Source organism: Arthrobacter sp. P1_B3, from assembly GCF_056406615.1.
The window spans coordinates 1-56,705 of the sequence record NZ_JBFTZV010000014.1 but is presented as its reverse complement, the minus strand read 5'-3'; the positions used below and the strand labels follow the sequence as shown (position 1 = coordinate 56,705).

Genomic DNA, 56,705 nt, shown 5'->3' with positions numbered 1-56,705 from the left:
GGTGTTCGAGGACGGCACCCGCGACTCGTACGGGATGCCCGCCATGCGCATCCACTACCGCCTCACCGGGCGGGACCATGAGGTACTGGACCGCGCCAAGCAGGAAATTGTCCGCCTGGGCAAGGCTGTAGGCGAACCACTCGACGAGCGTCCGTTCGCCATGCCGCCCGGCGCATCGCTTCACTACCAGGGCACGACCAGGATGGGTGCAAGGGACGACGGCGAGAGCGTGTGTTCGCCCGACAGCCAGGTGTGGCAGGTCCCCGGCCTCTTCGTGGCTGGCAACGGCGTCATTCCCACCGCAACGGCATGCAATCCCACGCTGACGGCCGTCGCCCTCGCCGTGCGCGGGGCCCGGAAACTCACAGAAGAACTCAACAGCTCTTTACTTATGTCTGAATCAGACAATAGACTGACTAAATAATGAATAAGTGGCGCGATGCCGCTGCTATTTCGTTCAATCACAGGCAAGGCATGCCGCAGACAAGGAGGTCTCGATGATCGCCGACCGCATAATCGAGCAGGGAACACTGATCACCCAGGACGGCCGTACCGCCGTCGAAGTCCGCATCCCCTGGTACCGGGCCCTGCCGGGTTCCTGCATCGCTGGAGCTGCATTGACAGTGGACGGCGTCAGCGCCCCCGAGGGCTCACTGCGCTGGACCATGAACAACCGCACTTTCAGCTTCGAGGAACTCGTGGACGAGACCGGCGAATGGTGGTTCCCGCTGGACTCGGCAGTCCTTTCGGGCGACCTTCCCGTCCCGGACAGCCGGACCGAGCACGAGGTCAGGGTGGACCTGAAGCTCTACATCCCCTACATCATCACCGACCACGGCGTGCTGCACATCGAAGAGCACGACACCAAGACCATGAAGGTGGCACAGCGATGACCAGCCTCGGCACGCCGATCCAGGGCGTCACCCTTTACAGCTTCACCCGGGCCTTCCACGCCCGGCAGTACGACCTCGATGGCCTCATCCGCAAAGTGGCGGCCGAAGGCTTCGGCCCAGGGCTCGAAGTCATCGGATTCTCCAGCCTGCGCGGCTTCCCGGACCGGATCGATGACAACTTCGTTGGCCAGTTCCGTGATCTTGTGGCCGAGGTTGACCTGGTCCCCACCTCCCTTGCAGTCAACGTTGATACCGGTATCCGCCGCGACCGGCTGATGAATCATGACGAGCTTGTCGAATACATGCGCAAGCAGATCGAAGTAGCCGCCAGGCTCGGCTTCCCGATCGCCCGGGTGCAGATCTCGCTGACTCCGGACGCCATGGAAAGCCTGCTGCCCGTGGCCGAGAAGTACGGCGTCACCCTGGCCCTCGAAGTCCACGCGGACCAGCACGGCGCCCACGAACGTGTCCTGGCCCTTCGCGACCGCTACGAGAAGCTCAATTCCCCCTTGCTCGGCTTCACCGCGGACTGGGGTGCCACCGTTACCGGCTTTGCGCCCTCCCTGCTGGAGGCCTACCGCCGCCGTGGTGCTTCGGAGGAACTTCTCGGACAGGTGGTTGACCTGTGGAATGGTTTCCACGTCGACGGACCGCCAAACACGCAAAAGGTTCACGGCGAACGCTTCGGTGCCTTCATCGGCCTGGCGGCCCGGAACGGCCGGCCTGATCTTGGCATTGACTTCGCCATCAACGGAACAGGGCTTTTCGGTCCTGCACCGCTGGACACCTGGCTGGAGATCATGCCTTGGGTCCGCCACGTGCACGGCAAGTTCTTCGGCATCGACGAGACCGGCGAAGAGCCCTCGGTGCCGGTCCGGAGCCTTGTCCGGCAACTGGTTGAGAACGGCTACTCCGGCGCAATCTCCAGCGAATACGAAGGCTGGCACTGGAACAACTGGCAGGACCCGTTCGACATCATCCGCGGCGAGCAGGCCGTCCAGCGCTCAGCGGCCGCCAACGCCGGTTCGGCCATGATCACCGACGCTTCAGAAGCCCGCCGCATCCTCAATAGCCATCTCGCCCAGCCCGTCCACGGCTGACAACGAAGGAACCAGAAATTATGTCAGAAGGCATCGCAGGCTCGGGTATCGAGCTTGGAATTACCCTCTATTCGCTCACCTCCGAGTTCGCCGCCGGGCTCTACACCCCTGAGACGCTGATCAAAGCTGTTGCAGATGAAGGCCTCGGCCCGGGGGTTGAGTTCAACATCGCCCAGATGCTGCGCACCTACCCGGACGTCGACGACGACTTCGTCCGCCTGTGGCGCGACAGCATGGACCGCTACGGCCTGACCCCCAGCGCAGTGGGCACCAACCTGGACATGGGCCGCCGCAAGGACCGGGACATGACACCCGATGAGGAGTACGACTTCTTCGCCGCGCAGCTGCACACGGCTAACAAGCTTGGTTTCCACCGCGTGGTGATCCGCTCCGCGGGCAAGGAATTGCTCCGCCGGCTGCTTCCCCTGGCCGAGAAGTACGACCAGAAGCTCGGCTACGAAATTCACGCACCGCAGGGCCCGAACGATCCCAAGATCCTGCAGATCCGCGAGATGTACGAGGAACTGGGAAGCGACCGGCTCGGTTTCACCGCAGACTTCAGCTCGACGATGCACAGCCTATCCCCGACCCTCTTCCGCACGTTGACGCAAATGGGGCTGCCCGAGGAGCACTTCGCTGTCATGCAGGAGATCTGGCGCAAACCGTCGCCCATGCATGAGCGCAACCAGGAGTTCGAGGACTACCTCAGTGCCAACAACTTTGATCCTGCCCGCCTGGGCCCGTTCACCCGGCTGGCATTCAACATGCATGGACTGGTTCCGCCGGAGGAGTGGCTGGATATCATGCCGCAGATCTTCCATGTCCACGCAAAGTTCTACGACATCGACGAACACGGCAATGAACCCGCGATGGACATTCCCCGCATTGTGCGCCAGTTCGTCAAGGGCGGCTACCAGGGCTACCTGTCCAGCGAGTGGGAGGGCCACGCGTTCGCCGACCTGGGCGAATCCGATCCGATCGACCTCGTCAAGAAGCAGCACACGCTGATGCGGCATGCCATCGAAGAGGCCGTTGATCCAAATGCACCCGACTCCCACGCGACCCTGGTCGAGACTGTTAAGTAAGGAAAGTCATGGCAACTCACAATTCCCTGTTCCAGGATACCGACGTCCGCAGGCACCCCGAGGGGATTGCCGTGTCGGTGCAGCTGCCCTGGTACCGCAGCCTCTGGCTGTCCGCCGTTGACGACGTCGTTGCAACCGTCAACGGTGTGGAGATTCCCAAAGAGTCCCTCCGCTTCGAACTGCAGGAAAAGTCCTACTCCATAGCTGAACTCCCGGAGCAATGGGAAACCCTGTGGTTCGTCGCAGACAAGCCCGACGTGGTCATCCCCCTGGACCGCGTCCCCGACGCCGGCGAGGAGATCGACGTCGAGGTCATCCTCACCCTGCGCCTGCTCTATATGCAGATCGCGCCCTTGCGCTACGTGGGCAACCGTGTCGCGGTTGAACGGAAAGTGGTGCTCGCATGAAAGCCTTGCGCGTAGCCATGATCGGTTATGGCTTCATGGGTGCTGCCCACTCCCAGGGCTGGCGGACGGCGCCGCGGGTATTCGACCTGCCTGCCGAGCCGGAAATGGCGGTTGTTGTCGGCCGCAACGCTGAAGCGGTCGCTGCCGCTGCCAGCAAATGGGGCTGGGCTGAGTCAGCAACAGACTGGCGGGACGTGATCGCCCGGGACGATATCGACGTCGTCGATATCGTCACCCCCGGCGACTCCCACGCCGAAATCGCGATCGCCGCGCTGGAAGCCGGGAAGCACGTTTTGTGCGAAAAACCACTCGCCAACACCGTGGCGGAAGCCGAAGCGATGGCCGAAGCTGCCGAACGGGCGGCTGCCCGGGGCATCCAGGCAATGGTCGGTTTCACCTACCGCCGCGTTCCGGCCGTCACCTTCCTCCGCAACCTCATCGCCGAAGGCGCCGTCGGCACGATCAACCAGGTGCGTGCCTCCTACCGGCAGGACTGGCTGGTGGACCCGGAGATGCCGCTGGCGTGGCGCCTGCAGAAGGAACACGCCGGCTCGGGGGCTCTGGGGGATATCGGTGCCCACGCCATCGACCTGGCCCAGTTCGTCACCGGCTTGAACCTGGAGAAGGTGTCCGGCGTTATCGACACCATCGTGAAGGAACGGCCTCTTTTGAAGGGTTCCACTTCAGGCTCCGGGCTCTCCGGCGCTGCCAGTGTCGGCTCCGGCCAGGTGACGGTGGACGATATCGCCATCTTCACGGGCCGCTTCGAATCCGGCGCGCTGGCGTCGTTCGAGGCCACCCGGTTTGCCACCGGCCGGAAGAACGCGCTGCAGATTGAGGTTTCCGGGGACAAGGGCGCCCTGGCCTTCGACCTGGAGGACCTCAACAGCGTCCAGTTCTACGACCGTACGGCACCTGCGGACCGCCAGGGCTTCCGGAAAGTCCTGGTCACGGAAGCGGAGCATCCCTACGTTTCGGCGTGGTGGCCGGCAGGCCACATGCTCGGCTACGAGCACGGGTTCTCCCACCAGGTCAAGGACCTCGTGGAGGGCATCGTGGGCGGCACCGTCCCGCATCCGTCGTTCGCTGACGGGCTGAGGGTGCAGCGGGTGCTCGACGCTGTCGAGCGCAGTTCCGAAAATGATTCCGCCTGGACACGCGTCGCTGCCGGCGTTCCCGTGCCGGCCAGTTGAGGAGGGGAAGTACGTGGCACGACCAATTACCTTGTTCACCGGTCAGTGGGCCGACCTGCCGTTCGAGGAGGTGGCCCGGTTCGCCGGCGAGTGGGGCTACGACGGGCTGGAGATCGCCTGCTGGGGTGACCACCTGGACCCCTGGCGCTGGGACGACGACGCCTATGTGCAGGGCAAGCTGGACATTCTTGAACGCCACGGCCTCAAAGTGTGGACCATCTCCAACCACCTCAAGGGCCAGGCCGTCTGTGACGACCCGATCGACGAACGGCACCGCGGCATCCTGCCGGACGTCGTATGGGGCGACGGCGATCCTGAAGGGGTCCGCCGTCGCGCCGCCGAGGAACTGAAGAACACTGCACGGCTCGCCGCAAAGCTGGGCGTGAAAACGGTGACCGGCTTTACGGGATCGTCCATCTGGAAGTACGTGGCGATGTTCCCTCCCGCCTCCGAAAAGATGGTCGACGCCGGCTACCAGGATTTTGCCGACCGGTGGAACCCCATCCTCGATGTCTTTGACGAGGTGGGCGTCCGGTTCGCCCATGAGGTGCATCCATCAGAGATCGCTTACGACTACTGGACAACGCAGCGCGCCCTCGAGGCGATCGGGCACCGCGAGGCCTTTGGCCTGAACTGGGACCCGAGCCACATGGTGTGGCAGGACGTCGACCCTGTGGGGTTCCTGTGGGACTTCAAGGACCKGATCTACCATGTGCACTGCAAGGACACGAAGAAGCGCCTGTCCAACGGGCGCAACGGCCGGCTGTCCTCCCATTTGCCCTGGGCTGATCCGCGCCGCGGCTGGGACTTCATCTCCACCGGCCACGGCGACGTGCCGTGGGAGGATGCGTTCCGGATGCTGAACGCCATCGACTACCGCGGGCCGCTGTCCGTGGAGTGGGAGGACGCCGGAATGGACCGGTTGGATGGCGCCCCCGAGGCGCTGGCTTTCGTGCGCCGGCTCTCCGGCTATGAACCCTCGGCAGCGGCTTTCGACGCCGCTTTCAGTACGAAGTAATTCGCATACAAGTGAGGCCGGCCCCGCGGGGCCGGCCTTTCCTGTGCCATGAGCTTCTTGTATCCGGTCAGAGGGCAGCCCGGGCCGCTGGTGCCGGCTCCACGAATGCTGGCTCCGCGAGGGCTGCCCCCGCCAGGGCCAGGTGACTCCGCGTCATCTCCGTTGGGTCGTCCTGCAGCCATTCGTGGCCGCCCCACTCGCTGGTCAGCGTGCCCGTGAAGCCGGTCCCGCCCAGCAGGCTGCCGAGGTCACGCAGCGGCTGTGTGACCCGCCCGCCGTCGTCGTCCAGGTCCCAGAATTTCAGGTGGAAGGCACCCACCAGGGGGAGGATGCCCTGCAGGTCGGTGGCGTCGCTGCGGCCGAAGCGGATGAGCAGGTTCATAAAGAGGGTGTGGATGCGCGGCGGAACCTGCCCTGCGCGGAGCAGGGCGGTGACGGCATCGAGGGTGGCGGGATCGCGCCAGTCATTCTCCAGGCGCGCCAGAAGGTCGGAAGGAACGCCGCCCTGCCGCAGCTCATCAAGGTAGGTGACGGGAAGGGCCGGCATGAGCATGCTGATGTCAACGAGTACCCGCACGTGGTCATCTGCCAGCCCGGCTATCGCATCCAGGGCTGGTGCCACCGAAGGGTTGTTCGGAGTCTGCTGCCCTTGGACTTCTTCGTACAGCACCAGATCGAGTTCATGCAGCAGCGGCTGCAGCAGCGTGAGCAGTTCCGTGCCCGCCTGTCCGATCGGTAATCGGATCCCGCGGGCGCCCACCCGGCGGGCGGCGCTGAGTTGGGGGACCAGGAAGTCCAGACGCTCCTGCAGCGAGCGGCGGTCGGTTGGGGACGTGAAGTCGTCGAGGCTGGCGCCAACGATGCTGACGCGTCCCCCTCTTGCCGCCAGCGAATCCCGCAGTTCGTCTACCTCGGCGTCCTGCGGAGCGGGGAAGGACCGCCACAGCAGCCCAGGTTCGAGTTCTATTGTCTTCGTCACGGAATCCGCGATGCCAATCACAACGTCCGCGGCTGTCCGCCGGGCTGCCGTGATCTCCGGAGTCCAGTTGAACGAGCTGGCGCAGAGGGTCCAGTTGTCAGGAAGTGCGGGGGCCATGTGATGCCTTCCCAATTACGCTTGTTAATGACAAACTTATGTCACTTTTAGGATAAAGGATGGAAGCCATGTTGCAAACCGCTTTGCGCGAAGATGCGCTGACGGCCACGCCGGAAGGCTTTGAACTCCGGCTCGGCCTGTCATGGATCCGCTCAATGCCCCTTTCCAGCGTGGCTGAGCTCGCAGTTGAGGTCGACGGCATCCCGGTGGCACCAGGGGATTTGGCGGTGGTGCTGGGGGCCCGGCGCGTGCGTGCGGACGCATTGCAGGCGGAGTCCGGGTGGTGGTTCGTGCAGGACAGGCTGGTCTTGGCCGGCCGGCGCAAGCTTTCCCGCGGGGTGCACGCCATCGCCGTCGACTTCCAGCTGCTGGTGCCCTACCTTCAGACGCATCCCGGTTCGCCGCTGGTCCTGCCGTTCCATCTGGAGGCCCGGCTGGAGCTTGACCGGGCACCGGTGCCCAGCGTCTCCCGCGACGTGGCCTGAGCGGCTATGCCCAGGCCGCGCAGTGGACCCTAGGCGGGAACAGCGGCCCGTTCCGGTGAGGGCCTGCCGTCAGCAAACCAGCGCGGGAAGGTGACATCGAACAGCTGCTCGCGCGCCAGCTCAGCTCCTCCGCGCAGGGGCTCGCGCTCATCGTTGACGGACAAGGTGATGGTGAGGTCGCGGGTGGCGAGCGGCAGGGACAGTTCGTAGACCCGCTGGCGCACTTCGGCCAAGAATACTTCGCCGGCCGATCCCATGGCCCCGCCGATGACGATGATTCCGGGGTTGAACATGTTCACTAGGGCTGCAATGGTCTCACCCGCTACCCGGGCCGACTTTTGAATCAGTGTGATGGCCAGCGGGTCCCCGGCCTGGGCCGCGAGGGTGATCTCCTCGAGGGTCGGTGTCCCCTTTTTTACCAGCGGAGCCAGGGAGCTCTGGGTGCCTTCCGTGACAGCCTGTTCCGCGTCCCTGACCAGGGCCCAACCGCTGGCCACCGCTTCGAGACAGCCGATCTTGCCGCAGCGGCATTGGGCATGGGAGTCGGAAACCCGGACATGGCCGATGTCGCCGGCCGCGCCGTTGGCACCGCGGTGGATCCTGCCCTGGGACAGCAGCCCGGCACCGATGCCCGAACCGATCTTGCAATAGATGAGGTTCGCAAGGGATTCGCGACGCCGGGCGCGCTCACCAAGGGCAAGCAGGTTGACGTCGTTATCCACCCACACCGGTGCGTTAAAGCGGTCCTCGAAGGGTGTGCGGACATCGAATCCATTCCACCCGGGCATGATCGGAGGTGCCACCGGTTGTCCCGTGGCGAAGTCAACCGGGCCGGGGAGGCCCACCACGACACCCCAGACGGGCACTTCGTGATCCTTTTTCAGCACGTCGTCAACGAGGGCCATCACTGCGTCAATGGTCTTCTCGGGGCCCTGGGCGATATCCCAGGTGCGGTGCGTGTGTTCCAGGATGTCGCCGTCAAGGGCAGTGACGCCAACCCTTATATGAGCGGCTCCGAGGGCACATATGACGATCCGTCCCTGCTCCGCGCGGAAGCGAAGGGTCCGGGGCGCGCGGCCACCGGAGGAGGCGCCGAATTCTCCATCCCCGAGAAAGCCGATCTCAATGGCCTGGTCCACACGCTGGCTGACAACGCCCCTGCCCAGCCCAGTGACCTTGCCGATTTCAGGGCGCGTTGTGGCCTCGCCCGTTCGCACCAGGTTGACGATCCTCAGCAGGCTCGTCACTTCATCCGTTTGTGCTCCAAAGCGGAGTGTGGACTCTGTTGTCATGATCACAATTCTCACACATAGGAGGGGACTAAGGTGGGGTTGAACGCGACTATAGCCGGATATTTCCGTACTTATGAATAATAAGGACAAAAGAGGGGGAGGCGACGATGCCTTGGAATATAGGAGTTCTTGGAGCCGGGCCGGGCGTCGCGGCCCTGCATCTGCCGGTGCTGGGGCGGCTGGCGGAGCTGTTCAAGGTGGTGCACATTGCCGATGCGGGAAGCGGGCGCGCCCAGGGCCTGGCCGAAAGGCTTGATGCCCGGTGGTCGGTGGGGGAGGCAGACCTGCTTGCGGACCCGGCTGTCCAGGTGGTGGCCATCTGCAGCCCGCCCGCTGAACACGCCCGCCAAATCCTGGCGGCTGTAGCCGCGGGGAAGCCAGCCATCTTTTGCGAGAAGCCGTTGGCCACCAGTACGGAGGAGGCCGATGAAGTCATCTCTGCCTGCCGGGTCGCAGGAACGGTTCTTCTGGTGGGGACGAACCACCTGTTTGACGCCGCGTGGGGGCGGACGAAGCATCATCTCGTGGCCCTCGGGGGCCGGGTGCAGGCGGTCTCCGTGACGCTGGCACTCCCACCGAATGAGAGGTACCACCGGCTGGTCGCCGAGGGTGGTCCTTTACAGGCCGCCCGGCGGGGACGCCTGGACCTCGGCAGTCCTGCAGTTGCGGCCGGAGTCCTGCGGCAGTTGCTGACGGGTCTTGCGATCCATGATCTTCCGGCCGTGAGGGACATCGCGCCAGGCGTCGATGAGGTTGTCTACGCGCGGGTCGCTCCGCCGATCGGCTACCTTGTGGGGTACCGGGCCGGCGGAGTCATGGTCCAGTTGGCGCTTGCCATGCTTCCGGAGGGGCCGGACGCCCTCTGGAGGATGGGTATCGCCACCTCCCACGACCGCATCGAGGTGAATTTCCCGCCCGCCTTTGTCCATGCCGGAAGCGCGGCCGCCCGGGTGCGGAGCGCGGACGGGCAGTGGACGGAGTACCGGCGGGATCCGGAAGACGGGTATGTGGCCGAGTGGCGCCTGCTTGCGTCATTCCTTGAAGGCGGGGCCCCTGTGGAGTACGACGAACTGCTGGCTGACTCGCACTTTGCAATCGACCTGGCCGAGGCTGCCGCAGCGAAAGTTCTTGAAGGGGTGTCGCAATGAGTTCAGCAGATCTTGGGCGCGGCATCTTCACGGCGTTACCCTCCTATGTCGCCGCCGTCGCCGAGCTTTCCGTCAGCGCTGCGCTCACCGATGACATCAGTGGGGCGGTGGCTGTGGTGCCTGGATCCGGCGATTGGTGGCAGGGCATGCTGGCCGCCCGGGCCGGGGGAGCGGCAGCAGTGGTGATTGCGGACCCTGCTGTGCTCCCGTAGGAGGCGCTTGAATCACGCCCCTGGCCAGCTGACATCCCGGTCATCGTTGAGCGTCCCCGGCTGCGCCCGGATGTGGTTGCCGATGCCCTCCGGGCAAGACGAGGCAGCCCGGCCCGGATCGTCACCGTCGAGTGTGCCGCCCCCACGGCAGGCTTTGAAGCGGTAATCCGCGACGGCTTGGGCTGGGCGCGGTCCCTGGTCCGGGGCCCGTTGACACTCCAGGTGTGCAGTGCCACGGCGCAAGCCAGGATTGCTCTGCTGGATTCAGGGGGATCCGCGGGCGGGGCAATACCGGTCACCCTTGGGGTGGCGGCCGCAGCGGGCCTTCACGCCGACGGCCTGCTCCAGGTGCTGGCCCTCGGCGAGGTGCGAACTGAAGTCACCGTGGACCGGCAGGCCGGGCTGACGCGGCTGGAGACGTCCACCGAGGACGGGACACTGAGGGCTCCGGAGCGCTATGAATCATCAGCCCGTCTGGCGCTGCGCCGGGCCATCGAGGCGCAGTCTTCGGGTCAGCCCGGAACGGAACTGGATGAGCTGCTCGAGGACATGTCCCTCACGCGCGCAGTGCTTGCTACATAAAGGGACGCCCGCCACCGGCGTCTAATTCACGCATTCTTTTGTTGCTTTCCAACTAAAGTCGGGTAACATGAGTAACGGCGCCGGGGTTCCTTCCGAACCCGTTCTCCGTCGTGATGGTGCGCCGGAGGCACAATACGTCGCGTCGACGGCCCGATCGTTCGGGTAGATCACTATGCCACTTTCACCTTTGAGACTCCGTCTCCTTGTTATCTCCTTGCTCACGGTTTCCTTCCTCGGGGCCCTGGACCACACCGTGGTGTCGACATCCCTGGCCACGGTTGCGGGTGAGCTGGGCGCGCTGAAGCTCATGAGCTGGGTTGTTGTGGGATACACCCTCGCGAGCACAGTGCTGCTGCCGGTGCTCGGCAAACTAGGTGATGTCCTGGGAGCCCGCCGGATCTTCCTCGGTTCGCTGGTGATGTTCCTGGCGGCCTCCCTGGCCTGCGGCTTCTCGCAGGACATGGCATGGCTTATCGCCGCACGCGTCCTGCAGGGGATGAGCTCCGCGGGCCTGCAGCTGATGTCGCAGACCATCATCGCCAGGGTCACCTCGCAGCGGGAACGTCCGCGCTACATGGCCATCATTGGCGCAGCTTTCCCCATCGCGGTCCTGGTTGGCCCCGTTCTCGGCGGCGCCATCACCGATTACTGGGGCTGGCAGTGGGTCTTCTGGATCAACATCCCGGTGGGCGCTGCAGCCCTGGCCCTTGCCCTGGTTGCCGTTCCCCATCTGGAGCCTGGCCCCATGCCCCGCCACTTCGATGTTGCCGGGGCGGCTGTATTTACCGCTGCACTGGTGGCCCTTGTCCTCGCCGCCACCTGGGCCGCAGAACGCAGCGCGGGCCCCGCCACCGCTGCCGCGCTCGCGGTCAGCATGCTGGGCTTTGTTGCCTTCTACTTTGTTGAGCGCCGGGCACCCGAACCCATCGTCCCCCTGCATTTCTTCGCCAACCGGACCATCGCTGCAGGCACCGCACTCTCGGCGATTATCGGCGTGGGCCTCTTCTCCATCACCGCCTATTTGCCCACGTACGTCCAAATGGCGTACCAGACCACCGCCACCGTGTCCGGGCTCGTGCCGATCGCAACCGTGTTCGGCATGCTGACCAGCAACCTGCTGACCGGATGGCTGGCCAGCAGGACGGGGCGGTACCGGATCTTCCCCATCCTGGGAACATCGTTGGGGGCCGCCGGACTATTTGTGATGGCGGTGCTGCCCGCCGGGCTTCCGCTGTGGGTTCCCATGATCGTTATGGCCGTTGTTGGGATGGGCACCGGCGCGTTCATGAGCCTGATCGTCACTGTGGTCCAGGGAGCTGCTCCGGCCAGCCAGACCGGCACCATCACCGCGACGATCAACCTGGTGCGGCAGGTGGGATCAACAGTGGCGACGGCGATTATCGGCGGGGTGATCGGCTTCGGCGTGGCGGCCCTTTTGCCGGCGGGCCTGGACGCTTCCACCCTGACCCCGCAACTGGTCCAAGGGGCCCCGCCGGCAGTCCAGGCCAGCGTGGCTCAGATCTACGGCTCAGTCTTCACACCCATCTTTATTGCCTTGGCGGCCACGTACGCCGTGGGCATTGTCGCGGCGGTCCTGCTCCCGCATGGGCGCCTCTCCGACGAAACCGTTCCCGCCCCCCAAACAACTTCCGAATCCCTTTCGGCCTGATTTCAAAGGAGACATCATGTCCAACCCAACCATCGCCATCGTCGGCAGCGGGCCCATCGGCTCCACCTATGCGCGGGTGCTCCTCGAGCAGGTCCCGAACGCGCGGGTGGTGATGTTCGAAGCCGGACCGCAGGTGACGGAGGTTCCCGGCGAAAGCGTCCGCAACATTGCCGACCCTGGCGAAAAGGCCCGTGCGCGCGAAATGTCGCAGGGGCCGCAGGCCGGCGCCTACCGTGAGTCGCTCGGCATCCCGGCAGCCACAGTCACCGAGGGAATGTTCACCGCCCGCCAGGGCACCCACCTTCTCGACTTCGGCGGCACGGGCTCCGCCCACGCCTCGAGTTTTCCCGCGGCGGCTGCGGCCACCAACGTCGGCGGCCAGGGTGCGCACTGGACCTGCGCCACGCCGTCGCCCGCCTTCAGTGAAAAAATCCCCTTCATAGCGGACGACGAATGGGACGGGCTGATTGAGGACGCGAAGCAGCTGCTGCACGTCCACAGCGCAGCGTTTGCCGACTCCGCCGTTGGTGAGGCCATTCGGACCCTCCTCGATGAAGAATTCGGCGCGGAGCTGCCGGATGGGTACGGCGTGGGCACCCTTCCGGTTGCCGGGGACCCGCAAGCGGACGGCACCGTGCGCTGGGCGGGGGCCGACGTCGTCCTCGGCCCGCTGATCGACAAGGACAGCCCGCTCTCGAAGCAGTTCGAACTCCGTGATCTCACCCTGGTCCGCCGGGTGGAACTGGACGGACAGCGGGTCACCGGGGTCACAGTCCAGGACCTGCGCACGGGGGATACGTCATTTATGGCAGCTGACATCGTGGTGGTGGCCGCCGATGCCTTCCGCTCCCCGCAGCTCCTCTGGGCATCCGGTGTGCGGCCGCAGGCCCTTGGCCACTACCTGACCGAGCATCCCGTGGTCATCTCCACGGTGGCGCTGGACGTCGAAAGGATGGGGCGGTACGCCACCGAAGAGGACCTTCAGGCCGAGCTGGCCCGGCGCGCACTGAACCCGGCAGACCCCGTCGCTGCGGTCAACCGCATCCCGTTCTCAGAGCCGGAACACCCTTTCTCCGTCCAGGTGATGTACACCGAGACCACGCCGTTCCCGATGGAGCCGGGAACCCCGTACTCCGAGAACCGCTGGGGCTACGTCAACATGGGCTACGGCATGCGCAAGCACCCGCGCTACGAGGATGCCGTCACGTTCGACGACAATGAGCCGGACTACCGGGGATTCCCCAACATGACCATCGAGTACGCGCTCACAGAACGGGAAGACGCGGAAATCGCCGAGGCAACCGAGCGGCTGCGGCGTGCCGGCAAGGCCCTTGGCGCCTTCGTTGCCGAGCCCCGGCTCATGCCGAACGGCTCGAGCCTGCACTACCAGGGCACCATGCGCATGGGTGAAACCGACGACGGCGCCTCTGTGGCGGATCCGTGGTCGCGCGTGTGGGGCTACAACAACCTGGTGGTGGGCGGAAATGCGCTCATTCCGACGGCAACGGCCATGAATCCCACGCTGATGAGCGTGGCCATCGCCGTTCGCGGCGCCCGGAAGGTTGCCGAGGAGCTTAGTTCGCAGATTGCCTAGGTCAGCTGCTCGTTGGGCTCAGACGCCCGCCGGCTGTGGCTGGGCTGACGTTGAGGCACGGATAACCTGTGGGTATGAAGAACCTGGACCTCAACCTGCTGCCCCAGCTGCAGGTCCTGTTGGAACTGCGGAACATCTCCCGGGCAGCCGAGAGGCTCCAGCTCAGCCASCCGGCCACCAGCGCCGCAATGGCCAGGCTCCGGCGCCATTTCGACGACGAACTCCTGGTGCGGAACGGCCGCACCTATGACCTCACGCCCTTCGCACAGTCCCTGGTCCCGCTGGTTGATGAAGCAATGCTTCACATCCAGCGGGCCACGCGCGTGCGGTCCGGCTTCGACGCCGGCACGAGCGAGCGGGAGTTCATTATCGCCGCCTCGGACTACGCGGCGGCCCTGATCGTGGGGCCGCTGCGGGGGATCCTGCGCGAGGAGGCCCCCGGAGTGTCGGTGGATTTCGTTCCCACAGCCAAGTCCGGGATCCAGGGCCAGATGGCTGACTACTCAAAAATCGACCTGCTCGTCGGGCCCACGGGGTACCAGATGCAGGGAGCCAGCAAGCAGCTGTTCCGGGACAGCTTTGTTGCTGTGGCTGACACCGGAAATCCCCTGCTCCAGCAGCCCCGGCTCACTGTGGAGGACCTGGCCACTGTTCCCCACGCCGTCGGCTATTTCGGTGAGGGAATCAGCACCCCGGCGGACAAGCTGTTCGAATCGCGAGGTATTCAGCGCCGAGTGGCGGCTGTGGTGGCCGGGTTCCTGTCTCTGCCACTCCTGGTGGAAGGGACAGACCTCGTGGCGCTCGTCCCCGGGATGCTGGCAGCACGGGCCCAACGCGGCGCGGATATTGTTGTGCTGGGGTTCTCCGAAGGCGCTGAAGCGTCCCTCGTGGAAGCGATGTACTGGCACCCGTCCCAGGCGGAGGACCCTGCCAGCGTCTGGCTGCGTTCCGTGGTCCAGCGGGCCTGTTCGCGGCTGCACGAACTTTTCCCCATCACCGCCCACCCGGTAACTATCCACGCGGCAGATACCACCTAGAGCTAAAGCGCCGTTCCCCATCCGGACCATCCCTGCGAGAGTCGAAGAAACGCACTTTCGAAAGGAATCCCCATGCCTGTCTCCAGCCAGCGCCTGGCCGGCAAGACCGCCGTCATCACCGGAACGGCCAGCGGCCAGGGCAGGGCGGCGGCGCTCGCCTTCGCCGAGGCGGGCGCCGTGGTGGTGGGCTGTGACATGGACGACGACGGCGCCGCGGCCACCGTCCGCCAGGTCACCGCAGCCGGGGGCCGGATGAGCAGCAGCCGGGTTGACCTCACGGACGAGGCCGCTGTGGCGGCATGGGCGAAGGACGTAGCCGCAAACCACGGCCAGGTCCACATCCTGTATGCCAACGCGGCGGTCACCCGCTTCGCCCCGGTGGAGCAGCTCACGTTTGCCGACTGGAAGTGGAATGTCGAACACGAGATGGATGTGGTGTTCCTGCCGGTCAAATACTTCTGGCCACAACTGATCCGGGTGCAGAACGCCGCCATCGTGCTGGTGGGATCCACGGCAGGAGTTACCGGTTCAATGACTAACGGCCGGCTGGCCCACACCGCCACGAAAGGGGCCGTGGTGGCCATGACCAGGCAGCTCGCGGCCGAAGGGGCTCCGTATGGACTGCGCGTCAATACTGTCAGCCCCGGAATGATCCGCACCGCAGCCACCGAGGGCAACCTCCTGGCCGCCGACCACCCCATGCGGTCCATCGCCGGCAGCATCCCGTTGGGCCGGATCGGCACGCCGGAAGAAGTGGCCAAATGCGCGCTGTTCCTAGCCTCCGACGAAGCGTCCTACGTGACGGGCGCCAACCTGATGGTCGACGGCGGCTGGTCGGCCGTGCTGCCGGGCTAGTTGAAATCGTGCACCGCGTCAGCGCATGGCGTCGGAGACAGACTTTGCTCCGCCGTGGCCTGACTGGCCGCCGTCCACCGGTATCTCGGCACCGGTCACGAAGGACGAGAGCGGGCTGAGGAGGAACAGCACGACGCCGGCCACTTCCTCCACGCTTCCAGTGCGCCCCAGCGGAGTCTCTGCCAGGGTGGCCTGCCTGAATTCCGGCTTAGCGCTCGCCGTCATGGGCGTTTCGATGAAGCCCGGATGGACAGTGTTAATGCGGATCCCCCGCGGGCCGAGTTCCATGGCGGCCACCTGCGAGAGTCCCCGCAACGCCCACTTGCTGGCGGTGTAGGCCACCGGATAGTGCGCGGTCAGGCCTGCGACGGAACCGACATTGACGATGGATGCGGCACTGCCCATCAGCGGTGCGAGCGCCTGGATCCCCAGCAGGCTTCCGGCGACATTGACTTCATAGACGCGCTGCAGGTCAGCCACCGAGGCATCCAGCAACCGGCTCCGCTGGGTGATGCCTGCATTGTTGACCAGCCCGTCCACCTGCCACCCATGGGACTCGATCCAGGAAGCGAGTTCGGACCAGCCGGAGGCATCGCTGACGTCCAGCTGCCGGTACACCAGCGCACCGGCCGAAGACGATGACACGGCCAGCTCGGCTGGCATGGTCAGCGCGAGGTCTGTGGCGATGACACGGGCCCCGGCCTCCACCAGCATGCGCGCCTCGGCAGCGCCCTGGCCCTGGCCCGCGCCGGTGACCACCACAGTCCGGCCATCGAGCTGAAGGGAGACCACCCTACGTCCCGGAAGGAACCGTAAAGGCCACCCGGTTGCGCGGACGCTGCCGGGCACGCACGCGGGTCGCGGAGTTACGGCGTTCACCAACCGTGTTCACGATAGTCCCGATGCCTTCCACCGTCATGCGGACCACGTCTCCCGTCTTCAGCGGCGGGGGAGTCTTCGCGCCGTTCCGTCCCCAGAGCTCCGCGAGGCAGCCGCTGCCGCAGGTGCCGGAGCCCAGCACGTCGCCGGGCCGCACCACGGAGTCCTGCGAGGCGTAGGCGACGAGCTCGGCGAACGGCCAGCCCATGTTGGACAGCAGGTCCTGCCCGATGGCTTCCCCGTTGACTTCCACGGCCATGGAGATCGGCAGGAACCCTTCGGCGTCGTGCAGGTCCTCGAACTCATCCGCGGTGACAATCCAGGGTCCCAGCGTGTTGGCGAAGTCCTTGCCCTTGCACGGCCCCAGGCTGACTTTCATCTCCCGGCGCTGCAAGTCCCGCGCCGACCAGTCGTTGAGCACCGTGTAGCCCAAAATGTGCCTGTGCGCCTCAGCTGCGGTCAGGTTCCGGCCGTCGCTTCCGGGGACGCGTCCGACGACGGCGGCGACTTCAGTTTCAAAGTCCAGGTCCTCGCAGCCTGCCGGAATACCAATCACCTCGCCGGTACCGGTCACCGTATGCGGGTTGGTGAAGTAAAAGGTGGGCGCCTCGTACCATTCGGGCACCACGCCGGCCACGCCATCGATGCTCTTCCGCACGCCTTCGACGTGTTCCTCGAACGCGACAAAGTCCCGGATGGTGGTTGGCGCCAGTGGGGCGAGCAGCTGCACGGCGGCCAGCGGAACGGCCGGGCCAGAACCGATGGTCCGGCGGGCAACATCCAGCGTTTCTTCGAGCCCGGCGTCCAAGAGCATCTGGACCGTCTGGCCTGCGGGGAGGGCGTAGCAGTTACCGCTGTCAACGAAGCCGGACTGCGTCCGGCCGTCGTGGTTCCAGCGTGCGATCTTGGCCATGAAATTCTTCCTTAGGCTGTGCGGCGGTCGGCGAGGACTGAAGCGGGCGTAATGCCCAGGGCAGCCGCGTTGCCGGCCAGCACCCTGGCCTCGTCCTCGGCGGAAAGCTGTGACTCGATTACCTCGGCCGCGGGGCGGTCGGAGCCCATGTCGAACGGGTAGTCCGAGCCGAGCAGCACCTGCCCCGGGCCAGCGGCGGCCACGAGCGCCCGCAGTTCAGCCGGGTTGTGGACCAGCGAATCGAAGTACAGCTTCTTCAGATACGACGACGGCGGCTGGGCGCAGCCGTGTGCCTCCGGCCGGACGCGCCAGGCATGGTCGGAGCGGCCAAGGCTGGTGGGCAGGTAGCCGCCGCCGTGGGCGGCGAGGACTTTCAGGTCGGGGTGACGGTCCAGGATCCCGCTGAAGATCAGGTGGGAGAGAGCCACCGCGTTTTCCGCGGGCTGGGAGACGGTGTTGGCGAGGTAGAAGCGGTCCAGCCGCTCGTCCAGCGAGCAGCCGAACGGGTGCAGGAAGACCAGGGCACCCAGCTCCTCGGCCCGGCGCCAGAACGGTTCCAGCCTGGCGTCGGAAAGCTCAACGGTGCTGCGCTCCGGGTCTGCGGGGGTGGCGGCGAACGAGCCGATTTCCACGCCTAACAACCCGCACTCCAGGACGGCGTGTTCCAGGGCTTCCACCATCAGGGCGGGGTGCTGCAGCGGGACCAGGCCCAGGCCGTTGAGCCGTTCCGGGGCGCGGTCCACGAACTCCCGCACCGCCTGGTTGGCGGCCTTGGCAACCTGCAGGGCCAGCTCTTCCGCGGCGAAATAGTAGTAGTGTGACGGCGACGGCGAGACCAGCTGCACGTCCACACCTTGGGCGTCCATGTCCGCAAGACGGCGGTCCAGGTCCGTCAGCTGCGGCCAGCGCTCCTTGATCATCTTTCCCGAAGCGGCCATCGACTCTGGTCCGTTGCGCCGGACTTCCAGGGTCTGTTGAGCGCCGAAGCCCTCGGGATCAGCTTCGGCCACCAATTGCTGCAGGGCCGGAAGCAGGATGTGGGCGTGGACGTCCACGGTGGGTTTTTCAGCGGGGCCGGTGCTCATGCGGGCTCCCTAACCAAGCTGGAGACTGAATGCATGAGGCCCGGGACGTTGGCGTCCCGGACGCCGTCGAGCATCCACTGGCCCAGCTGGACGGAGGCGTCCACCACTGCTTTTGCCCGGTCCAGGCGGCGGTCGGTGAACTCTTTCCAGAGTGTCTCGGTAATGTCGTGGGCGCCGATCAGGAGATCGGCCAGCACGGCTGCGTCTTCCATTGCCATGGCAGCACCTTGCGCAATGGTTGGCGGGCAGCTGTGGGCGGCGTCGCCGATGATGACGGTGCGGCCGCGGTTCCACGGCCCGTCCACCAGGTGGGTCGTGAACCAGGTGTAGTTGATGCGGGCGCTCTGGTCCAGGTTGGCGCGGATCTCGTTCCATGGGCCGCCGTAGGCGGCGGCGAGTTCGGCCATAATGCGGGGGCCGTCCTCGTGCTTGCGCTCCTGCGCTCTTTCCACGAGGTAGGCATAGATGGTGTCGGGGCCGGTGGGGCAGTAGCCGGCAATAAAGCAAGGCCCGCCGTACGTCAGGTCGGTGCGGACCACGTCCTGCGGCCGTTCCACGAACGCGCGCCAGATGCCCATGCCCGTGGACCGGGGTTCACTATCGATGCCGATGGCCTTGCGGACAGCTGAGTGCAGGCCGTCGGCGCCGATCAGGAGGTCGTAGCGGGCGGTGCCGCCGTCGGCGGTGCTCACGGTGACGGAACCGCCGTCGTCCGTTATTTCGGTGACCGTCTTGCCGTAGCTGATCCGTGCGCCTGCCTGCTCGGCACGCTCGCGGAGGATGGCGGTGAGGTCGGGGCGGTACATGCCCAGGGTGGCCGGGAGGTCATCGCCGCCGGTCCGCATGTCATCCAACACGGCGATGACGGTGCCGGCGGGGTCCGGGGCGCGCAGGCCGAGGGTGCTGAACGCATAGCCCTTCGCCTCGATTTGCTCCCAGACGCCAAGCTGGCGGAGGACCCGTAGGGCGTTCCCCTGCAATGTGATTCCAGAGCCAAGGGTTTGCGGGGCATCGGCCTTCTCGAGGATTTCAACCTGGATTCCGGCGTCGGCCAGCAGGATGGCGGCGGTCAGTCCCGCGGCTCCCGCCCCGACGATTCCGACGTTCTGTACTGCTGCCATCGCTGACTCCTTTGTATTGACGGCGTAACTGATGATGGTTGTGGTGCTGTGGTACTGAAAGCTACCGGACGGTGATTACCGGAGGGCGATCGGGTTGACGGGCGATCCGACGGCGCCGGTAATGGGCAGGGGCGCCGCGGTGAGCAGGAAGTCGTACCTGCCGTCTGCCGCGCAAGCCTCCGCGAGGCCGTCCGGGTCCCACATTTCGCCCAGGAACAGCCCGAGGTTGGGGATGGCGATCTGGTGGAGGGGCTGGAAGGCGCCTTCGAACTCGTTTGGCCGGACCTCGAAACCCCAGGTGTCCGTGGCGATCCCCGCGATTTCACTGCGGTGAAGCCATGGTGCGGTGCTGAAGGACAGCCCCGGGGCTGAGCCGCCGGCGTAGTCGCCCCAGCCGTCGCGGCGGACCCGGGTGTACTGGCCGGTGCGGATCACCACGATGTCGCCCCGGCCCACCGTCGAGCTGGGCCCCTGCAGGTCGATGGTCCGCTGGAGGTGTTCGGGGGTGATGGCGAAACCGTCCGGCAGCTCGCCGTCGTTCCTTCCCAGTTCGGGTCCGAGCGCGCGGCCGACGTCCAGCAGGACGCCGCGGGTGACGATCTTGGCCGCAGCGGTTTCGATGCCGGTCACCAGATCACCTTCAGAGGTGACCACGTCCCCTGCCGCCCGGCCGTTCCAGGCCTTGCCCTGGTCGAAGATGTGGCCGAGGCCGTCCCACTGGGTGGAGCACTGCAGCGGCATGGCAATGACGTCGTCCGCACCGCCGAAGCCGTGCGGGAAGCCCTGGTTGCCCCGTTCTGCGTCCACGCCGGTGTCGGTCATGGTGTGGACAGGGTTGGTGCGGCGCCGCCAGCCCTTCTGCGGTCCGTTGGTATCGAACGGCTGGGACAGCGAGAAGGCCTCGCCCGTCTTCACAAGGGCTGCTGCTTCGATGCGCTTGGCCGCATCGATGAAGTTCAAGGTTCCCAGAACGTCATCGTCACCCCAACGGCCCCAGTTGTTGTGGGCCTCGGCCATAGCGCGGATGCTGCCGAGCGGATCGTCACGCCGGATGACCGGGGAATCGGTGGCTGATTCCCCGGTGCCGGTGGTGATTGGTGCTGTGTCCTGGCTGGTCACTGCTGGCTGCCTTCAGTTACAACTTCGTCCTTGCAGTGGATGAGCTGGGTGCCCAGGCCCGTAATAGTGCCCTCCATGACGTCGCCGTCCTGGAGCAGCCGTCCCCAGTGCTGTCCGTTGCCGGCGGGGCTTCCGGTGAGCACCAGGTCTCCCGGGCGCAGCGGCATGATCTGGGAGGCCTCGCTGATCAGCTTGGCGACACCGAAAATCATGTCCTGCGTGGACTCGTCCTGCATTGCCTTGCCGTTGAGCTTCAGCGTGACCTGGACGTCCTGCGGGTCGCCGAAGAACTTGGCGGGTACCAGCAGCGGTCCGGTGGGCAGGAAGCCGGGGGCGTTCTTGGCGCGGTACCAGTCCGAGCCGATCGCCGGCATGTCCTTGCGGAACACGTACTCACGGGTTGTGATGTCGTTGACCATGGTGTAGCCGAAGACGTAGTCCAGGGCTTCCTCGGGGGTGACCCGGAACGCCGTCCTGCCGATCACAGCCGCCAGTTCCAGCTCCCAATCATGGGACTTGGAGTAGGCAGGCAGGGTGAGGTCGTCCGTTGCTGAGGCGATCGCCGTCGGGAGCCCGATGAAGAAGTACGGCGTGCCCTGGCCTGCGCGCTTGTCCATCATCGCGGCGGTCCGGTCCCGGACTTCGTCCTCGTCCTGGCCGGGTTCGCGGTGGGCTGCAGCGAGGTCGATGACGTGCTTGCGGTAGTTGGCGCCGGTCTGAAGGACCTGGACAGGCTCTACCGGGGCGAGGACCTCGATGTCGGCCATCGCCAGGCCGGTGTCCTCGCCGGCCGATGCGGCGATGGCGTCCAGCTGGCTCTCGGTGGTGTCCCAGTGCTCGATCAGGGCGTTGATCTCCCCATCCAGCGGCAGGACGCGGTCGCCGACCAGCAGGCCCGTGCGGGCCTTGCTGTCACCGATCTCCTGGAACCGGATGAGTGCATATTGTGTTTCGGCCATGGTGTCCTAGCCCCGTCCCTGCTTGGCGTAGGGGTTCAGGAGGGCTTCCTTCATTTCGGGGGAGGCGCCTTCTTCGGTGGCGGTAAAGCCTTCCGCGGGAGGGAAGGATTCGGTCATGGAGTGCGGCATGGCGCCGTTCTTGTAGAAGTTGTTGGAGCCTTCGGAGGGCTTCCAGGTGTTGGCTTCCCAGTCCGGGACATAGTTGCGGTATCCGCCGGAGTTGAGCTCGACGCGCAGGCCTGACGGGTCGCGGAAGTAGAGGAAGTTTTGCTCGCCCACGCCGTGGATGGAGGGGCCGTATTCCATCGGAGTGCCGTTTTCCATCATGACGTCCGCGGTGCGGAGCAGATCCTCGGTGGCGTCCACCCAGAAGGCGATGTGGTTGACGCGTCCCGCGCGGCTGGAGGTGTCCAGGACCACGCCCAGGTCGTGGGACTTTTCGTTGGTGGTCAGCACGGAGAAGACGGTGATAGGGGCTTCGTCCAAGTCCACGAATGCCATGACCCGGAATCCCAACGCTTCGTTGTACCACTTGGCGAAACCTCGGACATCGGAGGAGGCCACGGTGACGTGGTCCAGGAAGCGGGGCGCTGCGGCGTGGCTGCTGCGGCGCTCCGGCCGGTCCGGGTAGGTGGATTCAAAACCGGGCTCAGCCACGAACTTCTCAACGTCGAAGAAGAGGCGCACGGGGTGGCCATAGGGGCCGGTGAATTCGTAGGCCTTGCCGAATCCGTGGCCGCCGGCGGTCCAGCTGCCCTGGACACCGGTTGCTTCGACGCGCTGGGCTGCGGCTTCCAGGGCGGCCTGGGAGTTGGCGCGCCAGGCCATCCGGCCCAGGGAAGCTTCCGGACCTTCGGTGAGGACCAGGCTGTAGCGGTAGTAGTCACCCCAGCAGCGCAGGTAGACGTTGCCGTCCACCCGGTCGATGATGCGCATGCCGAACTTTTCCTCGTAGAACCGTGCCGAGGCTTCGACGTCGGGGGTGGTGATCTCGAGGTGGGCAAGATGGGAGAGGGGAGTTTCCACGTTGAATTCCTTCTAAGTACTGATTGCCTTGAGTGGGGTCGCTGCAGGTCTAGTAACCAGACTGAGGCAAAAGAGGTATTCGGTGAAGAGGCGTTTCCTGATGCCACCTATTTGTATGGCAGATACCTGGCCTGAGTGGTCGATCCGCGCGCAATGCCGTACCCGCTGCTCCGGCTTCTGAACCAGTGTCGGGTTCCTAGCCCGCCGCGGGCGCGGTGCGGGTGGTTGTGCCGGGGCCCGCGGGCGCCGGGAGGGTGCCGGCGTTTCTGCCAACTCGTGAGTAGATTCCTCCGGCCACCTGGAAGCCCAAGCCCCCTTGTCGGTTCGATGTTCGGGTAAAGGGTACATTCTGAAGACATGACAGAGATCCGCTGGCTGGAAGCGTTCGTTGCCGTGGCCGAAGAACTGCACTTCGGCCGTGCTGCGCAGCGCCTGCACACTTCACAGTCCCCACTGAGCCAGACGATCCGGAAGCTTGAGGCGGATCTGGGGAAGCGGCTCTTTGAGCGCAACACGCGAAGCGTGGCCCTCACGCCGGCGGGGTATGCCCTCCTGCCGCGCGCGTACCGTGTGCTTCGCGAGATGCGGCTGGCCCGCGAGGCGGCCCAGGCGGAGATTGAGGGCGTCCGGGGCAACATCAGGATCGGATTCTCCGGAGCTGTGAACCACCTGACCCTCCCACCGCTCACGCGCGCTGTGCGCCGGCGTTACCCGGACATCAAAATGGACCTCACCAGCGGTGTGCGCACGGCTGACGGATTGGCCAGCGTCGCGAAGGGCACGCTGGACTTGGCCTTCGTGGGCCGTCCCGAAACCCCGGTCCCCTCGGTGATGACGCGCTTGGTCGCAAGCGAGGAAGTCGGTGCGGTACTGCCGCTGGATCATCCGCTGGCACAGGAAAAATCCATACCGTTGCAGGCTCTGGCGGCTGATGACTTCATCTCGCCGCCACTGGACGGCTCGTCCTCCATGACCGAAGTGATGCTCGCATCCTGCATGGCAGCCGGTTTCCGCCCTCACATTGTCCAGGAGTTATCGGACCCCTACATGGTGCTGACCTTCGTGGCCGCCGGTGTGGGAGTCACCCTCATGAGCAGCGGGATAGCCGGGATCATACCCTCCGGCGCAACGTACGTGGCCCTGGACCACCCGCAGCACTTCATGAATCACGCCATCGCGTGGTCCGAGGAAAATGACTCCGCCGTGCTGGCGGCTGTGCTCGCCGTCGTCGAAGAGATCTTTCCTGAGATCCCCTACTGACCCCACCTCATCAAGTCGAATTGCAACATAGTGATAGATCATTTTAGTCGTGGACTAACTAAGTGATCGCAGCCACACTGGATGGAGAAGCCGCATAGCGCGGCACACCGTTTTCGCAGCGGGCCTATACCAAGAGCCCCGGGGACGGTCCCGTTACCTGAAGGGAACACCATGTCAGTGTCGACATTGGCGCCAGCACGCCCCAAGAACAATGCGAAGATCGCAGCGGTTTCGGGGTTCGTGGGCAGCGCCCTTGAGTACTACGACTTCTTTATCTTCGGCTCGGCGGCCGCCCTGATTTTCGGCAAACTGTTCTTCGCCCCTGGCCCTTCCGCGATGCTGCTGTCCTTCGCAACCGTCGGCGTTGCTTACGTCGCCCGTCCGCTGGGGGCAGTGATCTGCGGACACCTCGGCGACAAATTCGGCCGCAAGAAGGTCCTGCTGCTCACCCTGCTGCTGATGGGCGCATCAACATTCCTCATCGGCTGCCTGCCCACGTACAACGACATTGGAATGGCAGCGCCGGTCCTCATCGTGGCTCTCCGGCTTCTGCAGGGCCTCTCCGCCGGCGGCGAATCGCCGGGGTCAAGCTCCCTGACGCTCGAGCACGCACCTGACAAGAAGCGAGCCTTCTACACCAGCTGGACGATGAGCGGCATCATGTTCGGCATCGTGCTCTCCACGCTAGTGTTCATTCCCGTGGCATCCATGCCCGAGGAACAGCTGCTTGCCTGGGGCTGGCGCATCCCGTTCCTCGCCAGCGCCGTAGTGACCGTCATCGCCTTTGTGCTTCGGCGCCTCCTGGAAGAGCCCCCGGTATTCGCGGAAGTCAAAGCGCACGACGACGTGGTCAAGGTTCCACTCGTCACCCTGTTCCGGCACCACTGGGCCACCGTTCTCCGTGTCACCGCCATGTCGCTGTTTACCATCATCAACACCATCATCAACGTCTTTGCGTTGTCCTACGCCACGTCCGTCGTCGGCGTTGAAAAGGGCCTGATGCTGACAGTCATCGCAGTCGCCAACCTCGCCGCCGTCGCCATGGGCCCATTGGCCGGCATCCTCTCGGACCGGATCGGCCGCAAACCCGTCTTCGTCACCGGTCTGGTGCTGCAGATGGCGATGATCTTCGTGTTCTTCTCGGCCCTGTCGGCGGCGAATGTTCCTCTGATCTTTGTCACCGGCATCCTCCTGATCGGTTTCGCCTACACCGCCACAAACTCCATCTACCCCGCGTACTTCCCGGAGCAGTTCCCAGTCAAGGTCCGCTACTCCGGTATGGCCATCAGCCTCATGTTCGGACTCCTCCTGGCAGGATTCGCGCCGGTCATTTCCGAGCTGCTGATCGGTGGCAACAAAGCCAACTGGGTTCCTGTCGCAACGTTCGCCGCCGTGGCCTGCGCCATCTCCGCCATCGCAGCGCTGCTGGCACCCGAGACGTTCAAGACTCCGACGGCCCTGCTCGGACTGAAGAAATCCGACCCGAGGCTCTACACAGCGTCGTCCGTCACCCCGGAGCCGGCAACGCGGCAGTCCCGTGCGGCCGACGACGCTTCCGGCGCGGTTGCCGATACGGCACGGGCATGAGCCAGCAGACCCTGGCGGGCACCTGGGCCGTCCGGCCGCGGGAAGCCGATATGTGCCATCGGTTCGTGGTGGGCTTGCTCGGCTCCGGTATCGGCGGATCGCTCACCCCGGGCCTCCACGAGGCCGAAGCCGACAGGCTGGGCCTTGCCTACACCTACCGCGTCATCGATCTGGACTCCATCGGACACCCTGCAGAACGGTCCGCGGCCCTGGTGCGGCATGCAGCTGATCTCGGATTCGACGGACTGAACGTCACCCACCCGAGCAAGCAACTCGTGCAGGACGGCCTGGATGAGCTTTCGCCCGATGCCCGGATTCTGGGTGCCGTCAACACCATCACCTTTCACGACGGCAAGGCCGTGGGCCACAACACGGACCACACCGGATTCATCGGCGGCCTCCGGGCCGGCCTCCCGTCGGCCGTGACCGACTCGGTGGTGCAGCTCGGAGCGGGAGGAGCCGGCGCGGCAGTGGCCTTCGGGCTCCTCAGCGCCGGAACCCGGCGCCTGGTCATCGCCGACATCGAACCTGCCCGGGCCGAGGCCCTCGCCGCCCGGCTTGCCCCGCACTTTCCGAAAAGCCACCTGTCAGTGACCCGGACGGATGCTGTCGCCGGAAGCATCCGGGAGGCAGATGGGCTTGTGAACTCAACACCCATCGGCATGACGGGCCACCCCGGTGTGCCCGTGGATCCCGAGCTGATCCACTCCGGGCTTTGGGTAGCGGACGTGATCTACCGGCCGCTCGAAACCGAACTGATCAAGGCAGCGCGGGGCAAGGGCTGCGCCGTACTCGACGGCGGACGCATGGTCGTGGGTCAGGCCGCCGCCGCCTTCGAGCTCTTCACCGGCATCAGCGCCGACGCCGACAGCATGCTGGCCACGTTTCGACAGGCGGTCAGCTAGCCATGGATCCTCAAACACCCAGCACTATCGCCGAGTCCCGTTGCCTCGTGGTCGGGGCGGCCAGCGGCATCGGGCGGGCGACGGCGGCACGCCTTAGGGCGTCCGGCGCCACGGTGGTCGGAGCGGACCTGCCCTCGGCCGCGTGGCCCGATGAACCAGGCACCTCAGCACTCGCCATGGACGTCACCGACCCGGCATCCGTTGTTGCGGCCGTCTCGGCGGCGGCCTTGGAGATGGGAGGGCTCCACGCGGTCGTGAACTGCGCGGGCATCCTGGGGCCCGTGGCCCCGGCAGCCGCCACATCGGTCGAAGACTTCGAACGCATCATGAAGATCAACCTGACAGGGGCATTCATTCTCTCGCAGGCCGTCCTGCCGCGAATGGCTGAGGCAGGCTATGGGCGGCTGCTCCATATCTCCTCGACGGCGGGCAAGGAAGGCGTGGTCAATATGCCCGCCTATTCTGCCAGCAAGGCCGGGATTCTAGGCCTGGTCAAGTCACTCGCCAAGGAGTTCGCGCTTTCCGGCGTCACCGTCAATGCCCTCGCCCCGGGCAATGTAGTGACCCCGCTTTTCGCGGAAGTGCCGGCGGAACAGCAGGCGGCCCAGGCCGCCAAAATCCCCATGGGCAGGTTCGGGACCCCCGCCGAAGCGGCCTCCCTCATCGAATTCATCGTTTCGCCGGCGGCCTCCTACACCACCGGCTCCGTTTTCGATCTGTCCGGCGGCCGGGCCACGTACTAGCCCGGCCCCAGCCTCCTGCCGGACCGCACCACATTTTCCTACCAGCACCAGAAAGATGGCACCTGTTGATGATCACCCCATCACCTGTCACCGCCCGCCCCCTTCGCATCGGAATTGCAGGGTGCGGGGCGATCTCCCGCAACCATCTGGAGGCGTTCCGTGCCCTTGACGACGTGGCCATCGTGGGTGTCTGCGACATCGACCTCCAGCGCGCCCAAGACACCGCCGAAGCATGGGGGATCCCTGCAGCGGTCAACACAGTCGAGGAACTCTTGGGCCTGGACCTGGACATCGTCTCGGTCTGCACCCCACACCCCACCCACCAGGATGTGGTGCTGCAGGCCGCTGCGGCAGGAGTCCACGTGCTCTGTGAAAAGCCCATCGCCACTGACTTGGCGTCCGCAGAACGCATGGTGAAGGCCTGCGACGATGCCGGTGTGAAGCTGGGTGTGCTCTTCCAGCGCCGGTTCTGGCCGGCAGCCCAGCGCATCCGCGCAGCGATCGACGACGGCACACTCGGCCGGCCCATCATGGGCCAATGCTCGGTGATGCTTCACCGCGATCCGGAGTACTATTCCCGCGACGCTTGGCGCGGGACGTGGGCCAACGACGGCGGCGGGGTGCTGATGACCCAGGCCATCCACTACATCGACCTGCTGCAGTGGTTTATGGGAGACGTGGCCGAGGTCTACGGCAAAATCAACACCTACTTCCACGGCGAACACATCGAAGTGGAAGACTCAGCGACCGCCGTCATCACCTTCACTTCCGGCGCCATGGCCACGCTCGAAGCGTCGACGGCGGTGTCCCCGAGCCTGGGCGTGCAGATCCGGGTCACGGGCGAGACCGGCGCCTCCGCCTCCCTGACCGAATTCCCGGAAGGCAGCGACGGACGCGTGGACCTGTGGGCCGTGTCCGGAACGATCAGCACCGATCCTGTTTACCCGAACGGTGTTGACCCGAACGTCAGCCTCACGACGATTAATGGCCAGCTCATCCCGCACCACACCGCGCAGGTCCGCAATTTTGTCCGGAGCCTTCGCGGAGGCGGTGAACCGGCGATCACCGGCCACGACGCGACGAAGGCCTTGCGGATACTGCTGGCAATTTACGAATCGTCCCGGACAGGCAATCCAATCCGCTTCGCCCCGCTGCCTGAAAGCACACGACCCCTCGCACCGATTGCGGGTTAAGGAACAGCAATGGAAAAGAACACACGCTACGCCGCCCGCCCCCTGACACTGGGCCGCAATGGCCGCACCCCGAAAACCCTTCGCAACCGGCTCGCCTCCGCACCGATGGAGCGCAACTACGGCACCACGGACGGTTACATCACGGAGCAGTACATCGACTACCTGGTCACCCGTGCCAAGGCCGGACTGGGCATGGTGACCACAGAGGCCACCTATGTCCGCGCCGACGGCAAGGGCCGCACCCACCAGCTGGGCCTGCACACAGATGAGATGATCCCCGGCCTGCGCAGGCTCACCGACGCCCTGCACGCGGAAGGCGCGCTGGCCGCCGTCGAAATTAACCACGGCGGCCGCACCGCCCAGTCCGCCCTCTCCGGGTACAAAAACGTGGCGCCATCACCGGTGGCGTGCGAGGTGGCGGGCGGCGAAGTTCCCCGTGAACTCACCGTCGAGGAATGCCACGAACTGGTGGAAGCCTACGCCCAAGCTGCCCGCCGCGCGGTGAAGGCCGGTTTCGATGTCATCAACATTCACGGCGCCCACGGCTACCTGATCCACCAGTTCATGTCACCGATCTCCAACCACCGCACGGACGAGTTCGCCGCACCCGAACACTTCCTGAACCTGGTCATCGACACCGTGCGGGCAGCGGTCCCGGACACCCTCGTGGGTATGCGTGTGTCCGTAGTTGAAGGTCCTGCAGACGGCATCTCCGCCGAACAGCAGGTGGCCATCATTGCGAACGCGCACCTGGAGCACCTGGATTTCCTGGACATCTCCGCCGGCAGCTACGAGGCCGGCGAATGGATCGTGCAGTCAGGCGAATGGAAGCCGGGCATCCTCGCCGACTACGCCAAGGCGTACCGGCAGTTCGGCCTGCCGCTTGGCCTGGCCGGCCGGCTGAACTCGCCGGAAATCATCGAGCAGGTCCTCTCCGAGAGGACCTGCGACTTCGTCAGCCTGGCCCGGGCCATCCATGCTGACCCGACGTTTGTGGGCGGCGTCCTGCGTGATGAGCGCTACCGCCCCTGCATCGCCTGCAACGTCTGCATCGACAACCTGGGCCTGGGTCAGGTGACCTGCACAGTCAACCCCGCGGTGGGACGCTCCCGCGTCCCGGTCCCCACACCAGCCGTCCGCGAAGGGTCCCGCGTTGTGGTGGTGGGCGCGGGTCCCGCGGGCCTCACCGCCGCCCGCGAGCTTGCCGAAGCCGGGGCGAAAGTGACCGTACTCGACGATGGCCCCCGCGCCGGCGGCCAGTTCGCCCTCGCGGAACGGATGAAGTCCACCCCGGACTTCCACCGGTTCGCCGAATGGTCTGCCGGGGAGAACGCGCGGCTTGGCATCGAGGTCCGGCTGGGTTCGCGCGTGGACACTGACCACCTCGACGGCCTTGTCCGCGACACCGCGGCAGACGCCATCGTGCTGGCAACCGGCGGGCTCGCGCCCGCCGCCGGGTTCATTGGCGAAGAGAGCGCCAGCGTCCTGGATGTGCGCGAATGGCTCACCGCCCACCCCGAGGTCATCGACCCTGACGCGCCGCATCCCGTCATTCCGGATGCCGTGACGATCTGGGGTGCGGACTCCGTTGCCATGAGCGTGGCGGACACGCTGGCTGGCCGGGGGACTGCCGTGCTGCTCATCGGACCGCAGGCAGCCCTTGCCCCCGAGTCCGGCCGCCGCGCCAAAATCCTGGCCGTGCCCCGGCTCGAAGCCAACCCGCGGGTGCGGATCCGGCTCGGTGCGACCATCGAGGAATACGACGGCGGCCGGATCCGGATCAGCGGTCCGGGCGTTGCCTCTGGAGGCGAGTGGCTGGAGGCGCCGGGACCGCTCCTGGTTTCGCGCTCCGTGGTTCCCCTGGACGGCTCTGTCCCAGCGGACATTCGCGACGCCGAACTGAGCTGCGAGGCCGGAGTGCCGGTGACACTGGCCGGGACAGTGGTGGACCAGACGCCCGCCATCGCCTCCAACGCAGTGAAGAGCGGCTACGACGCAGCACAGCGGATCGCCTCTCTTCTGAGAGCCGGGGCTGCCGCCAACAATGAACTTAGCCTGAACGGAGCACAGTCATGACCGGAAACGCGCACAGGTCCGTCGGCCTGGCACAGCTTTCGCTGCTGAACACCGCGCCGCCTGAACTGGTGGGGGTCGCTGCCCAGGCAGGCTTTGATTTCATTGGCGTCCGGGTGCGCCCGGTGACGCCCGTGGAACGGCCGTACAACCTCCAGCCGGGGTCTTCACTTTTACGGGAGACCCTCACACGGATACGGGACACGGGCGTCACGGTCCGGGACATCGAATTCCTGCTGCTGGATGGCAGCGACCAGCGTGAAGCATGGCTGCGCATGATGGAAGCGGGCCAGGCACTGGGGGCGAGTTCCCTCACAGTCGCAGGAGCCGATCCGGACAGCTCCCGGCTGGTCCACACGTTGGCCCGGATGACCGAGGACGGGCACGGTTTCGGGATCACCCCCACCCTTGAAGCGATTTCCTATCAGCCTGTTGCTTCGATGGCCCAGGCTGCGGACATTGCCCGGCAGGCCGGCTGCCGCCTCGTGGTGGACACCCTTCATTTCAACCGCTTCAACGGTGACGGCGCTGCCGGCCAGTGGGCCGCACTGCATGCCAACGCAGATTTGGTACCGCTGCTCCAGCTGTGCGACGGGCCCGCGGAACGGCCAGCCGGCCGCGAGGCACTTGTGGTCGAATCCCGGTCGGAGCGGGAGGTGCCCGGCGAGGGTGAGTTCAGGCTTGCGGAGGCGGTGGCCGCTTTGCCGGACGGGCTTCCGGTCAGTGCGGAGACGCCGTCGGACCGGCGGGTGGCTGAACTCGGCGAGCTTGGGTGGGCGCGCCTGCTCAAAACAGGGGTGGACGCCGTGTTGGCAACGGCCGGAATTGACCAGACAACAGCAAATCTCCAAGGGACGGGAACCAGATGAGCGGCATGACAAAAGAGATCACGAAAGCAGAAGTCACTCCCGGCGTGCACATCCCGCTCATCGGCCTGGGAACCTGGCCCCTGACGGGTGAGGATGCCGCAGCGGCGGTGCACCAGGCCATCAGCAGTGGCTACCGGCACATCGACACGGCCGAGAACTACGCCAACGAGGCCGCCGTGGGGGAGGGGATCCGCCGCAACGGAATTGATCGAGGGGACCTTTTCCTCACTACCAAGTTCAACACCCAGTGGCACAGCCGCAACGGAGTGCGCGATGCCTTCGGCGAGGCGGTGAAGCGGCTCGGAACCGACTACTTGGACCTGTTCCTGGTTCACTGGCCCAACCCCTCCCAGGGGAGGTTCGTTGAAGCCTGCGAAGGACTGCAGGACCTGGTCAAGGACGGCTCAATCCGGGCCTGGGGCGTGTCAAATTTCAAACCCGCGCACCTACGGCTGGTCCAGGACGCAGGCCTGGCCGTGCCGCTGAACCAGGTCCAGGTTGATCCTGAGCACGGCCAACCAGGTCAGCTTGAGTTTCACCGGGAACATGGGATCCTGACCGCCGCCTACAGCCCTTTGGGCCGTAACGGGAGCTTTCTTGAGCAGGCCGCCGTGCGCAGCCCTGCCACGGAACTCGGCAGGACCCCGGCCCAGATCGTCCTGCGCTGGCATGTGCAGCACGGCCGTGTGGCTGTGCCGAAGTCCGCGGACAATCAACGCCAACGGGAGAACCTGGACGTCTTCAGTTTCGCCCTGACCCAGCAGCAAATGGCCGCGATTGACGCACTCGAAACCGGTGCGCCGCCGCGCCTGGACTCCGACACCTACTTCCACTGAGAAAGCACTGAAAATGACGGCACCCGTAATTTCTTCATCTGCCCTCCCGAGCCTGGACTGCGATGTCCTAGTGATCGGCTCCGGCGCCGGCGGCCTCTCCTCGGCAGTTTCCGCTGCCTACCACGGACTGAAAGTTGTGGTCGTTGAAAAGGCCGACGTCTGTGGCGGTGCCACGTCCTGGTCCGGCGGCTGGGCCTGGACCCCCGGCAACCCGCTGGCCAAAGCCGATGGGGTCAACGAGGACCGCGAACTCTTCCGCACCTACCTGCGCCACCGGCTCGGCAGGAACTATCAGGAAGACAGGGTGGAGGCGTTCCTCGAGGCGGTACCTCACATGGTGGGCTTTTTCCAGGACAAAACCAGCCTGCAGTTTGTGCCGGGAGCCAAGATCAAGGACATCTACGGCAGCACCCCTGGTGCAGGCACAGGGCACCGCTCAGTAGGACCAAAGCCGCTGAACGCCCGCCGGATCAAGCCCGAACTGCGCGCCAAGATGCGCCACCAGCTCTATGAGACCTCGTTTCTGGGCATGGGCATCATGGCAGGTCCGGACCTGACAAAGTTCCTTTCCGCCTCCCAAGGAAACATCCGGGGCATTTTCCACGCAGCCTGGCGGGTGGGCTTGCACCTCCTGGACCTCCTCACGCACCGCCGCAACATGCAGTTGGTCAACGGGACCGCGCTCACCGGCCGGCTGCTGAAGTCCGCCGATGACCTCGGCGTGGAGATCCGCGTCTCCACGCCGGCCAGGTACCTGCTCACCGACGGGTCCGGCAAGGTGACGGGCGCCGTCGTGACTTCCCCGGAAGGCGAACTGCAGATCAACGCCTCCCGCGGCGTCGTGCTGGCTTGCGGCGGGTTCCCCCATGACGTCTCCCGCCGGAAGGAGCTGTTCCCCAAGACGCCCACCGGACGCGAGCACTGGACACTTGCGCCGAAGGAAACCACCGGCGACGGTATCACCATGGCCCAGGCCGTGGGCGCCCGCTTCGAGACCGATGTGGAGTCTCCGGCCGCCTGGTGCCCGGTCTCGCTGGTCCCGTACCGCAACGGACGTACCGGAACGTTCCCCCACATCATGGACCGCGCCAAGCCCGGCAGCATCGGCGTCCGCCGGGACGGCAAGCGGTTTGTCAACGAGGCCAACGGCTATTACGACTACGTCGAAGGCCTGATCAACGCCACACCCGAGGGTGAACCGGTGGAGGCCTGGCAGGTCGCTGACGCAGCGTTCGTGCGCAAGTTCCCGTTGGGTATGGCCAAGCCGCTGCCCGTGCCGCTGTTCCCCTACCTGCGATCCGGCTACCTCAAGAAGGGGAACACCCTCGAGGAACTCGCGGCAGCCTGCGGCATCGATCCGCAAGGGCTCGCCGCGACCGTCGCGGAATTCAATGACAACGCCCGCAAGGGCATTGACCCCGACTTCGATCGCGGCGCCAGTGAATTCAACCGCTATGGCGGGGACCCCAAGAACACCCCCAATGCCTCGCTGCGCCCCCTGGACAAGGGGCCGTTCTACGCCGTCAGGATTGTCCCGGGATCGTTCGGTACCTTCGCCGGACTCGCGGCCGATTCGCGTGCACGGGTTCTGGACAACCATGGCCAACCCATCGGCGGCCTTTACGTCGCGGGCAATGACCAGGCCTCAGTCATGGGCGGGCACTACCCGGCCGGGGGCATCAACCTCGGCCCAGCACTGACCTTCGGCTACATCGCCGGGCGCGACCTCGCCAACGCCACACACTACGAGGACGACGGAGTTGCAGCTCCGGAATCCATGAGCGGGGACGCCGTTACCGCGGATTGACTGGCGCAGCTTGCCGCCTCCGTCACCTTCCTGCCCAGCGACGACGGCACCAACATCAACGGCGCCATCCTCGCGTCCGACGGCGGCTGGTCCGCGCTTTGGGGGAGCGGCACCATAACGCCAGCGGACGACGGCGGGAAGTCCCGCCGTCGTCCGCTTAGGGGCCCGGATACACGCGTCAGGAGGGCAGCGCGGCACCGGATCGAGGCCGCCCTCCGGCCCTACCGGGATGACGCTGGACGGCCTATCGTGGTCCCTGCCACAGCCCGAGGGAAGGAACGACGATGTTCACGCTGCAGATTAGCTATCCGGTCCGGGACTACGAGGCTTTCAAGAAAGTGTTCGACACGGATCCCGCAGGCCGCGCCGCCTCCGGCGCCCGGTCTGTCCGCTTGTTCCGGGATACCGAGGACCAGAACAGCGTGGCCGTGCTCCTTGACTTCGACACCAAGGACGCCGCGACCGGCTTTCTGGAACGGCTGCGCAGCCAGGTATGGGACAAACCCGAGGTGATAGGGCAGCTCATGACGGCAGCGCCGACAGCCAGGATTCTGGAGGAGGTGGCCCGCGAGGGCCAGGGCGCGGGCTGACCGCTGAGAATCCGGTGGTCCTCGTCGGATGAGTCAGCCGCCACCACACAGCCGCCCCGGCCCACCATCACTGACAGGTTAGGCGCCCCGGTGAGGCGGACCGGTGGCCGCGCAGTGCCGATGAAGAGGCGCTTCCTATCGTGCCTGCATCCGTATCTTCGCCATCACGGTGCGGGCTGCTCGGCCGATCCCGAATCCGAGAGCACCTCGGGCGGCGACGTCTGCTCGGTCGCGGGGGCAGGCTCCGGGCTCTGGACGGTTTCGGGGGCGGGGTCCGCCGCGGGGGTGTCGCTTGATGTGTCGGCTGCCGGCTCTCCAGTCCCGGCCGAGCCGCTGTCCGCGCCACTGGGGCTACCGTCCGTCGTCAGGCCCGGTTCGTTGTTAGCGCCTTCCTCGACTTTCCCAGGTACTTCCTCGACTGGCCCAGGCACTTCCGCCACGTCCTTCGTCGAGGCGTCCGTCTCGTCCGGGACCGTCGGGTTGCCGCCCAATGCTGTGCCCAGCGTCGTCGTGGGCCCGGTCGCACCGCCGTCGATGCTCGACGTCGACGAGACAAGGCTGGAGATGGGCTTATTGGTTCCGAATTCGACTGCAGTGACACCGACCATCGCGATCACGAATGCGGCCGCACTGACCGCCCCGAGCTTGATCCAGGTCTTCGGTGTCAACTGCCACCTCGCGCGTTTGGCTCGAGGTCCGTCGCTCTCGGCCGGCGCGCTGGGGGCCAGCGCGTCGCCGTCGTCAGCGGGCAGACCGCCCCTGCGTCGCTGAGGGATTTTCGTCAATGCCACGGCGGCGGCCGAACTGAGTGTTCGGGCATAGAGAGCGGCGCCCACCGTGGCAACGATAGAGCCGAGTGCGGCGCCGATAAGGGTCCCGGCAACGCCTAGAAAGGACCCCACCAAGGCAGAGGTCACCGCTGCCAAAGCCGAGCCAATAGTCTGGGTGCCGCTTAGTCCGAGGAACTGTTTCGGCTTGTCTTCAGTAGTGGAGTCTGCAGGCATATTCAAACACATTTCAGTCAGATTATGTTACGAACAGATAACTTTACCTCACCGCGGCCGGCTCCCGGCTGCGCCCGTATTGGTTTGAGGCGGTTCTCACAGGCCAGAGGACGGCCTTCCTGCTCAGCGACGACGGGACCAACATCAACGGCGCGTCCTTGCCTCCGACGGCGGCTGGTCGGCGCTGTAGGGGAGCGGCAGCAGGTCAATACCGACTTATTCTGACTTGCGCGGCCACGGTCTCGCGCCGGGTGCCGTAACGCGAGGGCTTCGGACCCTTAAGCTGAAGCATGGATTTCACCGACGCACTCTGGATCATGGCCGGGGCAGGCCTGATTCTGCTGATGGTCACGGATGTCTTCCACACACTCCTGTATCCGCGCGGGACAGGCCCGGTCTGCAAGGCGATAATCCGGGGACTCTGGCTGTTAACCAATAAAGTCCGGGGACGGGCATCGACAATCGCAGCCCCTCTCGCCATGGCTGCCGTGATCGGTGCCTGGGCCGCCCTGGCTATTCTGGGCTGGGCTCTGGTGTATTTCCCGTTTCTGCCTGCAGGATTCGTGTACGGAGACGGGGTGGCGCAGCACGGCGATTTCACTGAAGCCCTCTACATCTCGATGGTCGCCCTCTCTACAGTCGGCTACGGTGACATCGTGCCGGCACTGCCTCTGCTTAGGCTGGTCGCGGCCGCCGAGGCCGTGGCCGGTTTTGGGCTTCTAACCGCTACGGTGTCCTGGATACTGCAGACCTACCCTGCCCTTAGCCGTCGCCGGGCTTTGGCCCACCGGCTGAGCCAGTTCAGGGAAGCGGCCGGGGCCGAAGGTCTCTCGTCGCTGACTCCGGCACATGCTGCGGTGTTGCTCGAATCCCTGGCCGGAAACGTGGCATCGGTGAGCATAGACCTGCTGTCCTTCCATGAAACCTACTACTTCCACGAAGCAGAGCGCAGGGGGTCGCTGCCGGCCACCGTGACGTATGCACAGCACCTGGCTACTGAAGCCCGGGACCATGACAACGCAGAACTCCGCTTCGCCGGACGGATGCTATACGCAGCGCTGGAGGATCTCGCCGAGGTTCTCCGCGGGAACTTCGGGCATGAGGGGAGTACCTCTTCTGCCGTGTTCCACAGCTATCAACTGCACCACCGGCACCGTAAGGCCGACCCTGAATAAGTTGGATTCCAAACGGCTCAGCGTGGCCGTTCACTGCTGTTTACCGGCCCTCCACCGCGTGGCCCTTCCCTGTTAGTGCGGATCGGGGAGCCTGTTTGAGGCATCGGCGCGCCTGATCGGTCGAGCTGAACCATGCCCCCTGAACCGCACCAAGGAGAACCCCGTGCTTATCAAAAGTGCTGTCGCCGCGCTCTTGGCCCTCACGTCCCTGACCGGAATCGCCGTCCCCTCGTCTGCCGCAACCTCATCCCGGGATGTTGTGCTGGACCAGCCGCTGCTGGAGGCCCATGCGCACAACGACTACGAGCACGGCCGTCCGCTGTTTGACGCCTTGGAGCATGGGTTCACCAGCGTCGAGGCGGACGTTTGGCTAGTTGACGGAGAACTTCTGGTCGCACACGACCGGGAGAACGCGCAGCCTGGAAAGACCCTGGCGAGCCTGTACCTGGATCCGTTGGACAACCTTGTCCAGCAGGAAGGCCACAGCGTCTATCCTGGCTGGGACGGCAGCCTGCAGCTGCTGATAGACATCAAGAGCGACGGCGAGAGCACCTACGCTGCGATCGAGCAGGAACTGAGCAAGCACCCGGCTCTCATGACCCGTTACAGCAAGGGCAAAGTCAGCACGGGCGCGGTGACCGCCGTGATCAGCGGCAACAGGCCGCTGATGACCATGCAGGCGGAAGACAAACGCTACGGGTTCTTCGACGGACGCTCAGCCGACCTTGCTTCCGGGATGCCGTCAACGCTCATGCCGCTGGTCAGTGACAACTGGACAAAGCTGTTCACGTGGCAGGGTGTTGGCCCGATGCCCGAGGCGGAACGCGCCAAACTCCACGCCTATGTCGCGGACGCACACGCCAAGGGACACCGGGTCCGCTTCTGGGCGACTCCGGACCAGCCGGGCGAGGCACGTGAAGCTCTTTGGACCGAGCTTCACCGGGCGGGTGTTGACCACGTCAACACTGACGACCTCGCAGCACTCGAAAGGTTCCTCAAAGCCCAGCAGCCGTAGGACCAAGGTCCACTAGGTCCAGCAGAGTTTCGGAATGTAGCAGCGGCTGCACCCGATTTCGCAAGTGTGTACGCCGCTGCCCCCGGCAGCCGAGAGCGGCCGACGGCGGGAGGTCCCGCCGTCGTCCGCTCACTGGGGCCGGAAACTGTTGGAGGCGGTTGGCCAGGGGCAGGGCGACGTAGACGCCGACGTGGATGCTTGTAAATCATCATTGTGGCGGCTGCCCAACCGCGCCACCATGTTCGTATGAACGCTGAAACGCCGAAGGTGGCGGAGCTGAACCTTCCCCAGGCCTTCCTCCTTCTCGCAACGAACGACCAAGACGGCAAACCTTCGGTGCCGATGTACGCACTCAGGACCACGATGGCAGGGGCGATATTGGCCGAGCTGGACCTGATCGGTGCAATCGGGCTGCAGGGGAAGCACGTCAGGGCTACCGGCACCTCCCCGCAAACGGACCTCCAGCACGAACTGGAACTCATCCGTGGAAAATCGCGGCCCCACACTCCCAAGCGGTGGGTCTCCATGCTGGAGGGCCGCGCCGAAGTGCAGCGTGTCTACGAGGGCATGGCGGCACTGGGCATCGTGGAACACGTCGGCGAAAAACACCTGGGTCTGTTCCGGACCGTGCGGTACCCGGAGAAGGACCACGCTCCGGAGGCGGCGCTCCTGAAAACGATCCAGGCTGCACTCGGCGGTGCGCCGGCTGATGCCGAGGCGCCTGATGCCACTGCTGAGGCTGAGGCGCCTGTTATCACGACTGAGGCTGGGGCGTCTGATTCCACCCCGACTGACGCCTCGGCGACCGAGGCCGCGACGCCTGATGTCAAGGCACCCGATGCCAGGACCACAGCGCTGATCGCCCTGCTTCAGGCTGCCGGGCTGCTCGGCAAGCTCGTACCGGCAGCAGATAAAATCCGGGCAAGTGAGCTGGCGAAGGGCTATTGGCCTTCCCATGCGGTGGAGGACGAACTGCGCATGATCAGACTGGCGGAGGAAGAAGAACCAGGCATATGAGGCTGCCTGAAATCGCTGGGCACGGAGTCGGCGGTCTGCGTGGACTCCAGGAGCCCGCCGCCCGCAACGATAAGCACGCGGACGATGGTTTCATGAGCGCAGAAAACTTCGGACCTGGTCTTTTCACTACCGGGGAATGCTAGATGTCCACAGTGAAGTCCGGTTGGCGCAAGCGGGTCTGGGTCATCGCCGCGGCGGCGGTTGCCGTTGTTGTGCTGGCTATCGGACTGGCGGTGTTCAAACCCTGGCTTCTGTTTGTCGACGTCCGGGTGGATGAAGAGATCCCGTTCGTTGCCGCCTCCGCGGAGCAGGCTGAACCATCCGGGTCCAGTACTGCCGAGATGCCCTCCGGCCCGGTCCAGCTCGCTGAAGGTTCGTTCATCAGCCATGAACATACGACGACCGGAGCCGTTCGGATCATTGAACAGCCGGACGGCTCGCGCGTGCTTGCATTGGAGAGTCTGTACACCTCCAACGGGCCGGATGTGCACGTCTGGCTGAGCGCCGCAGACGTGGTGGAGGGACCGGGCGGGTGGTTCACCGCTGGCTCCGCCGACCACGTTGACCTCGGCTTAATCAAGGGAAACCAAGGCAACCAAGTGTACAAAATCTCCGATGACGTTGATCTGTCCAAGTACAAGTCCGTCGATCTATGGTGCGTTCAATTCGCGGTGTCATTCGGAGCGGCTCAACTCACATCCCGAGACAAATGAGGCAACGAATCCGGCCACGCGGACCTTCCCATGAGTCAACGACGGGGCCTTTTTCGATGGCGCCGGCCGCCGTAGGCTATGGGCATTCATCACACCGAGGAGGCACCGATGCGCACGGCAAAACCCACGGCCCAGGCCGATCAGGTCCGCCATCTTTCAGAGAACCTCATTTCTCAGCTCACCAAGGGGAAGGAGTGGGCCACTCCCGAGGTCGAGGCGGCATTGCAAAAAGTGGTCGAGGGGCTTGATGCCGGGATTGAATCCGCGTCCCCGAGGATCCAGGCCGGTCTGCGGCGGCTCGCTGACGAACTCGCCGGCGGAGTGGAAACTCTGGTTCCCCGTGTCCACGAAGGTCTGAAGCGGGTCGCACCTAATGTTGCCCCGGCGCCGGCTAAGTCAAGGCGGACAGCGTCCGGGAAAGCCTGGTTGATCGCCGGGGCGGTGGCCGTCGCGGTGACCGTGGGACTCGCGGCCTGGCACTTTTTTCGGCCGGCCCATGAGGAACCGGTCCCCGCCGTGAATGCGCAGCGTACCAGCGGCGCGAACCCCGAGGCGGACACCACCCCACCACCCGAGGACCGGACCTGAGGCGATCAAGACTCCGGGCCTGTTAGCCCAAGAGCATGAATATCGACCGGGTGTGATCTGTTAAGACGCCACGTACGGCGACGACGTCATCGCTTAGTAGTGATTTCATGTTCTTACTGTGCGTTGCGGAGTTGGCATTTCTAATGCCGCGCCGATAGTTGCGGACCTGGGTTTCCGCCGCCGGTCGGCGCTGTAAAAGTGCGGCACTAAACGCAAGCGGACGACGCCGGCGCGTGCCGCCGTCGTCCGCTCGGTAGGTATCTACTTCTCAAACGCCGGCGTGGCGGGCGAAGGAGATCGGGAGACGCCCGGTGGGGTCGACCAGGCCGAGGACAAGTTCGGCGATGGCCCGGCCGCCCTGCATGCCGGGGCTGAACGCTTCGATGATGGCGGCGGCTGACTGGCCCCGTTCCGCGCCGTAGAAACGCAGACGGACGACGGCGGGACGTCCCGCCGTCGACCGTCTGCAGGACTGGTTGTGTGTGCTGGAGCGCTTAAGCCGTGTGGCCAGCCGCTTAGCGTGAGTTCACCACCGGGACGCCGAGGATGCTGTCCAGCAGCCCGTTGCGGAATTTTCCCTCCGGATCGTGCGCCGATGCCAGCGCGCGGAAGTCCGCAAAGCGGGGGTAGAGGGACTCCCAGTCGTGACCGCCGGGCGTGAAAAGCTTGCCCCAGTGCGGCCTGGCCCCGAACGGCCGAAGCAGGTCCTCGAGCTGCGGCAGAACGGCTTCCACCTGCGGCTGCAGCGGCTTCCAGGTGAAGTGCAGGGCAACGCTCTGCTGCCGGTAGAAGGGGCTGAGCCAGAATTCATCTGCGGCGCCGGTCCGGATTTCCGAGACATAAAGCAGGGGTGCAAGTTTGTCCGCCAGACTCCGCACCACCTGGAGTGCAGCAGGGGCCTGCTCCAGCGGCAGGAGGAATTCGCTCTGCAGTTCCTCACCCTTGCTGGGCGTGAACTCGTGGCGGAAGTGCGGCAGCCGGTCCAGCCATTGCCCGGGCTCATCCATCTGGACTGTGCAGTTCTCGGCCGACATCCCCGGCAAAGGGTGCCGGGGGCAGATGGCGGCCGTGGCGCCGAACAGTTCACCGATGGGAGGCTCCGAGTCCACCGCCTTGAGCCAGACTTGGCTGATGCAATCGCCTGCGTAATCGGTGAATAGACTCACGCTGTAGGCGCTGGACACCAGCTGAGTGAAGTCCGCCAGTGCCCGTTCCCACGGCAGGTTCTCCAAAACACGCTGGCGCATGCTGAAGCTCGGCCGGACGGCAAGCTGGAGGCCGGTGACGATGCCAAGGGCGCCCAGACCCACCACGCTGCCCAAAAACTCCTCTCCGTCCGCGCGGGTCAGCGATACCTGCTCGCCGGAGGGCCGGACCAGCTCAATGCCCTCCACCGCCCCGGCCAAGGCGGGGTTGTTCACACCAGAGCCGTGGGTGCCCGTCTGGACTGCTCCTGCCACGGAAATGTGGGGCAGCGAAGCCAGATTGTGGATGGCGACGCCGGACTGTTGCAACGTGCGGCACAGGGCGCCGTAGCTCACGCCGCCGCTGACGCGGACCGTCTGCCGTTCTGAGTCCAGTTCGACGTGCTGCGGCAGGGCGTCCAGCAGCACGTGCACACCGTCGGTGTCCCCAATGCGGTTGAAGGAGTGCCGCGATCCCAGGGCCTTGACCCGGTCGGCGCGCTCCACCACGCGGGCGAGTTCAGCCACCGACGCCGGGCGCATAACGTCCGCTGATGAGTAGTTGAGGTTGCCTGCCCAGTTCTTCATTCATTCGGCTTTCCGGTGAAGGTACGTTTCGCTCTCACCACTGTGAGCGCTAACAATTTTCCTGTCAAGACGTTTCCGCCGCAGCCCGCCGAGGCGGGTAACATCGTCAGCAGGTCATCCGCAGCAGCAGCCATTGGCCGCTTGGCTTTGGCCCAGGATGCTTTGAAAGGGGAGCAGTGCGCGCAACGGTCAAGGACGTCGCGCGTCGTGCCGGCGTCTCACCCAAGACTGTCTCGAACGTGATGAACGGGATTGTTCCGGTCAGCGGAGCCACCAGGGTCAAGGTGGAGCAGGCCATTCTGGAACTCGATTATGTGCCCAACCTTTCCGCCCGCGGACTGCGCAACGGCAGGTCGGGTGTTATCGCCCTGGCCCTGCCGGACCTGGCGACCCCTTACTCGGCCGAGATTGCGCACAACGTGGTGGAAGTTGCCCACGAGCAAGGCTGGAGCGTCCAGATCGAGGAAACCGGGTCCGATCCCCGGCGCGAATACGAACTGATGTCCCGCGCGCGGTCCAACCTCATTGATGGCCTGATCCTCAACCCGGTGGTGCTGGACGAGAGTGCCGTCAAGGTGGGAGTCTCACTGCCCCCGGTGGTCCTGCTGGGTGAGGTGTCCCAGAAGCTGGCCGACCGTGTGTGGGTGGACAGCGTTGCTGCCGCCCGTGACATGACGCTGGCGCTTGCCAGGACCGGCCGGCGTCGTATTGCCGTGCTCGGAACTGCGGAAGGCCGAGGCTCCGCCGCGGCAATCCTGCGGACCCGTGGCTACCGTGCCGCGCTCGAAGAGCTCGGCATGGACCGGGACGACTCACTGCTCATCCCGTGCGAAAAATGGACACCACACACGGCTGCCGTCGCGCTCGCCTCCTATCTGGACTCCCACCCGCTCCCCGAGGCGCTGTTCTGCTTCACCGACTCCATGGCCATTGGCGCGATGAGCGTGTTGTGGAAGAGGGGAATCAGCGTTCCGTCCGACGTTGCCGTGGCGGGCTTTGACGATATCGCCGACGGGCAGTATGCCGTGCCATCCCTCACCACCGTTTCCTTCGACAAGCGCCGGGTGGCCAGCGAAGCTCTCCGCCTGCTCACCGAGAGGATGGCTGACCGTGTCGGCGAGCAGAGGGTGGTCACCGTCGACTACAAAATCGTGGAGCGGGACAGCAGCGGCTAAACGCGCACCCAAATGAGATGGCTGCATCAGATTGTTCACGCTAACAATTTTCTCTTGTGGTCCGTTTTACATCGATGTAATGTGAGTCCCGCGTCACATCGCACCTGCCGCTCCCGGGATTTCAGCGCACCGGAACGGCAGTGTTTTGTGCCATCAGGATTATTTTCAGCGGACCCATCCAAAGGAGTGACGGGTGAAGCAGATTGACTTTTTTGCCGGCAAGCAAGTGACCCGGCGGCAGTTACTGGCAGGTTCGGCGGCTCTCGGCAGCGTGTTCGCGGCGGCCGGTCTCACGGGCTGCGGCGGTACCGCCTCGGCGGCGGCCGTGCGGGACATTGCGTTCTGGCATCTGCTGTCCGGCGGTGACGGCATCAAGATGCAGGCAATGATCAGTAAGGCGAACGCGGGCAACCCCGGTTTCACCGTCCATCCGACCGTCCTGGCGTGGGGTCCGCCGTACTACACCAAGCTGGCGATGGCGTCAGCCGGAGGCCGCCCGCCGGAACTGGCCATCATGCATGCCAGCCGGGTCCCCGGTTACGCCCCAGGGGGACTCATTGACCCGTGGGACATGTCCTTGCTGGCAGAACACGGCGTGACGTCCCAGAGCTTCGCACCGAGGATCTGGGACAAGAGCCAGCAGAACGGCCAGGTTTTTTCCATCGCCCTGGACTCGCATCCGTTCGTCATGTTCTACAACACCGACGTCGCCGGCAAGGCCGGGGTGCTGGCGGCCGACGGGCAACTGCAGGCTGCAAGTTCCCCGCAGGAGTTCCTCTCGATGGCCCGCGAGATGCAGAAGGTGACACAGGCGCACGGCCTGTCCTTCGGCTACCTTGGCAGCGGGTCCCAGATGTGGCGTCTCTTCTACACCCTCTACAAGCAGCACGGTGTGGATATGGAACTCACCCCGGGGCAACCGATGAAGGCTGACAGGGATGCGGCGGTAGAGTCCCTGGAATTCATGGCATCACTGTTCGACGACACCATAGCCGCCAAGAGCGGGGACATCAGTACGGGCATCGCCGAATTTGCCCGTGGCGGTTCTGGCATGCTCTTCAGCGGCGTCTGGGAACTCCCCACCTTCAAGAAGGCCGGTCTGCCGGTCGACGCGGCAACTATCCCCACGCTCTACGGGACGCCGGCTGCCTATGCTGACTCTCATTCCTTTGTCCTGCCGCGGCAACTAAACGCCGACGACGGGAAGCGGCGCGACGTGTACAAGTTCGTGAGCGATGTCCTCAAGGGGTCGCTGTCCTGGGCGGAAGCCGGACACATTCCGGCCTATCAGCCGATTGTGCAGTCACATGCGTACCGGGAACTCACTCCCCAGATTCACTACGCCAACGCGGCGGACATTATCAATTACGATCCGGAATCCTGGTTCAGCGGCTCCGGCTCGGACTGGCAAACCTACTTTGCGGAAAACGTGCAGAACGTACTCCTCGGCCGCGACAAGGCCGCCGACGGTTGGGACGCATTCGTGCGCCGCACCAACACCCTTCTCTCCCGGCCCAACCCGGTCTGAGCCACCCGAGTGACAAAGGAGTCCCTGATGAGTTCCTTAGCAACATCCGGCCGGAGCGCAGAGCGTACGGCATCTTCCCGTCCAACCCGGACCCGTCCACAGCCCGGTCCGGCCCCGTCCCGTCAAGCCAGGGACAACCTGACCGGCTGGGGCTTCGCCGCCCCTTTCCTGGCGTTCTTCCTTGTCTTCCTGGTCTGGCCCATTCTTTACGGCCTTTTCATGAGCCTGACAGGCAAGTCCCTTACTGGCGCCAACGACAACCTGATTGGCCTGGCCAACTACGCCGAGGCCTTGGCCGATGCGGACATGTGGCGTTCCCTGGGCAATACGCTCTACTTCACGGTGATAAGCACGGTTCCCCTGGTGATCGTCGCCTTGATCATGGCCGCCCTGCTTAACGTCGGATTGCCCGCGCAATGGCTGTGGCGGCTCTCCTACTTTGCGCCGTACCTGCTCGCCTCGACCGTGGTCTCACTGTTCTTTACCTGGATGTACAACCCGCAGCTGGGGCTGATCAACGACTCCCTGGCGAAAATCGGGCTTCCGAAGGTGGCCTGGCTGAACGACCCGAACGTGGCGATGTGGGCGATCGTCATCGCCACGCTGTGGTGGACCGTCGGCTTCAACTTTCTCTTGTACCTGGCGGCCATGCAGAACATCCCCCACCAGCACTACGAGGCGGCATCCCTGGACGGGGCCGGAGCCTGGCGGCAGTTCTTCTCCATCACCCTGCCGCAGCTGGCTCCGACCACCGTGATGATCGTCCTCCTCCAGATTCTGGCATCACTGAAAATCTTTGATCAGGTGTACCAGATGACGGCTGGCGGCCCCAGCGGTTCCACCAGGCCAGTGGTGCAGTACATCTTCGAAACCGGGTTTACCGGCTACCGGCTGGGCTACTCCGCAGCCGTCTCCTACATTTTCTTCGGGCTGATCGTGATCGTCTCGGTCATGCAGTTCGTCATCACGCGCCGCAGGAGTGCATAACCATGGCAACCCAGACACTCACCCGCCCCGCCCCGCACACCGCCGGCGCAGCAGCGGCCCGAAAACCCCGCAGGAAGATCACGGCCGGCAAGGCCGCCGTCACCGCGGTCGCGGCGCTCCTGGCAGTCTTGTGGCTCGTTCCCTTCGCCTGGGCCACGGTTACCGCCTTCAAGTCCGAGACCGACGCCGCAGCGCCGAAGGTCAGCTGGATCCCGCCGTCGGGCTTTACCGCGGATGCTTTCGTCAAAGTGTTCCAAGACGGCAATATCCCGCTGTGGACGTGGAATTCCCTCTACACCTCGGCCGCCATCACCGCGATCACGCTGGTCATCTCCGCGCTGGTCGCCTACGCCTTGTCCCGCATCGATTTCCGGGGCAAAAAAGTCCTGATGACGGTGATCATCGCCTCGATCATCATCCCGCCGCCAGTGCTGATGATTCCGCTGTTCTATCAGATGGTGGCGCTCCACATGATCGACACGGCCTGGGCCGTCATCCTGCCGCAGGTCATCCACCCCGCCATGGTGTTCGTGCTCAAAAAGTTCTTTGATCAGATCCCGCGTGAACTCGAGGAAGCTGCGGTGATGGATGGTGCCAGCCGGATGCGGATCTTCATTCAGGTCATCCTGCCGCTCTCACGCCCCATTCTTGCCGCCGTCGCGATCTTCGTTTTCATCAGCGCGTGGAACAACTTCCTCTGGCCCTTCATCTCCACGAACGATGGGTCCATCCTGACCCTTCCGGTTGGACTGCAGACCATTAAGAGTGCCTATGGCATCCAGTACGCGCAAAACATGGCATCCGCACTGCTCGCGGCCTTGCCGCTCATCCTGGTCTTCCTGTTCTTCCAGCGCCAGATCATCAAGGGCGTTGCGACCACCGGGCTCGCCGGCACCTGAACCTGACCTCCGATTACTTCCAACGAACCTGTTCAACCAAAAGGAGATACGCCACATGTCCCGCGCACGAATCACCCTGGACCGAGACTTCACCATCGGGGAAGTGCCCCGCCGTCTTTTTGGCTCCTTCGTTGAGCACATGGGCCGCTGCGTTTACACCGGAATCTACGAACCGGGCCACCCGGAGGCCGACGAAAACGGTTTCCGCCAGGACGTGCTCAAGCTCGTCAAGGAACTCGGGGCCACTGTCATCCGCTACCCCGGCGGCAACTTCGTGTCCGGATATAACTGGGAAGACGGGGTAGGTCCCCGGGAAGGCCGCCCACGACGGCTCGACGGCGCCTGGCACACCCTGGAGACGAACGCCTTCGGACTGCACGAGTTCGTGGACTGGTCACGCCAGGCAGGGACCGAAATCATGGAAGCCATCAACCTGGGCACCCGGGGTGTGGATGCGGCGCGCGAGATCGTGGAGTACGCGAACCATCCCGGAGGGACCTATCTGTCGGACCTGCGCGCCAAGAACGGGCATAAGGACCCGTTCAACATCAAGCTGTGGTGCCTCGGCAATGAAATGGACGGGCCCTGGCAGATCGGCCACAAGACCGCGAATGAGTACGGCCGGCTGGCCCAGGAGGCGGCCAAAGCGATGCGGTTCGTGGATCCGGACATCGAACTGGTGGTCTGCGGAAGCTCCAGCTCCGGTATGCCCACGTTCGGAGCCTGGGAACAGACAGTACTGACCCACACCTACGAGGAAGTGGATTACATCTCGTTGCATGCCTACTACCAGGAGCATGAGGGCGACGTTGGCAGCTTCCTCGCCAGCGCAGTGGACACTGACTATTTCATCGAATCAGTCATCGCAACTGCCGATGCCGTCCGCGCGAAGGGAAAGCACAAGAAGACCATCAACCTGTCCTTCGACGAGTGGAACGTCTGGTACCAGCGCGGCCTCGACACCGAGGACCAGCCGCACCAGGTGGCCAAGGCCGGCTGGCGTGAGCACCCCAGGGTCATTGAGGACAAGTACAACGTGACAGATGCCGTGGTCGTCGGAACCCTGCTCAACTCGCTGCTCCGCCACGGCGACCGGGTCAAGATCGCCAACCAGGCACAGCTGGTCAACGTCATCGCCCCGATCCTCAGCGAGGAAAACGGCCCGGCCTGGCGGCAGACCATCTTCCACCCCTTCGCGCGCATGGCCGAACTGGCCAAGGGCCAGATCCTGCGCCTGTCCGTTGACTCGGACAAGTACGAAAATGCGCGGTTCGGCGGCACCGACCTCGTGGATGTCAGTGCGACGTGGAACGAGGAAACGGGCCGGGTGGCGCTGTTCTTCGCCAACCGCGGACTGGAGGAAGCGGCAGATATTGAAGTCGCCCTGCGCGGCTTTGACGCCCGCCAAGTTCTCCGCGCGGAGGTCCTGGAAATACCCGAAGGCGGGGACCGTTTCACGGTCAATACTCAGGGCAGCCCGGACCAGGTGGGGCTCCGGCCGCTGGCAGGGGCGAAGGCGAGCGGCTCCGAACTTCGGGCAACGCTGCCGGCGCTGTCCTGGGCTGTGATTGAGCTGGAGGTCATCAAGAACTGACCACATGCCCGCAGCAGCTTTGGGTGTACTGCCCAGGGAGGTTGGTCAAGCGGCTGATGGGCGGGTGGCCTCCGATTGCGGTGTGGGGCCTGTGGTGATTGTAGTGGTGCAACCATGCCGGGAGGGCGTTTCTGCGGGCTGATTCGCTGACGTAGAAGCGTTTGAATGCCCACCCGTCAGCGAGGGTGCGATGGAAGCGTTCGATTTTTCCGTTGGTCTGGGGCGGTAGGGCCTGGTCTTCTTCGGCTTGATGTTCAGCTCCCGGCAGGTGTCGCGCCAGAGGTGGGATTTGTAGGCTGAGCCGTTGTCGGAGAGAACCCGCTCGACGGTGACGCCGCGGGCGGCGAACCAGGACACGGGCCGCCTGAGCACTCCGACTGCGGTGGCTGCTGTTTCGTCGCTGTGGATTTCGGCGTAGGCGACCCGTGAGTGGTCATCGATGACGGTGTGCACGTAGGCGATGCCGATCAGCGGGCCGCGATGTCTGCTGCGCGGTTTGTCCGGGGTTCCTGCCCGGTTCGCGCCGCCATGTTGCCGGCCGACGTAGCGCCATCCACCGCCGTCGGGGATGTTGCCGAGCTTCTTCACATCCACATGGATCATCGCCCCCGGCGTCTCATGTTAAGCAACTCCACTGTGCAACCGGAGGTCCTCACCTCTGTGTCAACGACTCCAGCGAGTCATCACATTCACCGAACCAACGGCGGCTGGTCAGCGCCCTAGGGGAGCGGCCAAACGCAAGCGGACGACGGCGGGAGGTCCCGCCGTCGTCCGCACTACCTGCACGGCGGCTCAGTGTATTACCAGCGTGCCCTTTCGCACAGTAGCGCTGGCGTGGCTCCAGGTGGAGTGGTCGACGTTTTGTTCCTTTACGCCGAGCTGATTGGCATCGGCATGGCCGCGATTGCAATGAGAAGCAGGTCGAGGTCAGAAGCGGACGCAGTCACAGGTAGCTCTTTACGCTCGCGCGGAGTGCTGCCGTGTGCTCGTAGATCTCTTCCAGCGAGCCTATGGGCACCCGCGTCTCTTCCTTGTTGTCGTCGAAGATGCCGATGTACTTCTGGGTGCGGTTGAAGTGCAGGCGGGCGATCGGCTTGCGGTTGTTGTCGTCCAGCAACACCGCGAAATAGGACTTGGCATCCCTCTGCACTACCCGAGCGGGCTTGACTTCGCTGCAGACGATGGCCCGCACAATCTGGTAACCCTCGATTTCCTCCAGCGTTGTCTCCAGCCCGTCAGCCTCGGCCAGGTCCGCCTCGGCCACGGGTGCGCTAGTCACGCTGGCAGCCACTGCTGCGTCGTCATTCTGCGGGAAGGCCGGGGCGCCGAGAGCCTTCTTCAGCCGCTCGTTCACCTGGTCGTTCAGGAACTGCTTGGACGCTTTCGTCACCAAAGCGGTGAACTGCTCACGCACCTTCTGGGTGTAGGGACCCGAATACACACGACCGGTAAGGAACTTAACCCACTCGTCCTCCGGCTCCTTAAATTGTGCAGCCAAGGTCCTCTTGAGTTCACCGATGTATTTCAGCTCGCCTGCCGCGCTGATGATCGAGTCGAGATCAAAGACTTCCTTGGATAGTTTTTGCAACTCCGGAATGAGGGATTCGTCAATGTCGTTCAAATCGAGCACAAGGAACGGCTTGGCATCCATGCGGTTCGGTGCATCGAGGTCCGTGAAGAATTGGTACACCTCACCGTTGGTAAGGATGGCGATTCTGGCGTTGGTCACAGCAAAGTACCGGAAAAGCTGGGATGCGTGCTCGATTTTCACTGGTTCCGTGGACTTCTTGCACTCGATCAGGATCTGGACCTCGCCGTCCTTGACGATCGCATAGTCGATCTTCTCGCCCTTGTTGAGCCCTACATCCGCGATGAACTCCGGAACCACTTCCATGGGGTTGAAGACGTCATAGCCAAGAATTGTGGAAATGAAGGGCATGATAAAGGCATTCTTCGTTGCCTCTTCCGTTTGGATCACACCTCGCTGTTGGCGCACCTTTGCTGCCAAAGCTGAAAGTTTTTCTGCAAACTCCATTTGTCCCCCTAAAAATTGATAGTGCTGCCAACCGTAGCGCAGCCCTGTGCCAATTTGATGAAAATTGCCCTAGAGGGTGGGATTAGGTTGAGGATCGCAGCCCGCGGCCGAACGCCTCGGCCCGCTGATGCAGGCCACCGTCCCGACGCCTGCCGTCGCGGCGCAGCTCGCCGCCTCCATCACCTTCCTGCCCAGCGACGACGGCACCAACGTCAACGGCGCCATCCTCCCTCCGACGGCGGCTGGTCCGCGCTGTAAAGCCCCTCACCTAAACGCAAGCGGACGACGGCGGGAAGTCCCGCCGTCGTCCGCTGTGAAGATGAGCCCGGGCTCAGTCAGCCCGTCCCCGGTCTGCAGGCGACGAAGAGTCCGCCGTCTCCGGCGCGTCGGCAGCTGCCTGCGCATACGACGCCGAGACCCGGCGGTAGACCGGGGTCAGGAAGGCCAGCAACGCGGCTGCGATCATGATGATGCCGGCCACCAGGAAGATCAGGGCAATACCGCGGGAGGTGCCCTCGCCCAGCAGCGGGGCCAGCTGGGCGGCGCCCTCAGCGGACCGCGCATAGGGGATGAGCCAGAACTGGGCGATCGGGGCAATGAGGAAGGCGGTGATCGGCGCCGCCGCCGACTCGAAGGCCATGGCGAACCCGAACACCCGGCCCTGCCGGGGCAGCGGCACCACCTGTTGGATGACCGTCTGCTCGGCGGCCTCCACAAAAGGAATCAGCACCAGATACAGCCAGATACCCGCGATGTACAGCCATGCCCACTCCCGCAGCGTGAACACAGCACCGAGGACCCCCATGGCCATAACCGCGATGAGCATGGTGCGCAGCGGATTGGACCCGAGCCCGAACTTGCCGATCAGGGCGCCGCCCACAATGAACCCGGTGGACCCCAGGGCGAACACGGCTCCCCACAGCTCCACGGGGAACATCTCCAGTCCATAGGGATCCATGAGCGCCATATAGACGCCGCCGATGAAGTTGTTGAACGTGGTGAAAAGGATCAGCGCGAACAGGCCTGCAACGGCCAGGACGGCGGCAAGGGAGCCGCGCAAGTCGAACGCGCCGTGGGCGTCCGTGGTGGCCACCCGCACTTCCTCCGGCAGGCGCAGCGTGAGCAGGTGCGCGAAGGCAAGGGCAGTGAGCACCACTGCGACGACGACCGTCCAGCCCATGCCCAGCAGCCCGACCGACAGCCCGGAGAGCACCGAGGTGACGATAAACGCCAGCCCCTGCACCATGCCCACCAGCCCGTTGGCGTTAGCCCGCCGGTCCGGCTCGATGAGGATGGTGACTGTGGTGGAGAGGGCGACGTTGCGCATGTTCTCCACCATCGCGCCCACCAGGATGATCACGGCGAAGATCCAAAACCACGGCTGTGTCAGGTCCAGCAGGCTGGCAGCGGGTGTCAGCAGGAACATCACCCCGGCCAGCAGGAACATCACCAGGGTGAAACCAGCGGCGAATCGCATCACGGCCAGCTTGCGGTAGCGGTCCACAAACGTGCCGAAGCTGATGCTGGAAAGGGCAATCAACAGCATGTATGCACCGCCGATCACCCCGGTGGCGATCACGTTGCGCGTCTCCAGATAGACCCAGAACGTCAGGGCAAACCACAGATAACTGGTGGTGATGTTGGCCAGGGCAGTGTTGACCAGGATCCCGGCGAACGTGCGGGACCGCTGCGCCGGACTGCGCAAGGACGTGTCGATGGCGTCGGGATCGGCCGGGCCTGCAGACTCAGCGACCCCGGCAGGTGCCGGTTCGTGCTCGGTCATGCGTCCCAGTTTACTGACAAGCCATGGGCGCGGACCCGGCCACCGCGGGTATTTCGGCTACCTGCTTAGGTGGTGACAGCCGCGGCTGTCCGTTTTGTTGCTGGGGATGTCGGGTCGGCCGCTCAGGGAAGCGCGTACACGCGGCGGGCGTTGTCGCGTGCGACGAGTTGCACGATCTTGCGGGCATCCGCCTCTGAACAGTCGTCGTCGTCGATCCATCCGCCGACTACCTTGGTGATTGCGTTGCGCCACAGTCTCGCTCCGAGGTAGTGAAGTTCCGCTGGGCCGAAGGCGTCGGAGGAGTAAAGGACTTTTGTGAAGGGGGCCAGCTCGAACGAGCGGGCCACCAGGTCAGGGCTCCGTGCCCCGGTGAAGTTCACGGCAAGGCCCACATCGAGGTAGACGTTTTCAAAGGCGTGGGCCAAATAGCCGGCTTCGCGCTCGAATGGATAGCAGTGGAGCAGCATGATGGGTGTGTCCCGGACGTCGGGGGACCGGAGAAAGTCCAAGAGGTACAGGGGATTGGTTTTGTGGAGGTCCAGGTCGCGGTCCCCGAATCCGACATGGAATTGCAGAGGAAGCTTCATCGACACCGCCGTATGAATCCCGTGGGCAATGAGTGTCACGTCGGTGAGCTTCGCATTGGTGCCGGTGCGGAGGTTCTCTTGCCAACGGCGGGCCGCTTCAGTGACCGCAGCCGGTGTTGGCCGGCTGAGATTCTGGTCGAATCCTGCGCGGTAGGCGAGAACCGTCTTGACGCCCACGGCGCTGCGGGTGAGCTCGTGAAGCCGGTGACCGAACTCTTCAACGTAATCTGCCGGGTTGGCAATCTCCTGGATCAGCGCCTCGGCGACCAGTTCCAGCCGAACGATCTCGTGGGTTCGCCCGCCGGAGACGTCGGCCATGCCGGCCGTGCCGAGGTAGTCAGCGGCATCCAATCCTGTATCGATCAGCCAGTCACTCACCCCGGCAGCGCGGGTCATGCGCCGGCTGACCTCGAGTTCCCCAAGCGCGGAGCGCCGGCTCCAGTAGTCCGCTGGAGAAGCGTGGCGTGGCAAATCAAGAATGCCGCTGCACCAGCGACGGAAGGCGAGCCCGATTTGTGTGTTGTAGGCGTCCTCCGGGTTGGCCAGCGGTTCGGTGTTCCCTTCATTGAGCGAGTTCTGAAAGCGTGCCTCATCGCCGGCGGCGTGAAACGCGCCATGCACGTGGTGATCAATAAGGCTGACTTGTTCGACAAAGTCCGCAAAAGAGCCACCTGCCATTAGATCGACCAGGCAAGTCGAAAGCGTTCGGCAAGCTCGTCCGGCGAGAGTTCCGCGGAGATTCGCTGTTCGTAGCGCCGGACGGCCACCGTGGCATCGACGATGGCGTCTCCCAGAAGCCCGCGTGCAAGGCGCGACGTGTCCAGCGTGTCGATGATGGCGGCGGGGGAGTCTGCGAGCAGCCGGATATTGGCCCGGTGCCGCTCGTCTTCCGATAGCCGTCCGGGGTCACCCGGGATCTCTGCCGGAAGCCTGCGCCCGCCGCGGATGCCGTCAAGGGAGAGTGCCAGGATGGACGCGGAGGCCAGATACACGTTTGCCGACGGGTCGACGATTTTCACTTCGACGTTGGCTCCGTGCGGATTACTGTTTCCCTCGTTCAGAAAGCGCACCGAGGCTTCCCGGTTTTCCAGGCCCCAGCATAAGTAGGCGCCCGACCACGTGCCAGGTGCCAAGCGGCTTCCGGACAAGACTGATCCCGTGAGAAAACCCTGGACGTCGGGGAGTCCCGCAATGATGCCCCCAATGGCAGCGCCTCCCTCAGCGCAGATGCCGTGCGGTCCGCTGCCGCCGGAGAACAGCGGCATGCCGTCCTTGTGGAGCGAAAAGTGCTGGTGGGCACCGTTTCCGACGGTGCCGGAAAAGGGCAACGGGGAGAACGAGGCCTGCATGCTGTGGGCCCGGGCGACGATGCCAACGATGATCTTGGAAAGGACCACGGTGTCCGCGGCCTGAACCGGCGAAGCAGGGGGAAGGGAAAACTCGAACTGGTTTCTGCCGTACTCGGCGTGGATCTGCTCCATGGGAATGCCGCCATGGTTCAGAACTGACAGCAGATCATCGAGGAATTCCGATTGGTCCAGGAGCCCGGTTGCCCCGTACGGAACCCAGGGCGCGGTTTCCAGCGCTGAACCGTCCGGGGCGACGAGGAAGAATTCAAGTTCGTGGCCCACAAGTGCCTTGTATCCGGCCTCATCGAGGCTGCCGTCGACATCGGCCAGAAGGCCGCGGGCGCAGGCCGGAGACGCGGCTCCGTCCTGTTCGAAAAGGCTGCCTGGTGCCCATGCCCGGCCACCCCGCAGGACACGGAGTCCCGTGATATCGATCTTGAGGCGCATATCGCCAACGGTGGTGATGCTGTCCGTGAACGCTATCCCGCCGTCGATGGTGAAGACATGCCAGACGGGGGCAGCGCCCATCCCGGATTGGTGGAAGGCTTTGAGCCGGGCTAACGGAACGCTCTTGGCCAGCGTGATGCCCGCAGCATTCACCACCGTGCCGATCACGGTGCGGACGCCGGCCGCTTCGAGCTCGCGCTGAGCTTTCGCAACGGCGGATTCGTCGGCTGATGGGTTTAGGGTCATGCGCCTATCATGCGGCGACTCCCCGTCCAATGAAAGGTTCGAAAGATGTGCCCACTTTTGGCTTGCGCCGCTGCCTTCGACGGCGGCTGGCCGGCGCTGTAGGGGAGCGGCACCCCACGCCAGCGGACGACGTCGGGAAGTCCCGCCGTCGTCCGCGACGTCTCCCCTTACTCCGTGTCCGTGGCGGCCCTTTCTAAATGAGCACGCGTCGGGTTTACTGGGGCGCAAGGCTGACACGCAAGACATGGAGGGGGAACCATGAAGCCCAAGGGGACATGGCAAATTGCAGTGGGCTCAATAGCCCTGGCGACCACGGTGTTCGTCCTGCCGATGCCGTTGTTTGACGTGTTCTCGGGCATCGCAGGACAGGGTGCGGTGGCGCTGTTCGTCCTCGGACTGGGTCTTCTGGTCGGTGGGCTCGGTTTTGTCGCGGTGGGTCTGCACAAACGATCCCGGAACCTGCGAACGGCGCGCAGCTACGACACCAGGGAGCCCTCCTCAGCCGACGAGGACCGGCCGGTCAATCCCCATGCGGTGCCAAATACCTATGGTGCCCTCCCTCCGCCGGGCTAGAAGCGACCCGTTGGATCAGGATCACGACAGGTGAGGATCCCGTGCCAGAGAGCCTGAGCTGTGTATGGCGCGGGATCCTCCCTGTGTAGGCGGTGAAGCCTAGCGGCTGCTCACCTGACCGAACAGCTTCGCGATTGGTGCGAGCACGAGCGGGCGGGCGGCGTACCACCCGGCCGCCGTGACGGCGATTGCGGCCGCGAAGAGCCAGAAGCCGACCCAGTTCACCACGTCGGTGCCGCCGAACATGTGGTTCAGGTTGCGCAGCGCACCGGTCGCGAACACCAGGAACACGTGGATGAGAATGAACAGCACGAAAAACAGCATCGTCGGGAAGTGAATCGCGCGCGCAACCTCCACCGGGTAGATCTTGTTCAGCGCCTTCGCGTCCTTCGGCCAGAACTCGCTCATGCGCACACCAGTGATCGCCGCGAGCGGGGCCGCGATGAACACCACGAGGAAGTACATGAGCTGCTGCAGGCTGTTGTAGTTCACCCAGCCGGTCTCAACGGGCCAGTCGAGTGTCATGTACTGCAGGAGCGCGGAGAGTGTGTTCGGGAACGCCTCCCAGCTGGTCGGTACGATTCGCATCCAGCGGCCCGAGGCAAACAGCAGCACCACAAAGATGAGTCCGTTGGCCAGCCACAGAATATCCAGCGACTGGTGCAGCCAAAGGTTGATGCTGATCTTCTTGCCACCGCGCTTCGGCGTCCAGAACGCGGGTGGCTTCTGCTCAGTGCGCACCTGGTAGCCGGAGCGAATGATGAGCACCATCAGGAAGATGTTGAAGAAGTGCGCCCACTGCGCCCACCACGGGAACCCGGGCTCGGCCGTATCGGGCAGGTCGTACGCGCCGGGGTACTTTTCGAGGAACTCCGACACGCCCGGCAGCGTCGTCACACCGCGCGCGGCGAGCACAAGAATTGCTGCGGCGGCCACGGCGCCGACGGCGAGGAGCACGACGAGCTTGATCCACTGACCCAGGGTGCGCGACCCGTAAAGCCTCGGCTCGGCTTTTGGCCTCACGGGCTTTTCAGTAACGGCAGCCGGTGCCGGTGCCGGCGCGGCGGGAGGGGCGGCGGGGACCGCGGGTGCACTCGCGACCGCCGGCGGCTCCGCCTCGGCAACGGTCTCCACCACACTGGCAGCCGGGGCCGAGGGATGGGCCGGAGCGATGAGTTCGGGCTCCGCCTGCACCGCAGGGGCGGCAGCGGGCGACGGCGCAAGTCCAGCCGGCGGCCACGGCTCGCCGCCCGGCACGCGGGGAAGCCCGCGGCGAAGCGACGTGGTTCCCATTGCCAGTGGGACGGGTGCGGTGGCCGGGGCAACTGCAGTCGACGCTGCTGCCGGCACTGCTTTCTCAGCAGCACCTGCGGCAGCAGCCGTAACAGCAGCTGCGGCCGGCGCGCCTGCGGCGGGAGCCCCGGACAGAGCCGCCACTGATACCGGAACCTCGCCTGCTGGCGGCCAAGGTTCGCCGCCCGGCAGGCGGGGCAGGCCGCGGCGAAGCTGCCGCGGCACCGCGGCGCCGGAGCTCACGGCCGGGACCGGAGCGGACACCGCCGTCGCACCCGGTGCCGTTTCCAAGGC

General features: G+C 64.9%; 52 protein-coding genes and 3 pseudogenes (1 of these 55 running past the window's edge). 37 read left to right on the top strand and 18 right to left on the bottom strand.

The features are described 5' to 3' along the window. The 7 genes from AC1D2F_RS15090 to AC1D2F_RS15060 form a co-directional block, all read left to right on the top strand. Nucleotides 1-424 carry the end of a GMC oxidoreductase gene (locus tag AC1D2F_RS15090; RefSeq protein ID WP_476967053.1) on the top strand. The gene continues 1,136 nt to the left of window position 1, outside the view, so the window shows 424 of its 1,560 coding nt (coding positions 1,137-1,560); the start codon falls outside the window, past its left edge; the stop codon is at nt 422-424. Between the two features lie 73 nt (nt 425-497). Beyond that, complete coding sequence (locus AC1D2F_RS15085) at nt 498-893, top strand: C-glycoside deglycosidase beta subunit domain-containing protein (RefSeq protein WP_028275817.1); 396 nt, start codon at nt 498-500, stop codon at nt 891-893. Beyond that, nucleotides 890-1,993, top strand: a complete 1,104-nt coding sequence (locus AC1D2F_RS15080) for a sugar phosphate isomerase/epimerase family protein (RefSeq protein WP_476967052.1) — start codon at nt 890-892, stop codon at nt 1,991-1,993. Before AC1D2F_RS15085 ends, AC1D2F_RS15080 begins: the two co-directional genes overlap by 4 nt. Before the next feature lie 20 nt (nt 1,994-2,013). After that, nucleotides 2,014-3,078 carry a sugar phosphate isomerase/epimerase family protein gene (locus AC1D2F_RS15075; protein ID WP_229992072.1) on the top strand — a complete coding sequence of 355 codons (1,065 nt, stop codon included), beginning with the start codon at nt 2,014-2,016 and terminating at the stop codon, nt 3,076-3,078. 8 nt (nt 3,079-3,086) lie between these two features. After that, complete coding sequence (locus AC1D2F_RS15070) at nt 3,087-3,485, top strand: C-glycoside deglycosidase beta subunit domain-containing protein (protein WP_229992071.1); 399 nt, start codon at nt 3,087-3,089, stop codon at nt 3,483-3,485. After that, entirely contained in the window at nt 3,482-4,678 is a 1,197-nt protein-coding gene (locus tag AC1D2F_RS15065) for a Gfo/Idh/MocA family protein (protein WP_476967051.1), read from the top strand. The genes AC1D2F_RS15070 and AC1D2F_RS15065 overlap by 4 nt, the downstream gene beginning before the upstream one ends. A gap of 13 nt (nt 4,679-4,691) precedes the next feature. Next, nucleotides 4,692-5,696, top strand: a complete 1,005-nt coding sequence (locus tag AC1D2F_RS15060; RefSeq protein WP_476967050.1) for a sugar phosphate isomerase/epimerase family protein — start codon at nt 4,692-4,694, stop codon at nt 5,694-5,696. Between the two features lie 67 nt (nt 5,697-5,763). On the opposite strand, the gene AC1D2F_RS15055 is transcribed toward AC1D2F_RS15060, so the two are convergent. Continuing rightward, nucleotides 5,764-6,792, bottom strand: a complete 1,029-nt coding sequence (locus AC1D2F_RS15055; protein ID WP_476967049.1) for a restriction endonuclease subunit R — start codon at nt 6,790-6,792, stop codon at nt 5,764-5,766. Nucleotides 6,793-6,860: 68 nt separating this feature from the next. Between AC1D2F_RS15055 and AC1D2F_RS15050 the strand changes: the two genes are divergently transcribed. Further along, nucleotides 6,861-7,277: a C-glycoside deglycosidase beta subunit domain-containing protein gene (locus AC1D2F_RS15050; RefSeq protein ID WP_229992067.1), complete on the top strand. Its 417-nt coding sequence runs from the start codon at nt 6,861-6,863 to the stop codon at nt 7,275-7,277. Between the two features lie 29 nt (nt 7,278-7,306). Here the strand turns inward: AC1D2F_RS15050 and AC1D2F_RS15045 are convergent, their stop codons facing one another. Beyond that, entirely contained in the window at nt 7,307-8,569 is a 1,263-nt protein-coding gene (locus AC1D2F_RS15045; protein ID WP_476967048.1) for an ROK family protein, read from the bottom strand. A 107-nt stretch (nt 8,570-8,676) separates the two neighbouring features. Between AC1D2F_RS15045 and AC1D2F_RS15040 the strand changes: the two genes are divergently transcribed. The 7 genes from AC1D2F_RS15040 to AC1D2F_RS15010 all read left to right on the top strand — a co-directional run bounded on the left by AC1D2F_RS15040 (nt 8,677) and on the right by AC1D2F_RS15010 (nt 15,666). Further along, nucleotides 8,677-9,717 carry a Gfo/Idh/MocA family protein gene (locus AC1D2F_RS15040; RefSeq protein ID WP_476967047.1) on the top strand — a complete coding sequence of 347 codons (1,041 nt, stop codon included), beginning with the start codon at nt 8,677-8,679 and terminating at the stop codon, nt 9,715-9,717. Further along, a complete protein-coding gene (locus AC1D2F_RS15035; protein ID WP_476967046.1) occupies nt 9,714-9,929 on the top strand; it encodes a hypothetical protein in 216 nt (71 codons plus the stop codon). The genes AC1D2F_RS15040 and AC1D2F_RS15035 overlap by 4 nt, the downstream gene beginning before the upstream one ends. Nucleotides 9,930-10,001: 72 nt before the next feature. Continuing rightward, nucleotides 10,002-10,511 carry a hypothetical protein gene (locus AC1D2F_RS15030; protein WP_476967045.1) on the top strand — a complete coding sequence of 170 codons (510 nt, stop codon included), beginning with the start codon at nt 10,002-10,004 and terminating at the stop codon, nt 10,509-10,511. Between the two features lie 187 nt (nt 10,512-10,698). Continuing rightward, nucleotides 10,699-12,180, top strand: coding sequence for an MFS transporter (locus AC1D2F_RS15025; protein WP_476967044.1), 1,482 nt, complete (start codon nt 10,699-10,701; stop codon nt 12,178-12,180). A gap of 16 nt (nt 12,181-12,196) precedes the next feature. Further along, nucleotides 12,197-13,774 carry a GMC oxidoreductase gene (locus AC1D2F_RS15020; protein WP_476967043.1) on the top strand — a complete coding sequence of 526 codons (1,578 nt, stop codon included), beginning with the start codon at nt 12,197-12,199 and terminating at the stop codon, nt 13,772-13,774. A 74-nt stretch (nt 13,775-13,848) separates the two neighbouring features. Then, nucleotides 13,849-14,811, top strand: coding sequence for a LysR family transcriptional regulator (locus tag AC1D2F_RS15015; RefSeq protein ID WP_476967042.1), 963 nt, complete (start codon nt 13,849-13,851; stop codon nt 14,809-14,811). A 72-nt stretch (nt 14,812-14,883) separates the two neighbouring features. Continuing rightward, the gene (locus AC1D2F_RS15010; RefSeq protein ID WP_364744371.1) at nt 14,884-15,666 is read left to right on the top strand and encodes an SDR family NAD(P)-dependent oxidoreductase; all 783 of its coding nucleotides are present in this window, start codon (nt 14,884-14,886) and stop codon (nt 15,664-15,666) included. Nucleotides 15,667-15,684: 18 nt separating this feature from the next. Here the strand turns inward: AC1D2F_RS15010 and AC1D2F_RS15005 are convergent, their stop codons facing one another. The 7 genes from AC1D2F_RS15005 to AC1D2F_RS14975 all read right to left on the bottom strand — a co-directional run bounded on the left by AC1D2F_RS15005 (nt 15,685) and on the right by AC1D2F_RS14975 (nt 22,768). Beyond that, nucleotides 15,685-16,458, bottom strand: coding sequence for an SDR family NAD(P)-dependent oxidoreductase (locus AC1D2F_RS15005; protein WP_229992059.1), 774 nt, complete (start codon nt 16,456-16,458; stop codon nt 15,685-15,687). A 1-nt stretch (nt 16,459) separates the two neighbouring features. Beyond that, the gene (locus AC1D2F_RS15000; RefSeq protein ID WP_229992058.1) at nt 16,460-17,458 is read right to left on the bottom strand and encodes a fumarylacetoacetate hydrolase family protein; all 999 of its coding nucleotides are present in this window, start codon (nt 17,456-17,458) and stop codon (nt 16,460-16,462) included. An 11-nt stretch (nt 17,459-17,469) separates the two neighbouring features. Beyond that, complete coding sequence (locus tag AC1D2F_RS14995) at nt 17,470-18,543, bottom strand: amidohydrolase family protein (RefSeq protein ID WP_364744375.1); 1,074 nt, start codon at nt 18,541-18,543, stop codon at nt 17,470-17,472. Further along, entirely contained in the window at nt 18,540-19,664 is a 1,125-nt protein-coding gene (locus tag AC1D2F_RS14990; RefSeq protein ID WP_476967041.1) for an FAD-dependent monooxygenase, read from the bottom strand. Before AC1D2F_RS14990 ends, AC1D2F_RS14995 begins: the two co-directional genes overlap by 4 nt. A 75-nt stretch (nt 19,665-19,739) precedes the next feature. Continuing rightward, on the bottom strand, nt 19,740-20,783 hold the full coding sequence (locus AC1D2F_RS14985) for a cyclase family protein (protein ID WP_229992055.1): 1,044 nt from the start codon (nt 20,781-20,783) through the stop codon (nt 19,740-19,742). Beyond that, nucleotides 20,780-21,742 carry a fumarylacetoacetate hydrolase family protein gene (locus tag AC1D2F_RS14980; RefSeq protein WP_229992054.1) on the bottom strand — a complete coding sequence of 321 codons (963 nt, stop codon included), beginning with the start codon at nt 21,740-21,742 and terminating at the stop codon, nt 20,780-20,782. Before AC1D2F_RS14980 ends, AC1D2F_RS14985 begins: the two co-directional genes overlap by 4 nt. A 6-nt stretch (nt 21,743-21,748) precedes the next feature. Beyond that, complete coding sequence (locus AC1D2F_RS14975) at nt 21,749-22,768, bottom strand: VOC family protein (RefSeq protein WP_476967040.1); 1,020 nt, start codon at nt 22,766-22,768, stop codon at nt 21,749-21,751. A 357-nt stretch (nt 22,769-23,125) separates the two neighbouring features. On the opposite strand from AC1D2F_RS14975, the gene AC1D2F_RS14970 reads away from it, so the two are divergent. The 11 genes and pseudogenes from AC1D2F_RS14970 (at nt 23,126) to AC1D2F_RS14920 (ending at nt 34,631) form a co-directional block, all read left to right on the top strand. Further along, nucleotides 23,126-24,028 carry a LysR family transcriptional regulator gene (locus tag AC1D2F_RS14970; RefSeq protein ID WP_476967039.1) on the top strand — a complete coding sequence of 301 codons (903 nt, stop codon included), beginning with the start codon at nt 23,126-23,128 and terminating at the stop codon, nt 24,026-24,028. Nucleotides 24,029-24,199: 171 nt separating this feature from the next. After that, on the top strand, nt 24,200-25,615 hold the full coding sequence (locus AC1D2F_RS14965) for an MFS transporter (protein ID WP_476967038.1): 1,416 nt from the start codon (nt 24,200-24,202) through the stop codon (nt 25,613-25,615). Then, complete coding sequence (locus AC1D2F_RS14960; RefSeq protein ID WP_476967037.1) at nt 25,612-26,520, top strand: shikimate dehydrogenase; 909 nt, start codon at nt 25,612-25,614, stop codon at nt 26,518-26,520. Before AC1D2F_RS14965 ends, AC1D2F_RS14960 begins: the two co-directional genes overlap by 4 nt. A gap of 2 nt (nt 26,521-26,522) precedes the next feature. Then, complete coding sequence (locus tag AC1D2F_RS14955; RefSeq protein WP_229992049.1) at nt 26,523-27,263, top strand: SDR family NAD(P)-dependent oxidoreductase; 741 nt, start codon at nt 26,523-26,525, stop codon at nt 27,261-27,263. Nucleotides 27,264-27,331: 68 nt separating this feature from the next. Continuing rightward, nucleotides 27,332-28,456, top strand: coding sequence for a Gfo/Idh/MocA family protein (locus AC1D2F_RS14950; RefSeq protein ID WP_476967036.1), 1,125 nt, complete (start codon nt 27,332-27,334; stop codon nt 28,454-28,456). 9 nt (nt 28,457-28,465) lie between these two features. Beyond that, nucleotides 28,466-30,532, top strand: coding sequence for an FAD-dependent oxidoreductase (locus AC1D2F_RS14945; RefSeq protein ID WP_476967035.1), 2,067 nt, complete (start codon nt 28,466-28,468; stop codon nt 30,530-30,532). After that, on the top strand, nt 30,529-31,398 hold the full coding sequence (locus AC1D2F_RS14940; RefSeq protein ID WP_476967034.1) for a sugar phosphate isomerase/epimerase family protein: 870 nt from the start codon (nt 30,529-30,531) through the stop codon (nt 31,396-31,398). The genes AC1D2F_RS14945 and AC1D2F_RS14940 overlap by 4 nt, the downstream gene beginning before the upstream one ends. A 5-nt stretch (nt 31,399-31,403) precedes the next feature. Further along, on the top strand, nt 31,404-32,234 hold the full coding sequence (locus AC1D2F_RS14935) for an aldo/keto reductase (RefSeq protein ID WP_476967033.1): 831 nt from the start codon (nt 31,404-31,406) through the stop codon (nt 32,232-32,234). A 13-nt stretch (nt 32,235-32,247) separates the two neighbouring features. Then, nucleotides 32,248-34,041 carry an FAD-dependent oxidoreductase gene (locus AC1D2F_RS14930; RefSeq protein WP_476967032.1) on the top strand — a complete coding sequence of 598 codons (1,794 nt, stop codon included), beginning with the start codon at nt 32,248-32,250 and terminating at the stop codon, nt 34,039-34,041. Between the two features lie 6 nt (nt 34,042-34,047). Continuing rightward, nucleotides 34,048-34,134: pseudogene (locus tag AC1D2F_RS14925) on the top strand (short-chain dehydrogenase); the annotation flags it as partial. 191 nt (nt 34,135-34,325) lie between these two features. Beyond that, entirely contained in the window at nt 34,326-34,631 is a 306-nt protein-coding gene (locus tag AC1D2F_RS14920; RefSeq protein WP_364744404.1) for a hypothetical protein, read from the top strand. A gap of 164 nt (nt 34,632-34,795) precedes the next feature. Here the strand turns inward: AC1D2F_RS14920 and AC1D2F_RS14915 are convergent, their stop codons facing one another. After that, the gene (locus AC1D2F_RS14915; protein WP_229992042.1) at nt 34,796-35,635 is read right to left on the bottom strand and encodes a hypothetical protein; all 840 of its coding nucleotides are present in this window, start codon (nt 35,633-35,635) and stop codon (nt 34,796-34,798) included. 290 nt (nt 35,636-35,925) lie between these two features. Here AC1D2F_RS14915 and AC1D2F_RS14910 point away from each other — a divergent pair, with 290 nt between their 5' ends. The 5 genes from AC1D2F_RS14910 to AC1D2F_RS14890 all read left to right on the top strand — a co-directional run bounded on the left by AC1D2F_RS14910 (nt 35,926) and on the right by AC1D2F_RS14890 (nt 40,143). Then, nucleotides 35,926-36,810: a potassium channel family protein gene (locus AC1D2F_RS14910; RefSeq protein ID WP_229992041.1), complete on the top strand. Its 885-nt coding sequence runs from the start codon at nt 35,926-35,928 to the stop codon at nt 36,808-36,810. Between the two features lie 163 nt (nt 36,811-36,973). Beyond that, a complete protein-coding gene (locus tag AC1D2F_RS14905) occupies nt 36,974-37,825 on the top strand; it encodes a phosphatidylinositol-specific phospholipase C/glycerophosphodiester phosphodiesterase family protein (protein WP_476967031.1) in 852 nt (283 codons plus the stop codon). 246 nt (nt 37,826-38,071) lie between these two features. Continuing rightward, on the top strand, nt 38,072-38,842 hold the full coding sequence (locus tag AC1D2F_RS14900) for a GOLPH3/VPS74 family protein (protein WP_476967030.1): 771 nt from the start codon (nt 38,072-38,074) through the stop codon (nt 38,840-38,842). A gap of 143 nt (nt 38,843-38,985) precedes the next feature. Further along, complete coding sequence (locus AC1D2F_RS14895; protein WP_476967029.1) at nt 38,986-39,555, top strand: DM13 domain-containing protein; 570 nt, start codon at nt 38,986-38,988, stop codon at nt 39,553-39,555. A 108-nt stretch (nt 39,556-39,663) separates the two neighbouring features. Next, the gene (locus tag AC1D2F_RS14890) at nt 39,664-40,143 is read left to right on the top strand and encodes a hypothetical protein (protein ID WP_229992037.1); all 480 of its coding nucleotides are present in this window, start codon (nt 39,664-39,666) and stop codon (nt 40,141-40,143) included. Nucleotides 40,144-40,417: 274 nt separating this feature from the next. On the opposite strand, the pseudogene AC1D2F_RS14885 reads toward AC1D2F_RS14890, so the two are convergent. Next, nucleotides 40,418-40,540 (bottom strand): annotated as a pseudogene (locus tag AC1D2F_RS14885) (glycoside hydrolase family 3 C-terminal domain-containing protein); the annotation flags it as partial. Between the two features lie 118 nt (nt 40,541-40,658). Beyond that, entirely contained in the window at nt 40,659-41,915 is a 1,257-nt protein-coding gene (locus AC1D2F_RS14880; RefSeq protein WP_476967028.1) for a D-arabinono-1,4-lactone oxidase, read from the bottom strand. A gap of 176 nt (nt 41,916-42,091) precedes the next feature. On the opposite strand from AC1D2F_RS14880, the gene AC1D2F_RS14875 reads away from it, so the two are divergent. The 5 genes from AC1D2F_RS14875 to arfA all read left to right on the top strand — a co-directional run bounded on the left by AC1D2F_RS14875 (nt 42,092) and on the right by arfA (nt 48,098). Beyond that, the gene (locus AC1D2F_RS14875) at nt 42,092-43,090 is read left to right on the top strand and encodes a LacI family DNA-binding transcriptional regulator (RefSeq protein ID WP_476967027.1); all 999 of its coding nucleotides are present in this window, start codon (nt 42,092-42,094) and stop codon (nt 43,088-43,090) included. 193 nt (nt 43,091-43,283) lie between these two features. Further along, entirely contained in the window at nt 43,284-44,618 is a 1,335-nt protein-coding gene (locus AC1D2F_RS14870) for an ABC transporter substrate-binding protein (protein WP_229992034.1), read from the top strand. Nucleotides 44,619-44,645: 27 nt separating this feature from the next. Next, nucleotides 44,646-45,605, top strand: a complete 960-nt coding sequence (locus AC1D2F_RS14865) for a carbohydrate ABC transporter permease (protein WP_364746345.1) — start codon at nt 44,646-44,648, stop codon at nt 45,603-45,605. A gap of 2 nt (nt 45,606-45,607) precedes the next feature. Continuing rightward, nucleotides 45,608-46,504: a carbohydrate ABC transporter permease gene (locus AC1D2F_RS14860; RefSeq protein WP_229992027.1), complete on the top strand. Its 897-nt coding sequence runs from the start codon at nt 45,608-45,610 to the stop codon at nt 46,502-46,504. A gap of 55 nt (nt 46,505-46,559) precedes the next feature. Continuing rightward, complete coding sequence (gene arfA, locus AC1D2F_RS14855) at nt 46,560-48,098, top strand: arabinosylfuranosidase ArfA (protein ID WP_476967026.1); 1,539 nt, start codon at nt 46,560-46,562, stop codon at nt 48,096-48,098. On the opposite strand, the pseudogene AC1D2F_RS14850 reads toward arfA, so the two are convergent. The 5 genes and pseudogenes from AC1D2F_RS14850 to AC1D2F_RS14830 form a co-directional block, all read right to left on the bottom strand. Beyond that, a pseudogene (locus AC1D2F_RS14850) lies at nt 48,088-48,719 on the bottom strand (integrase core domain-containing protein); the annotation flags it as partial. The gene arfA and the pseudogene AC1D2F_RS14850 sit on opposite strands and share 11 nt — an antisense overlap. Nucleotides 48,720-49,041: 322 nt before the next feature. Beyond that, nucleotides 49,042-50,133 carry a type I restriction endonuclease gene (locus AC1D2F_RS14845; RefSeq protein WP_364746339.1) on the bottom strand — a complete coding sequence of 364 codons (1,092 nt, stop codon included), beginning with the start codon at nt 50,131-50,133 and terminating at the stop codon, nt 49,042-49,044. Between the two features lie 331 nt (nt 50,134-50,464). Further along, a complete protein-coding gene (locus AC1D2F_RS14840) occupies nt 50,465-51,916 on the bottom strand; it encodes an MFS transporter (RefSeq protein ID WP_364746336.1) in 1,452 nt (483 codons plus the stop codon). A gap of 122 nt (nt 51,917-52,038) precedes the next feature. Then, entirely contained in the window at nt 52,039-53,124 is a 1,086-nt protein-coding gene (locus AC1D2F_RS14835) for an amidohydrolase family protein (protein WP_364746333.1), read from the bottom strand. A 56-nt stretch (nt 53,125-53,180) separates the two neighbouring features. Then, nucleotides 53,181-54,545 carry a glutamine synthetase family protein gene (locus AC1D2F_RS14830; protein ID WP_364746330.1) on the bottom strand — a complete coding sequence of 455 codons (1,365 nt, stop codon included), beginning with the start codon at nt 54,543-54,545 and terminating at the stop codon, nt 53,181-53,183. Between the two features lie 258 nt (nt 54,546-54,803). Here AC1D2F_RS14830 and AC1D2F_RS14825 point away from each other — a divergent pair, with 258 nt between their 5' ends. Beyond that, nucleotides 54,804-55,118 (top strand): hypothetical protein, encoded by a 315-nt coding sequence (locus AC1D2F_RS14825; RefSeq protein ID WP_476967025.1) that lies wholly within the window; start codon nt 54,804-54,806, stop codon nt 55,116-55,118. A gap of 99 nt (nt 55,119-55,217) precedes the next feature. Here AC1D2F_RS14825 and AC1D2F_RS14820 read toward each other — a convergent pair. Then, a partial coding sequence (locus AC1D2F_RS14820; RefSeq protein WP_476967024.1) for a cytochrome b/b6 domain-containing protein occupies nt 55,218-56,705 on the bottom strand: 1,488 nt, incomplete at its 5' end.

Excerpts from the sequence above, each read along its gene's own strand:
- AC1D2F_RS15085 (WP_028275817.1), top strand. The coding sequence starts at position 498 with ATGATCGCCGACCGCATAATCGAGCAGGGAACACTGATCACCCAGGAC.
- AC1D2F_RS15080 (WP_476967052.1), top strand. The coding sequence starts at position 890 with ATGACCAGCCTCGGCACGCCGATCCAGGGCGTCACCCTTTACAGCTTC.
- AC1D2F_RS15075 (WP_229992072.1), top strand. The coding sequence starts at position 2,014 with ATGTCAGAAGGCATCGCAGGCTCGGGTATCGAGCTTGGAATTACCCTC.
- AC1D2F_RS15070 (WP_229992071.1), top strand. The coding sequence starts at position 3,087 with ATGGCAACTCACAATTCCCTGTTCCAGGATACCGACGTCCGCAGGCAC.
- AC1D2F_RS15065 (WP_476967051.1), top strand. The coding sequence starts at position 3,482 with ATGAAAGCCTTGCGCGTAGCCATGATCGGTTATGGCTTCATGGGTGCT.
- AC1D2F_RS15055 (WP_476967049.1), bottom strand. The coding sequence starts at position 6,792 with ATGGCCCCCGCACTTCCTGACAACTGGACCCTCTGCGCCAGCTCGTTC.
- AC1D2F_RS15050 (WP_229992067.1), top strand. The coding sequence starts at position 6,861 with ATGTTGCAAACCGCTTTGCGCGAAGATGCGCTGACGGCCACGCCGGAA.
- AC1D2F_RS15045 (WP_476967048.1), bottom strand. The coding sequence starts at position 8,569 with ATGACAACAGAGTCCACACTCCGCTTTGGAGCACAAACGGATGAAGTG.
- AC1D2F_RS15040 (WP_476967047.1), top strand. The coding sequence starts at position 8,677 with ATGCCTTGGAATATAGGAGTTCTTGGAGCCGGGCCGGGCGTCGCGGCC.
- AC1D2F_RS15035 (WP_476967046.1), top strand. The coding sequence starts at position 9,714 with ATGAGTTCAGCAGATCTTGGGCGCGGCATCTTCACGGCGTTACCCTCC.
- AC1D2F_RS15020 (WP_476967043.1), top strand. The coding sequence starts at position 12,197 with ATGTCCAACCCAACCATCGCCATCGTCGGCAGCGGGCCCATCGGCTCC.
- AC1D2F_RS15010 (WP_364744371.1), top strand. The coding sequence starts at position 14,884 with ATGCCTGTCTCCAGCCAGCGCCTGGCCGGCAAGACCGCCGTCATCACC.
- AC1D2F_RS15000 (WP_229992058.1), bottom strand. The coding sequence starts at position 17,458 with ATGGCCAAGATCGCACGCTGGAACCACGACGGCCGGACGCAGTCCGGC.
- AC1D2F_RS14995 (WP_364744375.1), bottom strand. The coding sequence starts at position 18,543 with ATGAGCACCGGCCCCGCTGAAAAACCCACCGTGGACGTCCACGCCCAC.
- AC1D2F_RS14990 (WP_476967041.1), bottom strand. The coding sequence starts at position 19,664 with ATGGCAGCAGTACAGAACGTCGGAATCGTCGGGGCGGGAGCCGCGGGA.
- AC1D2F_RS14980 (WP_229992054.1), bottom strand. The coding sequence starts at position 21,742 with ATGGCCGAAACACAATATGCACTCATCCGGTTCCAGGAGATCGGTGAC.
- AC1D2F_RS14970 (WP_476967039.1), top strand. The coding sequence starts at position 23,126 with ATGACAGAGATCCGCTGGCTGGAAGCGTTCGTTGCCGTGGCCGAAGAA.
- AC1D2F_RS14965 (WP_476967038.1), top strand. The coding sequence starts at position 24,200 with ATGTCAGTGTCGACATTGGCGCCAGCACGCCCCAAGAACAATGCGAAG.
- AC1D2F_RS14960 (WP_476967037.1), top strand. The coding sequence starts at position 25,612 with ATGAGCCAGCAGACCCTGGCGGGCACCTGGGCCGTCCGGCCGCGGGAA.
- AC1D2F_RS14955 (WP_229992049.1), top strand. The coding sequence starts at position 26,523 with ATGGATCCTCAAACACCCAGCACTATCGCCGAGTCCCGTTGCCTCGTG.
- AC1D2F_RS14950 (WP_476967036.1), top strand. The coding sequence starts at position 27,332 with ATGATCACCCCATCACCTGTCACCGCCCGCCCCCTTCGCATCGGAATT.
- AC1D2F_RS14945 (WP_476967035.1), top strand. The coding sequence starts at position 28,466 with ATGGAAAAGAACACACGCTACGCCGCCCGCCCCCTGACACTGGGCCGC.
- AC1D2F_RS14940 (WP_476967034.1), top strand. The coding sequence starts at position 30,529 with ATGACCGGAAACGCGCACAGGTCCGTCGGCCTGGCACAGCTTTCGCTG.
- AC1D2F_RS14935 (WP_476967033.1), top strand. The coding sequence starts at position 31,404 with ATGACAAAAGAGATCACGAAAGCAGAAGTCACTCCCGGCGTGCACATC.
- AC1D2F_RS14930 (WP_476967032.1), top strand. The coding sequence starts at position 32,248 with ATGACGGCACCCGTAATTTCTTCATCTGCCCTCCCGAGCCTGGACTGC.
- AC1D2F_RS14920 (WP_364744404.1), top strand. The coding sequence starts at position 34,326 with ATGTTCACGCTGCAGATTAGCTATCCGGTCCGGGACTACGAGGCTTTC.
- AC1D2F_RS14915 (WP_229992042.1), bottom strand. The coding sequence starts at position 35,635 with ATGCCTGCAGACTCCACTACTGAAGACAAGCCGAAACAGTTCCTCGGA.
- AC1D2F_RS14910 (WP_229992041.1), top strand. The coding sequence starts at position 35,926 with ATGGATTTCACCGACGCACTCTGGATCATGGCCGGGGCAGGCCTGATT.
- AC1D2F_RS14900 (WP_476967030.1), top strand. The coding sequence starts at position 38,072 with ATGAACGCTGAAACGCCGAAGGTGGCGGAGCTGAACCTTCCCCAGGCC.
- AC1D2F_RS14895 (WP_476967029.1), top strand. The coding sequence starts at position 38,986 with ATGTCCACAGTGAAGTCCGGTTGGCGCAAGCGGGTCTGGGTCATCGCC.
- AC1D2F_RS14890 (WP_229992037.1), top strand. The coding sequence starts at position 39,664 with ATGCGCACGGCAAAACCCACGGCCCAGGCCGATCAGGTCCGCCATCTT.
- AC1D2F_RS14880 (WP_476967028.1), bottom strand. The coding sequence starts at position 41,915 with ATGAAGAACTGGGCAGGCAACCTCAACTACTCATCAGCGGACGTTATG.
- AC1D2F_RS14865 (WP_364746345.1), top strand. The coding sequence starts at position 44,646 with ATGAGTTCCTTAGCAACATCCGGCCGGAGCGCAGAGCGTACGGCATCT.
- AC1D2F_RS14860 (WP_229992027.1), top strand. The coding sequence starts at position 45,608 with ATGGCAACCCAGACACTCACCCGCCCCGCCCCGCACACCGCCGGCGCA.
- arfA (WP_476967026.1), top strand. The coding sequence starts at position 46,560 with ATGTCCCGCGCACGAATCACCCTGGACCGAGACTTCACCATCGGGGAA.
- AC1D2F_RS14845 (WP_364746339.1), bottom strand. The coding sequence starts at position 50,133 with ATGGAGTTTGCAGAAAAACTTTCAGCTTTGGCAGCAAAGGTGCGCCAA.
- AC1D2F_RS14840 (WP_364746336.1), bottom strand. The coding sequence starts at position 51,916 with ATGACCGAGCACGAACCGGCACCTGCCGGGGTCGCTGAGTCTGCAGGC.
- AC1D2F_RS14830 (WP_364746330.1), bottom strand. The coding sequence starts at position 54,545 with ATGACCCTAAACCCATCAGCCGACGAATCCGCCGTTGCGAAAGCTCAG.
- AC1D2F_RS14825 (WP_476967025.1), top strand. The coding sequence starts at position 54,804 with ATGAAGCCCAAGGGGACATGGCAAATTGCAGTGGGCTCAATAGCCCTG.